This is a genomic window from Streptomyces sp. NPDC041970 (assembly GCF_055588985.1).
In genome coordinates this window covers 75849-124790 of record NZ_JBVJCD010000013.1, presented here as the reverse complement: position 1 = coordinate 124790, position 48942 = coordinate 75849, and the positions used below count along the sequence as shown (strand labels likewise).

At 70.5% G+C, this 48942-nt stretch carries 38 protein-coding genes and 2 pseudogenes; 4 read left to right on the top strand and 36 right to left on the bottom strand.

Annotated elements, in window-relative coordinates:
- Nucleotides 1–957: 957 nt before the first annotated feature.
- The 4 genes from ACZ6EJ_RS10250 to mycP (ACZ6EJ_RS10235) form a co-directional block, all read right to left on the bottom strand.
- Nucleotides 958–1683, bottom strand: a complete 726-nt coding sequence (locus ACZ6EJ_RS10250; RefSeq protein WP_469265977.1) for a hypothetical protein — start codon at nt 1681–1683, stop codon at nt 958–960.
- Nucleotides 1680–4025 carry a hypothetical protein gene (locus tag ACZ6EJ_RS10245; RefSeq protein ID WP_469265975.1) on the bottom strand — a complete coding sequence of 782 codons (2346 nt, stop codon included), beginning with the start codon at nt 4023–4025 and terminating at the stop codon, nt 1680–1682. The genes ACZ6EJ_RS10250 and ACZ6EJ_RS10245 overlap by 4 nt, the downstream gene beginning before the upstream one ends.
- A 17-nt stretch (nt 4026–4042) precedes the next feature.
- Nucleotides 4043–4477, bottom strand: coding sequence for a hypothetical protein (locus ACZ6EJ_RS10240; protein ID WP_469265988.1), 435 nt, complete (start codon nt 4475–4477; stop codon nt 4043–4045).
- A gap of 257 nt (nt 4478–4734) precedes the next feature.
- Nucleotides 4735–6090 (bottom strand): type VII secretion-associated serine protease mycosin, encoded by a 1356-nt coding sequence (mycP, locus tag ACZ6EJ_RS10235; RefSeq protein WP_469265973.1) that lies wholly within the window; start codon nt 6088–6090, stop codon nt 4735–4737.
- A gap of 993 nt (nt 6091–7083) precedes the next feature.
- Between mycP (ACZ6EJ_RS10235) and ACZ6EJ_RS10230 the strand changes: the two genes are divergently transcribed.
- Nucleotides 7084–7874, top strand: a protein-coding gene (locus ACZ6EJ_RS10230; protein ID WP_469265986.1) for an IS5 family transposase whose coding sequence is annotated in 2 segments (ribosomal slippage) — nt 7084–7414 and nt 7414–7874 — 792 coding nt in all. Because the reading frame shifts where the segments join, the coding sequence is not laid out codon by codon here.
- A gap of 200 nt (nt 7875–8074) precedes the next feature.
- Here the strand turns inward: ACZ6EJ_RS10230 and ACZ6EJ_RS10225 are convergent.
- From ACZ6EJ_RS10225 to ACZ6EJ_RS10130, 20 genes and pseudogenes are all read right to left on the bottom strand, one after another.
- The gene (locus ACZ6EJ_RS10225) at nt 8075–8692 is read right to left on the bottom strand and encodes a hypothetical protein (protein WP_469265971.1); all 618 of its coding nucleotides are present in this window, start codon (nt 8690–8692) and stop codon (nt 8075–8077) included.
- Nucleotides 8693–10140: 1448 nt separating this feature from the next.
- A complete protein-coding gene (locus tag ACZ6EJ_RS10220; protein WP_469265984.1) occupies nt 10141–10509 on the bottom strand; it encodes a PIN domain-containing protein in 369 nt (122 codons plus the stop codon).
- A gap of 8 nt (nt 10510–10517) precedes the next feature.
- Complete coding sequence (locus tag ACZ6EJ_RS10215) at nt 10518–10766, bottom strand: hypothetical protein (protein ID WP_469265983.1); 249 nt, start codon at nt 10764–10766, stop codon at nt 10518–10520.
- Nucleotides 10767–11230: 464 nt separating this feature from the next.
- Entirely contained in the window at nt 11231–11458 is a 228-nt protein-coding gene (locus ACZ6EJ_RS10210; protein WP_469265969.1) for a hypothetical protein, read from the bottom strand.
- Between the two features lie 180 nt (nt 11459–11638).
- On the bottom strand, nt 11639–12901 hold the full coding sequence (locus ACZ6EJ_RS10205; protein ID WP_469265967.1) for a hypothetical protein: 1263 nt from the start codon (nt 12899–12901) through the stop codon (nt 11639–11641).
- The gene (locus ACZ6EJ_RS10200) at nt 12901–15219 is read right to left on the bottom strand and encodes a hypothetical protein (protein WP_469265965.1); all 2319 of its coding nucleotides are present in this window, start codon (nt 15217–15219) and stop codon (nt 12901–12903) included. Before ACZ6EJ_RS10200 ends, ACZ6EJ_RS10205 begins: the two co-directional genes overlap by 1 nt.
- A 17-nt stretch (nt 15220–15236) precedes the next feature.
- Nucleotides 15237–15671: a hypothetical protein gene (locus ACZ6EJ_RS10195; RefSeq protein ID WP_469265982.1), complete on the bottom strand. Its 435-nt coding sequence runs from the start codon at nt 15669–15671 to the stop codon at nt 15237–15239.
- 409 nt (nt 15672–16080) lie between these two features.
- Nucleotides 16081–16271: pseudogene (locus ACZ6EJ_RS10190) on the bottom strand (Tn3 family transposase); the annotation flags it as partial.
- A gap of 191 nt (nt 16272–16462) precedes the next feature.
- Nucleotides 16463–17797, bottom strand: coding sequence for a type VII secretion-associated serine protease mycosin (gene mycP, locus ACZ6EJ_RS10185; protein ID WP_469265963.1), 1335 nt, complete (start codon nt 17795–17797; stop codon nt 16463–16465).
- A gap of 23 nt (nt 17798–17820) precedes the next feature.
- Nucleotides 17821–19230, bottom strand: coding sequence for a hypothetical protein (locus ACZ6EJ_RS10180; protein ID WP_469265961.1), 1410 nt, complete (start codon nt 19228–19230; stop codon nt 17821–17823).
- A 78-nt stretch (nt 19231–19308) separates the two neighbouring features.
- Nucleotides 19309–19830, bottom strand: a complete 522-nt coding sequence (locus ACZ6EJ_RS10175) for a hypothetical protein (protein WP_469265959.1) — start codon at nt 19828–19830, stop codon at nt 19309–19311.
- Nucleotides 19831–19958: 128 nt separating this feature from the next.
- Nucleotides 19959–22301: a xanthine dehydrogenase family protein molybdopterin-binding subunit gene (locus tag ACZ6EJ_RS10170; protein WP_469265956.1), complete on the bottom strand. Its 2343-nt coding sequence runs from the start codon at nt 22299–22301 to the stop codon at nt 19959–19961.
- Nucleotides 22302–22380: 79 nt separating this feature from the next.
- Entirely contained in the window at nt 22381–24525 is a 2145-nt protein-coding gene (locus tag ACZ6EJ_RS10165; protein WP_469265953.1) for a (2Fe-2S)-binding protein, read from the bottom strand.
- Nucleotides 24522–25418, bottom strand: a complete 897-nt coding sequence (locus ACZ6EJ_RS10160; RefSeq protein WP_469265951.1) for an FAD binding domain-containing protein — start codon at nt 25416–25418, stop codon at nt 24522–24524. The genes ACZ6EJ_RS10165 and ACZ6EJ_RS10160 overlap by 4 nt, the downstream gene beginning before the upstream one ends.
- Before the next feature lie 290 nt (nt 25419–25708).
- Nucleotides 25709–27358, bottom strand: coding sequence for a beta-N-acetylhexosaminidase (locus tag ACZ6EJ_RS10155; RefSeq protein ID WP_469265949.1), 1650 nt, complete (start codon nt 27356–27358; stop codon nt 25709–25711).
- A gap of 4 nt (nt 27359–27362) precedes the next feature.
- On the bottom strand, nt 27363–28211 hold the full coding sequence (locus ACZ6EJ_RS10150; protein ID WP_469265947.1) for a carbohydrate ABC transporter permease: 849 nt from the start codon (nt 28209–28211) through the stop codon (nt 27363–27365).
- The gene (locus ACZ6EJ_RS10145; RefSeq protein WP_469265945.1) at nt 28208–29194 is read right to left on the bottom strand and encodes a carbohydrate ABC transporter permease; all 987 of its coding nucleotides are present in this window, start codon (nt 29192–29194) and stop codon (nt 28208–28210) included. Before ACZ6EJ_RS10145 ends, ACZ6EJ_RS10150 begins: the two co-directional genes overlap by 4 nt.
- Nucleotides 29195–29196: 2 nt before the next feature.
- Nucleotides 29197–30501 carry an extracellular solute-binding protein gene (locus ACZ6EJ_RS10140; protein WP_469265943.1) on the bottom strand — a complete coding sequence of 435 codons (1305 nt, stop codon included), beginning with the start codon at nt 30499–30501 and terminating at the stop codon, nt 29197–29199.
- A gap of 284 nt (nt 30502–30785) precedes the next feature.
- Nucleotides 30786–31082: a DUF3039 domain-containing protein gene (locus tag ACZ6EJ_RS10135; protein WP_124268457.1), complete on the bottom strand. Its 297-nt coding sequence runs from the start codon at nt 31080–31082 to the stop codon at nt 30786–30788.
- A gap of 30 nt (nt 31083–31112) precedes the next feature.
- Entirely contained in the window at nt 31113–31709 is a 597-nt protein-coding gene (locus ACZ6EJ_RS10130) for a YqgE/AlgH family protein (protein ID WP_469265941.1), read from the bottom strand.
- Nucleotides 31710–31995: 286 nt separating this feature from the next.
- On the opposite strand from ACZ6EJ_RS10130, the gene murA reads away from it, so the two are divergent.
- A complete protein-coding gene (gene murA, locus ACZ6EJ_RS10125; RefSeq protein ID WP_469265939.1) occupies nt 31996–33336 on the top strand; it encodes a UDP-N-acetylglucosamine 1-carboxyvinyltransferase in 1341 nt (446 codons plus the stop codon).
- A 664-nt stretch (nt 33337–34000) separates the two neighbouring features.
- Here the strand turns inward: murA and ACZ6EJ_RS10120 are convergent.
- The 8 genes from ACZ6EJ_RS10120 to ACZ6EJ_RS10085 form a co-directional block, all read right to left on the bottom strand.
- Entirely contained in the window at nt 34001–34282 is a 282-nt protein-coding gene (locus ACZ6EJ_RS10120) for an HU family DNA-binding protein (protein ID WP_037692421.1), read from the bottom strand.
- Between the two features lie 378 nt (nt 34283–34660).
- Complete coding sequence (locus ACZ6EJ_RS10115; protein WP_469265937.1) at nt 34661–36097, bottom strand: NAD-dependent malic enzyme; 1437 nt, start codon at nt 36095–36097, stop codon at nt 34661–34663.
- Nucleotides 36098–36581: 484 nt separating this feature from the next.
- Nucleotides 36582–39005 (bottom strand): HelD family protein, encoded by a 2424-nt coding sequence (locus ACZ6EJ_RS10110; protein ID WP_469265935.1) that lies wholly within the window; start codon nt 39003–39005, stop codon nt 36582–36584.
- A 137-nt stretch (nt 39006–39142) separates the two neighbouring features.
- Nucleotides 39143–39757, bottom strand: coding sequence for a CGNR zinc finger domain-containing protein (locus tag ACZ6EJ_RS10105; RefSeq protein ID WP_469265933.1), 615 nt, complete (start codon nt 39755–39757; stop codon nt 39143–39145).
- Nucleotides 39758–39881: 124 nt separating this feature from the next.
- Nucleotides 39882–40475, bottom strand: a complete 594-nt coding sequence (locus ACZ6EJ_RS10100; protein WP_469265931.1) for a GNAT family N-acetyltransferase — start codon at nt 40473–40475, stop codon at nt 39882–39884.
- 385 nt (nt 40476–40860) lie between these two features.
- Entirely contained in the window at nt 40861–42003 is a 1143-nt protein-coding gene (locus ACZ6EJ_RS10095) for a uroporphyrinogen-III synthase (RefSeq protein WP_469265929.1), read from the bottom strand.
- 132 nt (nt 42004–42135) lie between these two features.
- Nucleotides 42136–43467 (bottom strand): nitrate/nitrite transporter, encoded by a 1332-nt coding sequence (locus tag ACZ6EJ_RS10090; protein WP_469265927.1) that lies wholly within the window; start codon nt 43465–43467, stop codon nt 42136–42138.
- A 186-nt stretch (nt 43468–43653) separates the two neighbouring features.
- Nucleotides 43654–44625, bottom strand: coding sequence for a LysR family transcriptional regulator (locus ACZ6EJ_RS10085; RefSeq protein ID WP_469265925.1), 972 nt, complete (start codon nt 44623–44625; stop codon nt 43654–43656).
- Between the two features lie 100 nt (nt 44626–44725).
- On the opposite strand from ACZ6EJ_RS10085, the gene ACZ6EJ_RS10080 reads away from it, so the two are divergent.
- Nucleotides 44726–46084 (top strand): MFS transporter, encoded by a 1359-nt coding sequence (locus tag ACZ6EJ_RS10080; RefSeq protein ID WP_469265923.1) that lies wholly within the window; start codon nt 44726–44728, stop codon nt 46082–46084.
- Here ACZ6EJ_RS10080 and ACZ6EJ_RS10075 read toward each other — a convergent pair.
- From ACZ6EJ_RS10075 to ACZ6EJ_RS10060, 4 genes and pseudogenes are all read right to left on the bottom strand, one after another.
- Nucleotides 46014–46733, bottom strand: a complete 720-nt coding sequence (locus ACZ6EJ_RS10075; RefSeq protein ID WP_469265921.1) for a DinB family protein — start codon at nt 46731–46733, stop codon at nt 46014–46016. The two genes, ACZ6EJ_RS10080 and ACZ6EJ_RS10075, sit on opposite strands and share 71 nt — an antisense overlap.
- A 107-nt stretch (nt 46734–46840) precedes the next feature.
- The gene (locus tag ACZ6EJ_RS10070; RefSeq protein WP_469265919.1) at nt 46841–47047 is read right to left on the bottom strand and encodes a hypothetical protein; all 207 of its coding nucleotides are present in this window, start codon (nt 47045–47047) and stop codon (nt 46841–46843) included.
- Between the two features lie 53 nt (nt 47048–47100).
- Entirely contained in the window at nt 47101–47322 is a 222-nt protein-coding gene (locus tag ACZ6EJ_RS10065; protein ID WP_469265918.1) for a hypothetical protein, read from the bottom strand.
- A 76-nt stretch (nt 47323–47398) separates the two neighbouring features.
- Nucleotides 47399–47755: pseudogene (locus ACZ6EJ_RS10060) on the bottom strand (ATP-binding protein); the annotation flags it as partial.
- Nucleotides 47756–47979: 224 nt separating this feature from the next.
- On the opposite strand from ACZ6EJ_RS10060, the gene ACZ6EJ_RS10055 reads away from it, so the two are divergent.
- Nucleotides 47980–48849 carry a helix-turn-helix domain-containing protein gene (locus tag ACZ6EJ_RS10055; protein ID WP_469265916.1) on the top strand — a complete coding sequence of 290 codons (870 nt, stop codon included), beginning with the start codon at nt 47980–47982 and terminating at the stop codon, nt 48847–48849.
- Nucleotides 48850–48942 lie beyond the last annotated feature (93 nt).

Genomic DNA, 48942 nt, shown 5'->3' with positions numbered 1-48942 from the left:
GAGAATGCGGCTTACGGTCACGGAGGAGAACAAGGGAAACGAAGGCGTGGGGCCGGGCGGGGACGGGGAGGGGGGCGCGGGGCGGGGGGGGGCACAAAAAGAGGGAGGGGGGGTTTCCCCCTCCGGGGTTCCCCCCCACTTCGCCTTCTCCGTTTCCATGGACGGGCGGGACGGCACGCCTCCACGGAAGCGGGATCGGGATCGGGAAGAGCACACGCAGGTCCGCGCCCTTCACGGCAGGGGCTGCATATCCGGACCCAGCTTCTCAGGCAGGCCCCCGTCGTCCTCGCACTCCAGCTCCTTCGCCACGGCGACGAAAGCGATTATGGAGCTCATGTTGGCCGCCAAGTTTTCCACGGTCATCCCGCGATCCGGGGCCATGCCCAATCCTCCGTAAATACGCAGGGGGGCGATCCCTGGGACCTTCCAACTGCGGACTGACGCGTTCGAAGCGCAGAGTGGCCGCCTGTGGGCGCGCCTCCGCCTTCCTACCCAACGAGAGCGACCTCTGACCCTCACGATTATTCAGTTTTCCGACATCACCAGGAGCGTGCATACGAAATTGCATGTTCGTATCGTCGCGGAGACTTTTTTCCTCTACGGACAGCTCACAGAGAACCTCGCCCCAGGGCCAACTACGGCTCGACGCATAGCCCTTCTTGAGATCCTCGACCACCGCATCCATACCGCGCTCACGAAGCCGCACGAAGGAACTCGCCCCGGTCACCTCCCGTAGCAACTCCTCCCCACGGCCGGCGGACACCCCATCACACACCTCCGCCGCGTCCACGAAGGGAGACTGGAACTCCGGGCCCGATCCGCAGGCTGTCGCACTGACTCCGAGAGCGACCACCGCAGCCGCCGCGCCAGCGCCTTACACCCTGGAAACTTCCACACGCTCACCCCGCCACCCACGCGCCTTCGACCGAACCCGCCCACGGGTTCCGCCGCCACCCTTCATCGCCTACGACTGGGTTCGACTTTCGGCAGAGGCTGCAAATCCGGACCCAGCTGTTCAGGCAGACCAGCGTTGCCCTCACACTCCATCTCCTTCGCCACGGCGAGGGAGGCGATATGGAGAACTCTCATATTGGCCACCAAGTTCTCCACGGCCGCACCCCGATCCAGGGCCTTACCCAATCCTCCGAAAATGCGCAGGGGACGATCCTCGGAACCCTCCAACTGCGGAGTGACACACTCGAAGTAAAGACTGGCCGCCTGCGGACGCGCCTCCGCCTCCTCACCCAACGAGAACAACCTCTGCTCCTCTCGACCATTCGGTTTCCCGACATCACTGGGAGCGTACATATAGAACGAGATATCGGTCTTGTCGCGGAGACTTCCGTCCTCTGCATACAGCTTGCAGAGATCCTCGCCCCAGGACCAGCTACGGCTCGACGCATAGCCCTTCTTGAGATCCTCGACCACCGCATCCATACCGCCCTCACGAAGCCGCTCGAAGGAACTCGCCCCGGTCACCTCCCGTAGCAACTCCTCCCCACGACCGGCGAACACCCCACCACACACCTCCGCCGCATCCACATAAGGCGACAGCGGCTTTTCATCCGAGCTGCACGCCGACATACCGCCGACACCCAGGACCATGACCACCGCAGCCGCCACTACACGCCTGGATCGCACTTCACACACACGCCTTCCACTTCCGGACTTCAGCGCCTTCATCCCGTCTCCGGCCCGCCGCCCTGCTGGTTCTCGCGATCGTTTCCGGTCGCATAACCCAACCGCATCGACTCCTTCATATCCTGGCGGAATACTGAGTCCTCTTGGGTCGTATGCAGTGCAAGGAAATCGTCCATCGGCGCTTCCGCCATACTCTCGCCGGAACGGTAGATTCTGTTCCGCTCCTCCTGGGTGAGGTCCTCGGCCTTTTCCTTGCTCTTGTCGACCGAGTTGTCCGAGACTTCTCCCACCATCTGACCAATGACCTGCCCCGCAGCACCACCGGCGGTATCAACCGCCAAGGGGATCAGCACAGCGGCAGCACCCACAGCGGCCGTCGCCGGCAGGAAAGCCACGCCTGCCGCGATACCCGCCGCCGCACCGAACTCCACCCAGCCCGCACGCTTGGCCACGGCCTTCTCGTACTCCTCGTGCACCTTCATGTGGTCCGCTTCGACCTGGTCGGCTCGGGACTCGTCGATCATGCCCTGCACCTCGGCACCGACATGCACGGCTGAGCGGGCCGATCCCATGTTGATCTTCCCTTCGGGCCCCACCTGGGCTTCGAGCACACTCCTCGTGTACACCTGTTCCGCAGTGGAGAGAGTGGCGTAGGCGTCCGGATGCTGGCCGAGTGCACTGAGGAAGTGGCGGGTGACACCCCTTCCCACACCTTCTTGTTCATCGAAGGCCACGTGACCCTCCCGCCCTTCAACCGGAGCGAACACGCTGCTGGAAATGCCATTGTCCAATGCCCAGTTGATGTCGTCGATGTACCCGGCGCCCATGATTCCCAGGCTGTCAGCCAACCCTTCCTGCTGCTTGAGCAGTCCGGCGTTCACGCCGTACTTCTCCATGACCTGCCGCATGACCGCGGCGTTGTCGGCATCCCGGACCACGCCCGCATCGGGGTGACCGGCCGGATAGCCGAGCGCTGCGGCCTCCAGGGCGCGGCCCAGTGCGTCAGGCATGTACTGGAGCGTGGGGGCCAGTTTCTCCGGGTCGTTGGAGTTCATGTCCGGAAACGCTTCCCACGCGCCGTTCCCGAAGAAGTCGAGGTAGTTCTCGACCAGACTGTCGGCCTCGCCCTTGCCGAGATCGGCGGTTGCCCCCGCCTTGACGGTCCCGTCCTCGTTGTACGCGGTCGGGGCCTCGGTGAAGAAGCGCTTAGCGGCGTCCGGGCTGTTTCCCAGCGCCTCCAGCATGGCCGTGGTCGGGTCGTAGCCGGAGCCGTTCTTGCCCGAGGGGTTGAAGGGATGGTCCAGGAAGCCGTTGACCTGTTTGTTGCCGGCGAACCTGTACGGGTCCTTCTGATGCAGTTGCGCCACATGCTCGGCAATGGGGTTCAGGAACCTCGCGTCGTAGTTTCCGTAGCGCATGATGCCACCGAGCAACTGGTACCCGTACGGGCCGCCACTCGTGTCGTACCTCGACAGGGGGATCTGCTCCGTGCCCAGCTTGCGCAGCTCCGGGCCCCAGTGGGCCGAGAACGTCTTGTCGTGCGATGCGGTGGCCAGGTTCAGGCCGAGGTTCTGTTGGAGTGCCTGGACGTCCGCAAGACGTTCCTCGTCGAGCTTCGCGTAGTCGTGCGTGTCCGTGGAGAGCTGACCGAAGAAGGCGAGAGATCTCTCGGGGCCGAGCTTCTCGTAGAACCCCTTCGCGAATTCCGCCGACTTGCCGTTGTCGTGGAGCAGTGCGTTGAGCGCCTGGAGTTCGCGGTGGGTGAGGTCACGCCCCTTGAGTGCGAGGGAGGCGGCGCGAGCGGCTTCTTCCTGGTCCAGGCTCTTGTACTGCGGGCTGCTGAAGTCTTTGCCGTCGGTGACGTTGGCCTCAAGGGCGTGCTTGAGGGCGACGTCGGTGTCGTTGCAGTTGTCGACGATCAGGTCGATCCTCTTCTGCCAACTCTCGACGGCTTCCCTCTGCCGGTGCAGCAACGCCGGATAGCCGGGATCGTGCCGCGCCGCCTCGTCCTTCTCCAGAGGACGCCGAGGCGTGACCCTGCCCCGGGCATCCACGTGGATGCCCGCCTCGTGCCCATCCACGTCCCGAATGCGCACCAGGTCGTCCTTGGCCTTCTTGATGGCCGCGTACGCGTCCTCCAGGATGAGCTTGACGCCCTTGGCCTCCGCCACGGCGTCCTCGAACTCCTTGGCGGTCTTCCCGATGAACCCCCTGGTGACCCCTGCGTTCACCCCCGCCCACTCCGCCTTGTCCGCCTTGACTTTCATACCGTCGACCGCGACCTCGACCAACCGCTCCAACTTGGCGACCATCTCCGCCCAGCTGTCGGCGGCTTCTTTCACCTTGCCGACCGGAGCATCCACGATGTCCTCGTACTTCAGCACTCCCGCTCCCCTGCTGCTTACTTCAGATAGTCGTTGAGCTTGGAGACGCTGAGCAGGTCGCCGGCGATCTGGACATCGTCCTTCTGGTGCGCGGACTTCGTGTAGTTGAGGTGGTTCGATATCTGGGCGCAGGCGTCGAGGAGCGTCTTGAGGTGCGTCTGCCAGCGGTCGTGCACCTTCAACAGCGCGGAGCCGCCGGCGAAGTTGCCGTTGGTGAGCGCGATGGCGGCGTCGAAGGTCGCGGGCCGGGCGTGATCGCCGTCTTCCGACAGCCGCGTCCTCAGCTCGTACGCGTCATGACCGATGGCGCCCAGGTTGTCCTGGTTGACAGCCAGGTCGGCCTGAGCGGGACCCTGCGGGCTTCCTGGGGCGGCAGGAGCGGCATTGAGGCGCGTGCCGACCCGTTGGGCCGATTCTGCGCGAAGTTCCGACCATTCAGCGTCGAACGCCATGACTCCCCCGTACTCGTTCACCCAAGCCTGCGCGAACAAGCGCAGCTCCACCGACCAGCCCTCACGAAGCCCGCGCATGACCGGGTTCCCATAGGGCCACTGTGCAACGCGCCAAGCCTGACGCAGCCTTACCGTAGTCAGCGCCCATGACAGCCCAAGCCCTTCTGGGCTGAATGCGCCATGTAATGGCCAAAGTTCGCATGGCGACCCCGAGCCAGCCGGTGTCGACCGTCAACGCCCCGAGTTGGGGTGCGGCTTCAAGCCGTGGGGCCGCCGTACCCGTGAGGACCGCCGTGCGGCGCGTCGTCCCCAGGGGGTACGGGAGGGGCCGGGTGGGGCGGATACGGCTGCGGGGGCTGCCCGTACGCGTACTGCGGCTGATACATCGGCGGTGCCGGTGGTACGGCGGCAGCCTTCCGACGCCGCGAGCGGGCGATCCCCACGGCCACCACGCCCCCCACCAGAACAGCCGCGCCCACCCCCAGGCCGATCCAGAGAGTGGTGCCGGCGCCCTCGTCGGTCGCTCCGGCGGTCGGTTCGTCACTCCGCTCCGCACCACCGGCCGCCCTGGACGGTGCGGGCGACGCCGCGGCCTCGGCTGCCGCGAGGTCAGGGAGGGGGTACACGTCGGCGGGTCCGGGGTCGCCGGGGGTCTTGAGCGCGATACGGGGGCGGACGATCCCGTAACCGATCCCGTCGGACCTCTTGTCACCGCTGATCGGACCGCCCGCAGTGTTGAGCATGACTCGCAGGACTTGGTTGTTCGTCCACTCCGGGTACTTGGACCAGATGAGGGCCGCCGAGGCGGAGGCGATCGCGGTCGCGTCACTGGTCCCAAAGCTGCGGCATAGCTGGGTCCTTCCAGGACATGCGTGCACGATGTCCACGCCAGGGGCCACAAGATCGACCTGCGGACCGTACTGAGACCACTTGGACCTGCGAAGGTCCCTTCCAACAGACCCCACACCGACAACACCCGGCGTCCCGGACGGGTAGGCGACGGCATTTCCCTTGTCAGCGGAATTCCCTACGGCAGCGAAAACAAGCGCACCCTTTTCCAGGGCATAGCGCACAGCCGCGCCGAGTTCACCCGACCCGAACAAATTCGCTTGCGAAATACTCACGACTTTGGCGCCGTGATCCACAGCGAAGCGGATTCCTTTAGGAACATCCTCATTGAAACTTTTGCTGCCAGTAGCGCCGTTTACCTTGCCTTCGTCATCTCTCAGTCGGATGGGCATGATCTTAGCTCCGGGAGCCAGGCCAAATGCCCCAGTCCCCCCTCCGGTGTCACCGTTGCCAGCGATGATCCCTGCCATGGCTGTGCCATGGGAACGGTGGTCGACTCGTTCATCGCCGGGAGAGCCCGGTGCCAGGTCCAGCCCCTTCACGATCTGCCCCCGAAGGTCGGGGTGATCAGCGTCTACACCCGAGTCGATGACCGCGACGATCACCCCCTCACCCGTGCTCGTCGCCCACATCTGATCTGCCTTCATGACATCCAGGTGCCACTGCCTCGACCGTACAGATTCGGCAGATGCTGGAGAAGCTGCGGCTACCAGCAGGCCGAGCGCGGTGACCGCGACGGCCGTGCGACGAGCAAGGGCAAGCATGGGTCACCTATGACGCTTTCTCTTTAGTCGACAACCGGAGGAGTAACGCGCCGCCCGCCCCGATGCCACGTTTCCTCGTCTTCCGTCAAGTAATCGGGGCGCTCGCTGCCTTCGTCCCGCCGACTATTTCCGGTGCGCTTCTGCCCCGCCGCACCTCGTCCCGCCATGCCAGCACTGCTCCGCGTCCCGTCGCCTGATGCCGACCCTCGCACAAGGCCCGTACCTCCTGGTGTGAAGGGGCGCGCACCGGTTTGCCCTTGCTGCTGAGGGCGACCACCCACCACGCCACCGGTCTCACCAGCAAGGCGACGTCCACCGATTACGCCGTTCTGCCCAGCACCGGCACCGGCACCGACACCCGGCATGTTTGTCATCGGCGCACGGCCACCGTGAGCGCCTTCACCACCGACCACTGTCCCGCGCGGCAACCCGACCACCGGCCGTCCCGACGCCTGCGGAACGGGACGACCACCGACGATGCCGATGCTGAGCGCCCGGTAGGTGCGCCCGAGCACCCCCTCGACGACGGCGGCGACCGGAGGGGCCTTCGGCCCGGTCAGCGGCGCGGCCAATGGATCGGTCTCGGTCGGAGCGAGGCGCGCGGCATCGGTCCCGTCACGCGGTTCGAGGGCGGTCATGGGCCCCAGAGTAAGGGGCATGATCCGGTTTGGGTCCTGTCGAAGTACGGTCCGGCCCTCAGCCCTTGGTCGTAGGCCCGCCGCTCGCCTCGCGTGAACGCCGTATGGCAGTCGCGTTGCGGCCCGCCCGGAACCCTTGAGCGGCCGGACGACGACCCCTAACGCCGTGGTCAGCAGAAGAACAGAGAAGAACAGACCAGCACGACGCCCGACCGTGTGCCCGAGAGGCTTAGGGCGACCCTTCCATGACTTGCCTAACTCGCCTTAGAGGTCCTAACAGAAGCCTCAGATGATGTGACTGTCGGCTTGGTTGTTCGTTGGGCTGTTCGTGGGGAAGAGAGAGTCACGTCCGTGGATCGTCTCGGATGAACTGTGGTCGCTGATAGAGCCGTTGTTGCCTGTTCCTGTGCCGAAGCTGGTGCCCGGCCGACCGAGAGTTCCTGACCGTCAAGCGCTCTGCGGGATCCTGTTCGTGCTGCATACCGGGATCCAGTGGGAGTACCTGCCGCAGGAGCTGGGCTTCGGTTCAGGCATGACGTGCTGGCACCGGCTCGCTGCCTGGAATGAGGCCGGCGTCTGGGACCGGCTCCATCTCGTGCTGCTGGCCAGGCTGCGGGCGGCGAAGCAGCTCGACTGGTCACGGGCGGTGATCGACTCTTCCCACGTCCGGGCAGCTCGGCGCGGCCCAAAAGCGGTCCCAGCCCGGTCGACCGCGCGCGGCCGGGCAGCAAGCACCACATCCTCGTCGACGGCCAGGGCATCCCGCTCGCGGTGTCCCTGACCGGGGGAAACCGCAACGACGTCACCCAGCTGATGCCCCTGCTCGCCAAGATCCCGTCGGCCCCAGGGCTCGTGGGACGTCCCCGTCGACGGCCCGACGTCCTGCTTGGGGACCGCGGCTATGACCACGACAAGTACCGCCGCCTGGTCTGGGCTCAGGGCATCAAACCGGTCATCGCCCGCCGCGGAGTAGCGCACGGTTCCGGCCTCGGGGTCCATCGCTGGGTTGTCGAGCGCACGATCGCCTGGTTCCACGGCTTCCGACGCCTCCGCGTCCGGTGGGAAAGACGCGACGACATCCACGAAGCACTCCTCGGCCTCGCGACCTGCCTCATCACGCACCGCCACGTCCAACGCCTTTGTTAGGACCTCTTAGACCCATTGGGTCTTACAGGTCTGACCTGCTGCTCGCCACCCTTCTTGCAGGCAGGTAGGGATCTTTGTAGGGATCGATGCCGCTGCGCATCGTCGTCGCCCACCGGCAGGTGCAGCTCCCAGCTCTGGGCGAAGGCGTACCCGCCCATCCGCCTGCGGCCCCTTCTGGGATTACCTCGACAATCCCCCTATCAGAACTTCGAACTGGCAATGTCGTTAAATTCAACCCGACGGAAATCATCGAGTTCGAAGTACGGGACGCCGATCATGTAGAAGACTCTCCCCCGGTACCAGGTGCGCTCAAAGAGCATGTTGAATCCGAATGCTTTCCCGGATGAAGCCATATCATTGAACCTGTAAGGTGACCAACTGAACTTTGGCCACGGCACTGTGAATACTCTCGCTCCATCGCCGCCAAAACCGAGATCACGATAAAGGAGTACGGTGCCGGGGAGTCCGTAGCGATGGTACTCCTCAACGCGTGTCCGGTGCTCCTCAGGATCGAAGCTCTCCAGGTCGAGCCGGAGTAGGTCGTCAACCTTGGATCGCGCATGGTGCAGCAGATAGTATTCCACCACTTTATCTGGATCTGGCATTATTTCTTCGTGAACTCTATTCAGTTGCTCTTGGGCTGCCCTCGCTTGAGCACCTATACGTTCGTCTGCCCGAGATGCGAGTTCGATAACCTCATCATGGGACAAGTCGGTGTGGATAACTGGTTCGGAGTCACCGACCTGCATGCCTAGTACGTGACCCCTAGAAGACGCTACGTCCATGACGCCGCCCTTCATCTCGGAACGAACCCCCATCGGCGCACCCGACCGACAGTCGACCACCTGCCAGTAGTAATTATATAAACGGTTAGCGCTCGGCGCGCGCCCAACCATCGACATCTCCACCGCCGACACCACTCCACCATGGCCCCCACCCGCGGCGCGCCCGGTCCGTCGCGCCTCGCGACACGGTCGAAACCGGCTGCGGTACTGGTGGGCTCGCCTATTCAACTGTCGCCAGTCCCTCGTGGGCCCCACCCTGCTGGTGACCGTGTGCGATCGCCAGCCGGTATCGGCTCTAGGCTCCTCCGCACTGCTGTACCGGCAAAACCACATGCAGGGATGGCCCGTTGGGGGCTGGTGGCAGCCCTGCTTCCGGTGGAACATTCGGATGCATGGGGAATAGCGAACGCCGTCAGCCGTGGCCCAGCTTCGTGGCCTTCGCCCATAGCGCCGAAGGCGATGTCGTCGAGGCGTCCCTCACTCCACGAAAGGGCTGGACGTACACCAAGGTCCGCCTGACGACGAACCTGGCCGCGCTCCAAATAGTTCTCGACCGTCTGAAAGCCGGAGAAGGCGTACGCGTAGCGGTTCCTGATCCGCCCACGCCACCCCGCAGACTGACCGAGGGGTGCGTTCGTTCTGCCGTCCGTGCGCCTGCTGGAGCACATCGCGAACCGCGACAACATGGACACCGCCACCAACCCGGCCTCCCGCTGGCTCTTCCCCGGCCGCCGCACGGGCCAGCCGTTCCGCTCCGACCACCTGTCCGTGCTCCTCAACAAGGTCGGTGTCCGGCCGCAGCCGCCCGTGGCGCCGCCATCCGGCAGACCTCGGCGGCGTGCTGCGCGCGGGACCCTGATGGCTTCGCACTGCTCGACGATCACCGGGGTGAGGACCACATTGGTAGCGCCCAGTGCCGCGAAGGCGGCCTCCGAGACCGTGCTGCCCCCCCTGCCCCGATGCCGGCACGCAGGTGACGCATCGACGCGCCGAGGTCGATGCCGCCCCACTCCCCTTCGATCAGGAACTCTTCCTTCAAGAAGGTGAACTTGCCCGCCATGGCATCCCTATCGCTCGGGCGCGCCCCAGACGGGGTGCGTCGAACCGCATGAACGACCGCCTGGTGGGGGCAGGTGCTGTGGGAGCTGTGCGTTCAGTCCAACGAGCGATGCAGGAAACGAATTGTTGAAGTGCGCAGTTGACGGTGCCTGCGGTCGCGCTCGCTTTATCGACCAGTAGTGACGTCGCTTGTCGACGAGCCCCCTGGCCGCCTGATCCAGGTAGCGCACGGCGTAACCCCGCTCATCCGAGTATCTGGCACCGGCCACGTTGCTGTGGCGGCCATCAGACCGCAGACCACCGAAACGGGTAGCGCCGTACCACCAGAGTGACGAATGACAGGCCGACGCCAACACCAACGTCACGCCCGGTGCACACCGGTCCCACAGGCTCCGGCGGGACCGACTCCTTCCAGTGCACACTCAGGACGTGAGATCCAGAACGCGGACCTGCTCACCGGCCCACCGGCCCGGCTCAGTGGTCGCCACGATCGCCCCGTCCGGCCGGTCAGGAATGGGCTGCGCCGCGTACCGGCTGTGGGCAGCCGCCCCGGTCTCCTCCCGAGCCACGGCCAACCCCGCGGAAAGGTCCAGATCCAGGACTGTGATGCCAGGCAGAGAAGCCAGGTGCTCCGCCGTACCGGGCCGCGCACGATCGGCTTCGACGAGCGCGCACGCCGGGACATAAAGGGACCAGCCGGGCTGCGCGTGAGCGCGGTGGATGAGCCGGGAGGCCAGGACGTTGCCCTGTTCTGCCGCAGCCATGGCCGTGTCATCCAGGACGATGTGCATGGCGTCGCTCACCGGCCGGTCACCTGCGCCAGGCGACGGTCCAGCTCGAGGTCCAGGTCGTCCTGCTCCGAGGGAGACGGCGCGTAGCCGCTCCACTCCTTCAGCGCCGCAAGGGCCTTCTCCGCACGCTCCGCTGGCGTCAGCAGCGTCTCGGCCAACCGTGCCAGATAGGCGCGCAGCGACAGACCCTCCGCAGCCGCGATCGCGGCCAGCCGGTCCTTGGCCTCTTCGGGGATACGGACATTGGCGTCAGACATCATCGTGCTCCTTCCCATCCGCCTAGGGTGCGGGTACGTACCCGTACCCGTCTCGGTTTTGCCTTCCGAGCCGGGTGGCTCTGGACGCGAGAGCGACAGCGTTCTCCAAGTCACCCGGTCGGTGGAGATCCCGAAGCCGTGGGCCTCCTGGTTATTCACCCGCCGGCCCGGTTGCCGGTGATCGAGCGCATCTTCCACGCCGCCGACGACGTTCTGCGGCACACCGTCACCGTCGACGCGCGGTGTGAGCGGCGGGTTGTCAGGTGACCTGAGCTCCGTAGCGGCGGACCAGCTCCTCCAACAGGGAGCGGGCTGTTGGATGTCGGGAGTGTGGTGCGGTGGTCGCACGGCTACGCCGTTGGACCTCCGGCGTACAGGGTGGCCAGCAGCGGTATAAGCCCTCTCGTTCCCTGTTCGTGCTCAGTCCTGAGGGTCGCTCCGAAATGCGAGTAGCTGGTGACCGCTCACTTCTCGTTGTGCAGCCCACCCTGGTAGAGCTGCTCCATGGGTTTTCCGTAGCCGTCGAGAACGATGAATCGCACGGGAAGGCTCGGGTCAGTCTCATGCATCCATCGAGGCCAGGGCTCGCTGGTCACGGTTTCGTAGGCCTGGTCGGTCTGCCAAGGGGCGCCAGGGTTCTTTTTGTATCCCGGGGCGTGAGAAGGGGAGGCGAAGCGCTTGTGCTCTGTCACGAATAGGGGCTCGACTGCAACTCGAGTTACACCGGTTCGATTCCGGTCACGGTCTCCACAGCAGCGCAGTGATGGGGCCGCCCCCGCGACGGGGCGGCCCCATCACTGCGTACGCGGACGGCCGAAGACGACGCGGGCGCCCCACCAGGCTCTCCGGCTCCCGCACTCCTTCACGGCACGTCACGCCACGGGCCGCAGACTCGGATCGATCTTCTCGGGCAGCCCACCGTCGTTCCTGCACTCCAACTCTTTCGCCACGGCGAGGGATGCGGCGTGCAGAACGGTCAGATTCTCGACGAGGCGCGGGAGAGCGGGACCTCGATCCCGGGCTCTGACCAGCCCCCCATAGATTCGGAGGGGACGCTCACGCGACCCCTCGACCTGCGGGCTCTCGCATTCGAAGTAGAGATCGACCGAGCGGGGAAAAGCCGCGGCCCCTTCCCCCACCGGGAAAAGGCGCGCATCCTCGCGGTCTCGTCCGCCTCCCACATCCTGGGGTGCGTACGTGTGGTAGACGATCGTCGTCCCGTCGTAGCGCCCGACACCCTTGACCGGGATCTCGCACAACTCCTCGCGTACACCCCGGCTGCGCTCCGACGTATAACTCTTCTTCAGATTGTCGATCACCCTCTGCATACCGACCGCGGGGTGGCGAACGAAGGTCGTCCCGCCCCCTACGGCCTCCACGGCCTTCTCCGCCCGGCCTGCGAAAACCCCGCCACAGACCTCGGCTGCCCTCACCAAGGGGGACAGAGGCTGCATTCCCGGATCGATCTCCTCGGGCAGCCCGCCGTTGTCCTTGCACTCCAGTTCCTTCGCCACGGCGAGGGATGAGGCGTGCAGAACGGTCAGATTCTCGACGAGATGCGGGAGGGCAGGACCTCGATCCCGAGCCCTGCTCAATCCTCCATGGACGCGGAGGGGACGCTCACGCGATCCATCGATCTGCGGGCTGACGCATTCGAAATAGAGGCCGGCCCCGTACTGAAGCGCCACCGCTTCCTTTGCCACCGGGAACAAGCGCGTACCCTCCGGGTTCCGCGGGTCTCCCACATCCCGGGGAGCGTACATGTGATAGGCGATTGTCGTCTCGTCGCGGCTCCCAGCGCCCTCCGCCGACGGTTCGCACAGCACCTCGCGCCCACCCCAGCTGCGCCCCGATGCGTAGCTCTTCTTGAGGGCGTCGACGACCCTCTGCATACCGCCTTCGGGATAGCGGTCGAAGGTCGTTCCACCCCCCACGGCTTCCACCGCCTTCTCCGCCCGACCGGCGAAGACCCCGCCACAGACCTCGGCCGAGCCCACATCAGGAGACTTGGGCTGCGGGTCCGATCCGCAGGCCGTGGCACTGACACCGAGAGCCACCACCGCAACCGCCGCTGCCAGCGCGCTCCTGTACCGCGCCACGCCTACGCCCTTCAGCCCACCGACCCCACAGAACATCACCCGGCCTCCGGGGCTGCGCCCTGCTGGTTCTCACGGTCGTTGCCCGCCGCGTATCCGATCAGCATGGATTCCGCCAGGTCCTGATGGAAATCAGAGTCCACTTTCACACCATGGCGTTGGAGAAACCCCTCCATCGGCGCTTCCGCCATGGACTCCCCCGACCGGTAGATTTCCCTCGATTCCTCCTCGATGAGATCCTCGACCTTCTCCTTGTTCTTGTCGGCGGAGCTTGCCGAGATATCTCCCACGACTTGGCCGATAACCTGCTCTGCAGCAGCGCCGGCCGTATCGGTGGCGACGGGAATGAGTACGGCGGCTGCCCCCACTGCGGCCGTCGCAGGCAGAAAGGCGACACCGGCCGCGATGCCTGCGACCGCGCCGAACTCGACCCAACCCGCCCGCTCGGCCACAGCCTTCTCGTAATCCTCGTGCGCTTTCATATGATGCGCCTCGACCTGATCGGCCCGAGACTGATCAAGCATCCCCTGCACCTGGGCTCCGATCTCCACCGCCCGCCTGGCCGACCCCGTGTCGATTCGCCCATCCGATCCCACCTGTGCTTCCAGTACGCTTCTCGTATACACCTGCTCAGCCGCAGAAAGAGTGGCGTAGGCGCCAGGATGCTGGCCGAGTGCACTGAGGAAATGGCGGGCGATGCTCCTTTCCTCCTCCCCATCGCCACGGAACCGAATGCGCCCGGTGTCATCCTGTGCCGGAGCGAAGATGCTGTCGGTCTCACCTCTCGCCAAGGCCCAGTTGATGTCATCGATGTACCCAGCACCCATGACTCCGAGGCTATCGGCCAACCCTTCCTGCTGCTTGAGAAGCCCGGCATTCATGCCGTATTTCTCCATGACTTGCCGCATGATCTCCGCGTTCTCGGCGTCCCGCTGCACAGTTGAGTCCGGGTGGCCCGCAGGATAACCGAGCGTGGCCGCCTCCAAGGCGCTCCCCAGCGCATCCGGCATGTACTGAAGCACGAGGCGGGCCGTGTCCGGGTCGGTGGTGTTCGTGTCGGGGAAAGACTCCCACTCTTCGCTTCCGAAAAAATCGAGATAACTTGTGATGGTTTTTCCGCGCTCATCCACGGACCCGTCCTCGTTGTAAGCGGTCGGGCCGTCCGTGAAGAAGCGTTTGGCGGCGTCCGGGCTGTTCCCGAGCGCTTCCAGCATGGAAATGACCGGGTCATAACCGGATCCGTTCTTTCCCGAAGGGTTGAACGGGTCTCCGGAAAAGCTGTTGACCCGCTTGTTGTAGCCGAACATATACGGGTCTTTCTGATGCAGCTGCGTCACATGCTCGGCTATCGGGGTGAGGAATCCAGCGTCGTAGTTCCCGTACCGCATGATGCCGCCGAGCAGTTGGTAGCCGTACGGACCGCCGGTGTTGTCGTACCTGGACAGGGGAAGGTGCTGTGTGCCGAGCCTGCGCAGCTCCGGCCCCCACTCCGCCGAGAACGCCTTGTCGTGTGACGCGGTGGCCAGGTTCAGACCGAGATGACGCTGGAGCGCTTGGACGTCACCCAGACGCTCCTTGTCCACCTTGCCGTAGGGGTGCGTGTCCCCGGCCAACTGGCCGAAGAGGGTGAGCGCTTTCTCGGGGCCAAGTCTTTCGTAGAAACCCTTGGCGAACTGTGGCGAGTGGGAGTTGTCACGCAACAATTCGTTGAGCGCCTGGAGCTCGACGTGCGAAAGGTCCCACCCCTTGGCTGCCAGGCCGGCGGCGCGGTTGGCTTCTTCTTGGTCCAGGTTCGTGTATTTCGGACTGGTGAAGTCCTTGCCGTCGGTGACGTTGGTTTCGAGCGCGTTCTTCAGGGCGACGTCACTGTCGTTGCAGTTGTCGACGATCAGGTCGATCTTCCTCTGCCAGCTCTCGACGGCTTCGTTCTCCCTACGCAGCAGCTCTGGGTAGTCAGGATCGTGCCGCAACGCCGAGCCGTGCTCCTCCAGTGGCTTCCGCGGCGTCACCTTGCCCTTGGCGTCCACGTGGATGCCCGCTTCACGCCCTTCGACGTCCCGGATGCTCACCAGCCCGTCCTTGGCCTGCTTGAAGGCCGCGTAGGCATCCGCCAGGACGAGTTTGACACCCTTGGCCTCGGCGACCGCGTCCTGGAACTCCTTCGTGGTCTTTCCGATGAACCCTTTGGTGACGCCCGCGTTAACGCCTTCCCACTCGGCCTTGTCCGCCTTGGCCTTCATGCCGTCATGGGCCTCCCGGGCCAGGCGTTCCAGCTTGGCGACCATCTCCGACCAATCGTCGGCAGCCTCTTTCAGCTTGCCGAGCGGCGCGTCGATGATGTCCTCGTACCTCAGCACGACAACTCCCCCGCGACCTACTTCAGGTACTCGTTCAGTTTCGACACGCTGAGCAGATCACCGGCGATCTGCACGTCGTCCTTGTGGTGCGAAGCCTTGGAGTAGTCCAGGTGGTTCGAAATCTGGGCACACGCGTCGAGGAGGCTCTTGAGGTGTGTCTGCCAGCGATCGTGAACCTTCAGCATGGCCGAACCGCTGGCAAAGTTGCCGTTGGTGAGCGCGATGGCAGCGTCGAAGGTGGCTGGTCGGGCGTGATCACCATCCTTGGACAATTTCGTCCGCAGTTCGTAGGCATCATGCCCGATCGCACCCAAGTTGTCCTCGTTGACGACGAGATCGGGTTGGGCGGGGCCCTGCGGGCCGCCCGGTGCGGCGGGCGTGCCGTTGAGGCGCATATCGACCCGCTGGGCCGATGCGGCACGAAGCTCCGACCATGCTGCGTCGAACGTCATGAAATCCCCGTAGATGTGTAGCAAAGGGCCGACGCGCGCATTCTTCACCCGGCCACCTCTTCCCGGACCCGCGCACGACCGAGCCAGCCCGCAGGGTCACCGTAGTCAACTTCGGTGACGCCCCGAAGCCATTCGGGCTGAATGCGCCACGCTATGGCCGAGGTTGCACGGCAAGTGCCCACCTTCAGACCTGGGCCCACCGTGTTGGTAGCGGCTCGTCACACGGCCTTGGCGAGAGGCCCTGGCCTGGCGTGACTGATGCCATGACGCGGCTGTACGTGATGGCGTAGGAACTCGACCGTGGAGGACGGACGGCGAGTGGTGGTCGCGTCGAGCGGGCCGTTGCTGCCGTCGCGGGCACCCCGCTCAGGGCCATCGTCAACGAGGTTCATGTCAGCGATGTCCAGGCCTCGTTGCGGACAGCGGACCCGCCCTCGCGTAGCTGAGTGACGGCGGCGTCCATGTACCTCGTGTTGCAGAACACGAAGGCGCCGAGGACCGGTCCGAGGGCGCCGATCTGGACCTCTGTGCCGTCCTGGCAGCGCGGCAGAGCTGTCCGGCCCGAGCGTGGAAAGCCTTCCGGGCGAGGGCGTGGCGGCCCCCAGTACGGCGTTCGCGTCCCGGCACGGCGCGAGCCGGAGATACGTGGGGCCGACGCGGAAGAGCCGCCCGTACTTCCGCGTCGATACCGCCGATGACCGGGGTGCAGCCGACGTCGCAATCCGTGGTGGTGGATCAGGGTGCCGTGATTCACCGTCATGATCAGTCGGCTGCCGAGGGGACTGGAACCCTCAGTGAGGGCCGCCGTGCGAGGCGTCGGATTCAGGCGGAACAGGAGAGGCCTGATAGGGCGGATACGGCTGCGGGGGCTGCCCGTACGCGTACTGCGGCTGATACATCGGCGGTGCCGGTGGTACGGCGGCAGCCTTCCGACGCCGCGAGCGGGCGATCCCCACGGCCACCACGCCCCCCACCAGAACAGCCGCGCCCACCCCCAGGCCGATCCAGAGAGTGGTGCCGGCGCCCTCGTCGGTCGCTCCGGCGGTCGGTTCGTCACTCCGCTCCGCACCACCGGCCGCCCTGGACGGTGCGGGCGACGCCGCGGCCTCGGCTGCCGCGAGGTCAGGGAGGGGGTACACGTCGGCGGGTCCGGGGTCGCCGGGGCTCTTGAGCGCGATACGAGGGCGAACGATCCCGTAACCGACGCCGTCCGACCTCTTCTTACCGCTGATAGGACCGCCTGCGGTGTTGAGCATGACCCGCAGGACCTGGTTGTTCGTCCACTCCGGGTACTTGGACCAGATGAGGGCCGCCGAGGCGGAGGCGATCGCGGTTGCGTCACTGGTCCCATAGCTTTCGCATAGCTGGGTTCCCCCCGTACAGGCATGAACGATGTCCACGCCGGGTGCCACGAGATCCACCTGCGGACCGTACTGAGACCACTTGGGCCTCCGGAGATCCCTCCCAACAGACCCGATACCGATAACACCCGGTGTCCCGGACGGGTATTCGACAGCATTTCCCCTGTCACCGGAATTCCCTACAGATGCGAAAACAAGCGCGCCCTCCTCCAGGGCATATCGCACAGCCGCACTGAGTTCGTTAGATCCATACAAGACGCCATAAGAAATATTGATGACTTTGGCGCCATGATCTACGGCAAAGCGAATTCCTTCGGGAGCGTTCCGGTTGAAATTCTTGCTACCAGTGGCACCGTTGACCTTGCCCTCGTCATCTGTCAGTCGGATGGGCATGATCTTGGCTCCGGGAGCCAGACCAAATGCCCCATTCCCTCCTCGGGCCTCACCAGTGCCGGCGATGACCCCGGCCATGGATGTGCCGTGGGAACGGTGGTCGGTCCACTCATCACCGGGAGAATCCGGTGCCAGGTCCAACCCCTTCAGCACCTGCCCTCTTAGGTCCGGGTGGTCAGCGTCAACACCAGAGTCGATGACCGCGACAATCACCCCCTTGCCCGTGCTCGTCGCCCACATCTGGTCTGCTTTCATGACATCCAGGTGCCACTGCGTCGACCGCACAGATTCCGCAGACGCAGGAGAAGCTGCGGCTACCAGCAGGCCGAGCGCAGTAGCTGCTACGGCCGCGCGACGAGCTAGGGCAAGCATGGGTCACCTATGACGCTTTCTCTTTAGTCGACAACCGGAGGAGTAACGCGCCGCCCGCCCCGCTGCCACGTTTCCTCGTCTTCCGTCAAGTAGTCGGGGCGCTCGCTGCCTTCGTCCCGCCGACTATTTCCGGTGCGCTTCTGCCCCGCCGCACCTCGTCCCGCCATGCCAGCACTGCTCCGCGTCCCGTCGCCTGATGCCGACCCTCGCACAAGGCCCGTACCTCCTGGTGTGAAGGCGCGCGCGCCGGTTTGCCCTTGCTGCTGAGGGCGGCCGCCTACTACACCACCGGTCTCACCGGCAAGGCGACGTCCACCGATCACACCGTTCTGACCAGCACCGGCACCGACGCCCGGCATGTTTGTCATCGGCGCACGGCCACCGTGAGCGCCTTCGCCACCGACCACTGTCCCGCGCGGCAACCCGACCACCGGCCGTCCCGACGCCTGCGGAACGGGACGACCACCGACGATGCCGTTGCCAGGCGATCCACGCCCGACCGGGCCGCCGGAGGACCCCACCGACCCCGGCACGGACGGAGTGCGACGCGGGCCACCTACCGCGCGTCCCACCCCGGTGATCGGAGGCGTCGCGGCAGGGCCCTTGTTCACGAGCGATGGAGCGACCCCTGGGACAAACGGAAGACCGGCGTCTGATTTTCCGCCTCCGGACAGGCCGATGGGCGGTGTCGTGGACGGCGCAGTCGGGACGTCCGGCATGGTCGCGACACCGTCGATGCCCATGCTCACTGGACGGACAACTGGCGGTGGCGGTCCCGCAGGACCTACAACCCCTGCCGAACCAAGGCCTCCCAGCGTGTTCCCACCGCTATCGAAAGCCGAGCTCTGTACCTCCCGCACGACCGGTCCGGTACCGACACTCGAAGTGGGCGGGGCGCTGTAGTCCGCGCCTCCGACCTTCTCCCCGGTCTCAGGCGCGATCACCTGCGGCGGCGGCGGGAACTTCGGCCGCTTCAGTTTGTCGAGCTGGGCCACCGACTGGTCGTACGCCTGCGAGAGCTTCCGCATCTCCGCGGCCGCCGCCTCGCGCTCCCCGTTCAGCTTGCGGATCAGCTCCGCGGCGTCCGGGTCGTTCCGCTCGGAGCGGGCGGCCTTCAAGCTCGCGTCCGGGTCGCCCTCGGGGCGGGGGATCGCCGCCTTGGCCAGGGCGATGGCGCTGGCGGCTTCGCTCAGCCGCTGCGACGCGTCCTTGCTGAAGACGCCGAGGCGCAGCGTGGCGTTGGCCAGGTCCGCGCTCCAGGTGCGGAACGACTGCGCCCCATCGCCCTTCCACTGCACGATCTGCGGGCGGACCTTCAGCTCTTCGCCGATCTCCGTGATCGCCGTCGCCGCACTCGCCAGGCGGTCGGCCACGCCCTGGACCACCGCGCTGTTGGCCTGGTCCAGCCACGCGATCATCTGCTTGTGCGACATGCCATCGAACGATGTCGAACCCATCTCACTCCCCCGTCCGTACCGGTGACCGCCGCGTCATGCTCGCCCCGGCCGCCATCACCCGCTCACACCGTCGTCGGTCGGCGCGGGCTGCGGCGTCTCCCCGCCCGTCCCGCCCGGCTTGTTCTCGCCCGGCACCGGGTCGTACACACCGGGGTAGTGCTTCTCCACGCCCGCCTTGATGGCCAGCATCCGCTGGCGGACGTCCTCGTCGAGGTTCGCGTAGCCGTTGTGCGAGGCCAGGACCGCGATGCCCAGGCCCTCGATGGAGTCGGAGAGCAGCTTGGACAGGGTCTCCAGCTCGGTGACGACCTTCTCGTACGACGTGAAGAGCCTGGCCGCCTCCGGCCAGGCCGGGTCGCCGAACTGGTTCGAGCCGATGGAGATCTCCGACAGCTTCCTGGCATCGGCCGGCGACGCCTTCAGCTCCACCAGGATCTCGTCGATGCGGTTGCGGAACTTGGTGAACGACTCCAGCTCGGTGTACAGCTCCGCGAACGTGTTCTGCGCCGCGGCGATGGCGCCCCCGATGAATCCCCCGAAGGGGCCTGGCCCCTCAGAGCCCTCTCCCGTCGCCACAACACCCTCCCCGTTGTCCTGCTGGTACCGCTTCGAGGGTCACTGTAGTCAGCACCGGTGACAGCGTGCACCCTTTGATTGCACGTGCAATGCGTGTCACACCGCGCCCTGGAGCGATAACAAGCCAGTCAGGACTGGGGTGTTGCCACCGCCGCCTGGGGCCTGATGGGCAGTCGGTTCACGGGACGACCGGTTGCCGAACGCACCGCCGAGGCGACGGCCGCCGGGGCGGTGACGACCGGGGCGGCGGAGACGGGCTTGGCGCCGAAGGGGGCCACCACGTCGCGTTCCTCGACCAGTTTGACAATGCGGATGTCCGGGGCGTCCAGGGAGGTCGGCAGGGCGTACCCGGTGAGGTCGGGGTGGCGGATCAGGCCGCGGGCGGTGCGGAGGTTCTCGGTGAGGGCCGCACCGATGCCCTGGGTGATGCCGGCCTCGATACGGGTCGCCAACTGCGCCGGGTTGAGGACGCGGCCGACGTCCTGGGCGACCGCCATCTCGACCACGCGGACGGAGCCGAGCTCGACGTCGACGTCGACCACCGCCCGTACCGCGCAGAACGCGAGGCCGACGAACGCGTCGCCCTGGCCGGACTCGTCCAGGGGCTCCGTGGGGTGGGGCCGGCACTGGGCGGTGGCCCACAGCTCCTTGCCGTCCAGCGCCTCGCCGACCGTCGTGGACAGCACGCCGTCGTACGAGGTGATCTTGCCGTCCGCGATCTGGAGGAGTTCCGTGGACATGCCGAACTTGTGGGCCAGCGGCTGGAGGAGCTGGGTGCGGACCATCTTCGCGGCGCGCTCGACCGCCCCGCCCGAGACCCAGGTGTGGCGGCCGTGCGTCGCCGGGCCGGCCGGGGGCTGGTCGGTGTCGACGGCGGCGACGTGGACCTCCTCGACGCCCAGGGTCTCCTGGACGATCTGGCGGGCCAGGGTGGTGAAGCCCTGGCCGGTCTCCACCGCCGCGCAGATCACCGTGGCGACGCCGTCGTGCACCCGGACCGTGGCCGTGGAGACCTCGTCGGTCCCCTCGGCGCCGAGCATGTGCACCATGCCCACGCCGTAGCCCACGCCCCGGCGCACCGCCGCCGGTTCGCCCGCGCCCTCGGGGCCGCCGGGCAGCAGCCAGTCGTCCTCGGGGACGTCCGCGGGGAGCGGCGGGAGCGGGAAGTCGCGTACGGCGTTGAGGAGTTCGGCCACCGGGGCCGGGCAGGTCACCGTCTGCCCGGTGGGCAGGATGTCGCCGGTGGACAGGACGTTGCGCAGGCGCAGCTCCGCCGGGTCGATGCCCAGCTTGGCGGCCAGCTTGTCCATCTGGCCCTCGTACGCCGCGCAGACCTGCATCGCGCCCTCGCCGCGCACGTGGCCGGAGGGCGGGTTGTTGGTGCGGACGGCCCAGCCCTCGATGAAGGCGTGCGGGACGACGTACGGGCCGCAGGCGAACGCCACGGCGGCGGCCAGCGACTCCGCGGAGGAGTCGGCGTACGCGCCCGCGTCCAGCAGGATCTGGGCCTCCACCTTGACCAGGCGGCCCTCGGCGTCCGCGTGGTGGCGGTAGCGCAGCAGGGTGGGGTGGCGGTGGGTGTGGCCGAGGAAGGACTCCTCGCGGGAGGCGGCCAGCTTGACCGGGCAGCCGGTGCGCAGGGCGAGCAGGCCCAGCGGGATCTGGAAACCGGGGTCCTCGCGGTCGCCGGTGGCGCCGGGCACCCCGGTGACGACGACCTTGACCCGGTCCGGTTCCAGGCCGAAGCAGGCGGCGGCCAGGTCGCGGTCGGTGTGCGGGTCGGTGGAGGCGGTGTAGATCTCGACGCCGCCGTCCGGGCGGGGCACGGCGAGACCGGCCTCCGCGCCGATCGGGGCGGGGTCCTGACGGCCGATGCGGTACAGGCCCTCGACGACGACCTCGCCCGCGGCCTCCGCGTCGCCGTACCGCAGGGGGATGTGCCGGATCAGGTTGCCGTCGGGGTGCAGGGGCTCGGCCGCGAACGCCTTCTCCGGGTCCGTGACCGGCTCCAGCACCTCGTACGCGACGGCGATGGCGGCGGCGGCCAGCCGGGCGGTGTCCGGGTGGTCGGCGGCGACCGCGGCGATGGGCTCGCCGTGGTGGCGGACCAGGTCGGACGCGAAGACCGGGCGGTCCACGACGTGCCGCCCGTAGTTGCTGTCGCCCGGCACGTCCTCGTGGGTGATGACCGCGCGCACGCCGGGCATCTCGGCGGCCGCCGAGGTGTCGATGGACAGGATGCGCGCGTGCGGGTGCGGGGAGCGCAGCACGGCGGCCCACAGCAGGCCCTCGGCCCAGAGGTCCGCCGCGTACGGGAAGGTGCCCTCGGTCTTCGCGCGGGCGTCGGCGGCCGGCAGCGAGGCGCCCAGGCCGAGCCGGGGCTGCTCCTGGCCGGGGCCGCCCGGTCCGCCGCTGGTCGCGTCGATCCTGGGCAGGCTCGTGCTGGTCGCGTTGGCCGCGTCGCCGCTCACGCCGCCTCCTTGTCGTCCGCCCCGCCGGTGTGGCGGCAGGAGATGAGCTGGGGTGTCGCAGGGTGCTGCCGGGCGTGCCTCACAGCGCGTCCCCCTCGTGCGGGTGGGGCTGCTGTACGCCGCCGGCGCCGGGCTCCGCCTGGTGCGGGATGCGCACCTCGTCCTGGGCCGGGGCCGACGTCTCCGCGCTCGCCTCGCGGGCGGCGACGACGTCCGCCACGGCGTCCAGCACGCCCCGGTAGCCGGAGCAGCGGCAGAGGTTGCCGCAGAGGGCCTGCCGGGTCTCCCTCTCGCTGGGGGCGTGGTTGCCCTCCAGCAGGTCGTGGACGGTCATGGCCATGCCGGGGATGCAGAAGCCGCACTGGACGGCTCCGCAGGCGGCGAGGGCGCGTTGGACGTCGGAGGGCCGGCCGTCGACCGCGAGCCCTTCGACCGTGCGCACCTCGCTGCCCGCCGTCGTGACGGCGGGGACGAGGCAGGAGGCGACCAGTCGGCCGTCCACCTGGACGTTGCACGCTCCGCACTCGCCCTGCGAGCAGCCGTCCTTGGCCCCGGCGAGGCCGAGGCGCTCCCGGAGCACGTAGAGCAGCGACTCGCCGATCCAGGCGTCGCTGACCGGGCGGTCCATGCCGTTCACGTGCAGGACGTACGAGGCCGAGGGGTGCTGGCTCGGTACGTCCACGGGGGCGGCGGCCGCCTCCGGAGCGGGTTCCGGGGCGGACTCCGGGGCCGCTTCCGGAACGGTCTCCGGGGGGGCGGGCGCGGCGGCTGCCTCCTGGGCGTCCACCGACTCCGCTGAGACCTCCTCCGCCGCGCGCTCCGGCGTGTCCGGCGTGTCGGGCGTCGGCTCCTCCGCAGCGGGTTCCGGGTGGTCCTCGGCCGTGGGCTCCGGCTCCGCGTCCGCCTCGGGGTCCGGTTCGGGGGCGGGGGTCTCCGCGGCTTCCTCGGGCGCCGGGGCCGGTTCCGCCTCCGGCGTGGCCCAAGGGGCGGGGGCGCCGCCCGGCAGCGTCGCCGGGGGCGTCGTGTCCCCGTACCACTGCGGGTGCGCCGAGGCCAGGTACTCGCCCGAGTCGCCCGGGAGGTCCCCGTCCGCCACCGGGACCGTCCACTCGCCCGTCTGCGCGGGGTGACCCGCGTACGCGACGGGCCCGGTGGGGGCCGCGGGGTCAGCGGGGGCCGTGTGGCCGGTGGGGGCCGTGCGGTCCATGAAGCTTGTGTGGTCGGCGTGGTCCGAGGGATCCGGGAAACGCACGTGGCCCGTGTGGTCGGCGTGGTCCGTCTGGTCCGAGCGCTCCGACTGGTCCGGGAAACTCACGTGCCCCGTGTGGTCGACGGGACCCCTGTGATCAGCGAAACCCACGCCGTCCGTGTGGTCAGCGTGACCTGTGTGGTCAGCGTGACCCGTGTGATCCGCGAAGCCCGCCTCATCCGTGCGGTCGGTGAAGCCCACGCGATCCGCGTGCTCCGCGAGGCCCGCCGGATCCGTGCGGTCGGAGAAGTCCGCGTGGCCCGTGTGGTCGACGTGGCCCGTGTGATCCGCGTGGCCCGCGTGGTCATCGTTCCCCGCGCCGTCCGCGTGCCCCACCCGGTTCGGGCGTTCCGCGAAGCCCGCCTGGTCCCCGTAGCCGGTGTGACCCGCGTGGTCGGCGAAGCCCCCGTGGCCCCCGTGGTCCGTGTAACCCGTGTGCCCGGTGTGGTCCGTGGGCGCCGGCGGGTCGGCCGCGGGCTCGCCGGAGGCGGTCGGTTCCGGCGCGGGCGCCGCCGGGACGTTCGGCGCGGCGCCGAAGGCGTCGGTGTAGTTCCACTGGGCCGTGGAGTGCGACGTGTTCTGGTACGGGCTCGCGTACCCGCCCTGCTGGTTCGGGTCCGGCCAGTGCACCTCGGCGGGGGCCTGGGCGGCGGCCTCCCGGGCGCGCTGCTCGTCCCGCCCGTCGCCCTGCGCCGGGTGGTGCTGCGTCTGGAGCACCCAACTGCCCGTCGCCGCCGGGTCCAGCCCGGCGGCCGGGGTCAGCGGCACGATCATCGGCGGCACGTACCCCTGGCCGGGCGCGGCCAGCGGGATGTTGGCCAGGTCCTCCGGCGGGAGGTGGACGAACGCGGTGGCGTCGACGTCGTAATCACCGCTCTGCGGCGTCGGCTCCCACCCCCCGTACCGCGGGTCGGGTCCGGGGTGGCCCTGTCCGCCCTGCCGCCCCTGCTCGTCGGGGGATTCCTCATTGCTCACGACAGTGCCCTCCCCAGCGCGCGTCGGGCGAGCGCGGCGACGGTGCGCCGCAGGTGGAGTACGGCCGGGGACAGCGGCGGCGCCTCTGTCCCGTCGGCCGCGGGTGCGTTGTCCGGGATGCAGGCCGCGGCGACGTACTCGCCGAAGGCGGCCAGGGCGTCGGGGGCCAGGCCCCGCGCGCCGTCCCAGTCGATCAGCGAGGCGATCCAGTGCTCCGCCTCCAGGGGCCGCAGCGGCATCGGGGCGATCGCGCCGACCGCGCAGCGCACTCCGCGCCGGGCGGGGTCGAGCACGATGGCGACCGACGCGGTGGCGCGGCCGGGGCCGGTTCGGCCGGTGGCCTTGAGGAACACCTGCGGGGCGTGCAGCAGCGGTACGCGGACGAAGCCGATCAGCTCCGCGGGCCCCAGCAGTTCGCGGCCGGCCAGCAGGTGCGAGACGGGGATCTCGCGGCGGGCGCCGCCGGGGCCGGCGATGACCAGCTCGGCCTCCAGCGCGGCCAGCACCGGCAGGGCGTCGCCGGTGGGCGCGGAGGTGGCGATGTTGCCGCCGAGCGTTCCGGCGTTGCGGATCTGGGGCGGGCCCGCGGCGCGTGCGGAGGCGGCGAGGGCGGGGATGAGGGCGGCGAAGTCGGGGCGGCCCATGCGTGCGTGGGTGAGGCCCGCGCCGAGCAGCGCGTGGCCGTCCTGGTAGTGCCAGCCGCGCAGTTCGCTGATCCGACCGAGGCCGACCAGCCCCGAGGGGCGCAGGAGCCCCTTGTTGACGGCCGCCATGAGGTCCGTGCCCCCCGCGACCGGAACGGCCGCGGGCATGGCGTCGAGTGCCGCCACGGCCTCGTCGAGCGAGGCCGGCAGCGTCACCGACTGCGTCGCCTGCGGTGCGTGCGTGCTCAACCCTGCTGCCCCTTCCCGGTCTCCCGGCTGTCCCGCCTGTTGCGCCGTACGGTACGTGTTCACAGCCCGGACGTGGCAACTCTGGCACATCTTCCGAGCGGACCGACGCGAGGGTCCACGAAGGGTGGATGCGTCCCTGACCTGGGGAATGGTCCCGTTTCGCACCTCTTCGACCCTGAGAGTGAATCACCACTCCCCAGCACGGTTCGTACGACTTACGCGGTTCGCCGGGACGCCGTCCGCCGCGGCCCCCGGGGGGGGCCGCGGCGGACGGCGGTTCGGGCGCGGGCTCACACCACCGGCGGCGCTCCCTCGATCGGGCGACCGAGGACGCCGGGGCGGCGCTGCCACGGCAGGGGGCCGCCCGGCGGGCGGTAGTCGACGCCGAGGGCGTCGAGGCGGGCGTAGTGGGCCGTCATCCGGGACGCGAACGCGGTGAAGTCCCGTTCGTCCGGGGCGGGGAGGGCGGACCAGGCGACCTCCGCGAAGGCGGCGAGGCGCGGGAAGACCTGGTAGTCCACGCGGGCCCGGTTCTGCATGACCTCGGTCCAGACGTTGGCCTGCGTGCCCAGGACGTGGCGGGCCGCCTCCTCGGAGAGGCCCGGCGGGACGGGTTCGAAGCGGTAGACGTCCTCCAGGGTGCGGACGTACCCGATGGGCATCGGCTCGTCGGGGCCGCCGTCCTGACGGTGGTCCAGGTACACCTGCTGCTCGGGGCACATCACCACGTCGTGCCCGGCCTCGGCGGCCGCGATGCCGCCCGCGTAACCGCGCCAGGAGGAGACGGCCGCGCCTTCGGGCAGGCCGCCCTCCAGGATCTCGTCCCAGCCGATGAGGCGGCGGCCGCGGGCGGTCAGCCAGGTGTCGAAGTGCCGGATGAACCAGGACTGGAGCCCGTCCTCGTCGCCGAGGCCGAGTTCGGCGATCCGGGCCTGGGCGGCCGGGGACTGCTTCCACTGGTCCTTGGGGCACTCGTCGCCGCCGACGTGGATGAACGGGGAGGTCTCGGCGGGGAAGAGTTCCAGCAGCTCCTCGAAGACGCCTTCGAAGAAGCGCAGGGTGGTGTCGGTGGGGGCCAGTACGTTCGGGTTGATGCCCCAGTTGTCCCAGACGGAGAGGGCGGTGGTGTCGATGACGTCGGTGTTGCCCAGCTCGGGGTAGGCGCTGATGGCCGCCTGCGAGTGGCCGGGAATGTCGATCTCGGGGACGACGCGGATGTGCCGTTCGGCGGCGTGGGCGACGATCTCGCGGATGTCGTCCTGGGTGTAGTAGCCGCCGTGCGGCGTCTCGTCCCACAGCTCGGAGGCCCGGTGGCCGTACTTGGTGCGCGCGCGCCAGGCGCCGACCTCGGTCAGGCGCGGGTAGCGCTTGATCTCGACGCGCCAGCCCTGGTCGTCGGTGAGGTGGAGGTGGAGGACGTTGAGCTTGTGGGCGGCCAGCAGGTCGATGTAGCGCAGGACGTCGTCCTTGGGCAGGAAGTGCCGGGAGACGTCGAGCATGAGGCCGCGCCAGGCGAAGCGCGGCGCGTCCTCGATGTCCACCGCCGGGACGCTCAGGGCGCGCCGCGGGGTGATCGGCGCGCGCCGGAAGGCGTCCGCGCCCAGGAGTTGGCGGAAGGTCTGCGCCCCCCAGAAGAGGCCGGCCGCGCTGCCGCCGCGGATGCGGACGGCGTGCTCGTCGACGGTGAGGCGGTACGCCTCGGGGGCCAGCTCCTCGTCGAGCGTCAGGGCGATGCCGCCGGGGCCCTCGGCGAGGGGCAGCCCGGTGGCCGCGCCGACGGTGGTGCGGAGCCAGCGGGCCACGCCCTCGGCGCCCGGCGCGGCGCTGAGGGCCGTGCGCTCGTCCAGCCGGTACGCCGGGGCGTTCGACGGCCGGTCCAGGGTGCGGGGGGCCGGGATCAGGCCGGGGGCGGCGGGGTGCGTCGTGTCCTCGGATGTCATGGCGTCAGTCCTTAACCGCTCCGCCCAGTCCCGAGACGAGGCGTCGCTGTACGAGTACGAAGAAGACCAGTACGGGGATGGTCATGACCGTCGAGGCCGCCATGATCCCTCCCCAGTCGTTCTCGTCGGGCTTGAAGAACACCAGCAGCGCCATCGGCAGGGTGGACTGCGAGGTGTCGCTGATGATGAACGACTTGGCGAACAGGAAGTCGTTCCAGGTGGAGATGAAGGAGAAGACGCTGGTCGCCACGAGTCCGGGGAAGACCAGCGGGAAGAGGATCTGCCACAGGAAGCGGGTGCGGCTCGCGCCGTCGATGTAGGCGGCCTCCTCCAGCGCCTCGGGGACGGCCTTGACGAAGCCGCGCAGCATCCAGATGGCGAAGGGCAGCGAGAAGGCGAGGTGCGGCAGGATCAGCGAGCCGAGGGTGTTGAGCTGGCCGAAGTCCCGCATGAGGAAGAACAGCGGGATGGCCAGCGCCTCCACGGGCACCATCTGCGCGACCAGGAACATGATCAGCAGGGTGGTGCGGAACTTGAAGCGGAAGCGGGTCACGGCGGTGGCGGCCAGGAAGGCGATCAGCGCGGAGGCGATGACGACGGTGCCCGCCACCAGCAGGCTGTTGAGGAAGTAGCGGGCGAAGTCCTGCTGTTCGAAGACCCGGCGGAACGAGTCGAGCGAGGGCGCGAGCGTCCAGGGGCGGGCGTCGGTGGACTGGATCTCCCCGGCCGGTTTGAACGCCGAGAGCACCATCCAGTACAGCGGGAAGGCGACCGCGACGGCGATCAGCAGGGCGGCGGCCTCGGCGGCCAGCCGTCCGGGCCGTTGGACGCGCAGAAGCGTGCGTGCGCTCACAGTTCCTCCCCCTGGCGCCGGACGAGGCGCAGATAGACGAGCGTGACGGCCAGCAGGATCACCAGCATCACGACGCCGATCGCCGATCCGAGGCTGTACTGCGAGGACGCGAACGCCTTCTGGTACGCGTACACGTTGAGCACCAGGTTCTGGCCGGCGATGCCGCCGCCGTTGGTCATGACGTAGATCTGGGTGAAGACCTTGAAGTCCCAGATGATCGACTGGATGGTGACGACGACCAGGATGGGCCGGAGCATCGGGGCCATGATGGTGCGCCAGATCCGCCACTGCGACGCGCCGTCCAGGGAGGCGGCCTCCAGCACCTCGGTGGGGATGGCGCGGATGCCCGCGTACACGGTGACCATCACGAACGGGAACGAGCACCACAGGACTTCCAGGAGCACCAGGGCGAAGGCGCTGTAGCGCCCGTAGGTCCAGGAGAAGTCGCCGAGCCCGAGCACCTTGTTGACCGGGCCGAAGTCGGGGTCGAAGAGGAAGACCCAGACGGTGGAGCCGGTGATCGCGGGGGTCGCCCAGGCGCCGAGCGCCGCCATCATCAGCACGAGCCGGGGCAGGGCGCGGATGCGGGTCAGCAGCACGGCGAGCGCGCAGCCGACGGCGAGGGTGGCCAGGACGCAGGCCGCCGCGAAGACCACGGTGGCGAGGAGCACCTGCCAGAACTGGCTGTCGCCGAAGAGCGTCCGGTAGTTGCCGAAGCCCTGGAAGGTGGTCGGTTCGCCGCCGCTGACCTGGGCCTGGGTGTACTCCAGGAACGAGATCAGGCCGAGCTGGTAGATCGGGTAGACCAGCAGTCCGGCGAGCAGGACGAGGGCGGGCAGCAGGTAGAGCCAGGGGGTCCAGCCGGAGCGCCGGAGGGGCGACGCCGGCCGGCCGCGCCGGGGGGAACGGGCGGCCGGCGGGTCGCCGCCCGCCGCGGCGGGGGCCGCGGCGGGGGTCTTGTGCGGGGTGGTGTGCGTGGTCATCGTCAGCCCGCGGCGGCGAACGCCGCGTCCATCTTCTTCGCCGCGTCGTCCGAGGCCCGCGCCACGTCCTTACGGCCGCTGACGATCTCCTGGAACATCGTCGGCAGGACCAGCGAGGCGTCGATCTGGCCCCAGCCGGGCGAGGCGGGGACGAACTTGGCTCCCGCGCCCAGCGTCTGGACGAACGGGGCGACGAAGGGCTGCTTCTTCGCGGCGTTGTCCAGGACGTCGGTGTAGGTGGGGAGGAAGCCCATCGCGTCGAACATCTCCGCCTGGGTCCGCTTGCCGGTCAGCGACTTCATCAGGTCGACGGCGAGGGTGCGGTGCGCACTGCTCTTGAGGACGCCGATGTTGTTCCCGCCCGCGAAGGCGGGGGCGATGGAGCCCTCCGCGACGCCGGGCAGCGGGACGACGGCGTACTTGCCCTTGACCGAGCCCGCCTCGACGGCCGCGTGGCTGAAGTCGCCGCCGATCGCCATGGCCGCCTTGCCGGAGGCGAAGGCGGTCACGGTGGCGTTGCCGCCCATGGAGGCGCACTTGGCCGCCGGGCAGTTGTCGTCCCCGAAGAGGGAGGTGTAGGCCTCGATGCCCTTGCGGGACTTGGCGCTGTTGATGGCCGACTTGTACGTTCCGCCGCTCTCGCCGGCGATCTCGCCGCCGTTGGCCCAGATGAAGGGCATCGCGCCGTAGGTGTACGCGCCGCCGACCGCGAGGCCGTAGAGGTCGGGTCGGGCCTTGCGGACCTTCTTGGCGGTGGAGACCAGCTCGGCCTGGGACTTGGGGGCGGTGAGCCCCAGGTCCTCGAAGACGTCGGTGCGGTAGTACAGGGCCCGGACGCCGACGAAGAAGGGCGCGCCGTAGACCTTGCCGCCGACGGTGACGGACTGCTTGGCGATCGGGTCGGCGTCCTTGGCCTCGTCCCAGGCGTTGAACTCCTCGGTGACGTCGGCGAGTCCGCCGTCCTTCACGTAGCCGGCCGTGTCGGAGTTGCCGTACTCGATGAGGTCCGGAGCGCTCTCCGGGTCGTTGAACGCGGCCTTGATCCGCTGCGCGCGGGTGTCGACGGGGATGTACTCGACCTCGACCTTCGCGCCGTCGTGGCGCTTCTGGAACGCGTCGACGGCCGCGTCGACGACCTTCTCCTTGGGCTTGTTGCCGACCTCCTGGAAGAGCCAGACACGGAGCGTGCCGGTCTTCGCGTCACCCTTGGCACTGGTGTCGGAGGTCTGCGGTGCGCAGGCGGTGGCGGTGAGACCGGCCAGCACAAGCACCGCAGCCGGGGCGGCCATTCGGGCAGAAAGCTTCATCCGGAACCCCTACCGTTCGTGCGTTGCACTATGTGCAACAAGCGTTTCGTTCTGCACAACTGGCAGGAGAGTAGATCCAGGTTTGGACGCCGACAAGTGGTCTCCACCACTCTGTGACCCGCGGATGCATCCCGTGCAACGCGACGGCCCGGTCACCGGCGGTGACCTGGTACGCGAAAGGCCCCCGGAACACGCGGCGGAGCGCGTTCCGGGGGCCGTGCCGCCGCCGGGGCCGCGGTGCTGCCGGGCCCGGCGGGGTGAAGCGGTGGAGCGGGGCGGTGGACCTACTTCTTGTCCTTGCCGCCGCCCTTGCCCTTGTCCTTGTCGCCACCGGCGCCCATGGACTCGTAGATCTCCTTGCACATGGGGCAGACCGGGTACTTCTTGGGGTCGCGCCCCGGTACCCAGACCTTGCCGCACAACGCGACCACGGGGGTGCCCTCCAGGGCACTCGCCATGATCTTGTCCTTCTGGACGTAATGGGCGTAGCGCTCGTGGTCGCCGTCGCCGTTCGACACCTGCGGCGTCGGCTCTACGAGGGTCCCCGTACCTGCCCCGCGCTCGGGCTCAAGAGTGCTCATAACCGCCAAGGGTACTGAAAGCCTCGGGCATCAGTTGAGCGAAGGGTCGTCCGGGTAGGTGGCGATCATCGCCAACTCGCTGCGCTGGCGGCGGAGCACCGCGCGCCAGAGCCGCTCGGGGCGCGGGCAGGAAACGTCGCCGGGCTCCGACTCGACCACGTACCACGCGCCTTCGCCCAGCTCGCGCTCCAGTTGCCCCGGTCCCCAGCCCGCGTATCCGGCGAAGATGCGCAGCGATCCGAGCGCGGCGGCCAGCAGCTCCGGCGGGGTGTCCAGGTCCACCAGGCCGATCGCCCCGTGCACCCGCCGCCACCCCACCGGGCCCGCGGCGCCCGTACGGGGGCGGGGGCCGGAGGAGGGGGCCTCGCCGGGGATCACCGCCACGCCGAGCGCGGAGTCCAGCGAGACCGGGCCGCCCTGGAAGACGACGTCCGGCTCGCCGGTCAGCCCGGCCCAGGGCGCGAGGATGTCCCCGACGCCCACCGGGGTCGGGCGGTTCAGGACCACGCCGAGGGAGCCCTCCTCGTCGTGGTCGAGGACCAGCACCACCGCGCGGTCGAAATTGGGGTCGGCGAGGGCGGGAGTGGCCACGAGCAGTCGCCCTGTGAGCGAGGACACCTCGGTCATGGCACAGATGATCCCGCATCGCCGCCCCGCGCGGGGGCCGGGCGGGCAGGTTGCCCGCCCCGGAAGTACGAGCGCAGCTCAGGCGCACGGAGGCAGAGGGAGCGCGCCGCGCGGCGGGCTCTCGGGGGGCCATCCGGACGGTGACCCTCCGCGAGATCGGGTGCGCGGAGGGTGTTGTGGCGGATTCATGACGTTCGTACACCCCCCTTCGCCTGCCGGAAGCGGGGTAGGAGGCCATTACCCTTTTCGTTGGCCCCCTGCCCGACCACTCCGGAACGCGAGATACATGACCGGCACAGACGATGTCCTGCTTGTCCACGGCGGCACCCCGCTGGAGGGCGAGATCCGCGTCCGAGGCGCCAAGAACCTGGTGCCGAAGGCGATGGTCGCCGCGCTGCTCGGCAGCGGGCCGAGCCGTCTCCGCAACGTGCCCGACATCCGTGACGTACGGGTGGTCCGCGGACTGCTGCAGTTGCACGGCGTCACCGTCCGCCCCGGCGACGAGCCGGGCGAACTGATCCTCGACCCCTCGCACGTCGAGAGCGCGAACGTCGCCGACATCGACGCCCACGCGGGCTCGTCGCGCATCCCGATCCTGTTCTGCGGCCCGCTGCTGCACCGCCTGGGCCACGCCTTCATTCCGGGGCTGGGCGGCTGCGACATCGGCGGCCGGCCGATCGACTTCCACTTCGAGGTGCTGCGCCAGTTCGGGGCGACCATCGAGAAGCGGGCGGACGGCCAGTACCTGGAGGCCCCGCAGCGGCTGCGCGGCACCAAGATCCGGCTGCCGTACCCGTCGGTGGGCTCCACCGAGCAGGTGCTGCTGACCGCGGTGCTCGCCGAGGGCGTCACCGAGCTGTCCAACGCGGCCGTCGAGCCGGAGATCGAGGACCTCATCTGCGTCTTGCAGAAGATGGGCGCGATCATCTCCATGGACACCGACCGGACCATCCGGATCACCGGTGTCGACCGGCTCGACGGATACACCCACCGGGCGATCCCGGACCGCCTGGAGGCGGCCTCCTGGGCGTCGGCGGCGCTGGCGACCGAGGGCAACATCTACGTGCGCGGCGCCCAGCAGCGTTCGATGATGACCTTCCTGAACACCTTCCGCCGGGTCGGCGGGGCCTTCGAGATCGACGACGAGGGCATCCGCTTCTGGCATCCGGGCGGCGCGCTCAACGCCATCGCGCTGGAGACGGACGTCCACCCCGGCTTCCAGACCGACTGGCAGCAGCCGCTCGTGGTCGCGTTGACGCAGGCGGCGGGGCTCTCGATCGTCCACGAGACGGTGTACGAGTCGCGGCTCGGCTTCACCTCCGCGCTCAACCAGATGGGCGCGCACATCCAGCTCTACCGGGAGTGCCTGGGCGGCTCGGACTGCCGCTTCGGGCAGCGCAACTTCCTGCACTCGGCGGTCGTCTCGGGGCCGACCCGGCTCCAGGGCGCGGATCTGGTCATCCCGGACCTGCGGGGCGGCTTCTCGTACCTGATCGCGGCGCTGGCGGCCCAGGGCACGTCCCGCGTGCACGGGATCGACCTGATCAACCGGGGTTACGAGAACTTCATGGACAAGCTCGAGAAGCTCGGCGCCAAGGTCGAACTGCCGGGCGGCCCGCGCGTCTGACGCGCCCGCGCGTCCGGCCCGCCCACCGGTCGGCACTCCGCCCCGGCTCCGTCGTCAGGAGCCGGGGCGGAGTGCTGTCCGGGCAACGGTCCGCACGCCTGCCGAAGCGGCGGGCCGCCCGGCCCCGGCGGGCGTAGGAGCCGGTGGGCGTACGGGGGGCCGGTAGGCGTACGGGGGGCCGGTAGGCGTACGGGAGCCCCGGCAGGCGTACGGGGCCGGTAGGCGTACGGGAGGCCAGGCAGGCGTACGGGGCCGGTGGGTGTACGGGAGCCCGGTGGGCGTACGGGGACCGGTGGGCGTACGGGAGGCCCGGCAGGGTGGTGCCTGGCCCTGCTCGCGTACGGGGCCCGACCGGTGCACGGGGCCCCGGCGGGCTGCGGGGGCCGATGAGCGTACGGAGGCCGGCAGGCGTACGGGACTCCTGCGGGCGTACCGGGCCCGGTGGCCGTACGGCGGGCCCCGGCGGGTTACGGGTCCCGTACGCGCGCACGGGGCTCAGCAGGCGTACGGGGCCCCGGCGGGCGCAGCGGACACCCCCGCGGACGTACGGGCTCCGGCGCCGCGTATGGGACCCCCGCGGGCCTACGGCCCCGGCTGCGCCTCCGCACGCGCGAGGGCGGCCGCCCCCGGTCGGGGACGGCCGCCCTCCTGTGCGCCTGTGGGGTTACTTGCCCTTGGCGGCTTCCTTGAGCTTCGAGCCCGCGGAGACCTTCACGCTGTAGCCGGCGGGGATGTCGATCGGGTCGCCGGTCTGCGGGTTGCGCGCGGTGCGAGCGGCACGGTGGGTGCGCTCGAAGGTCAGGAAACCGGGGATGGTGACCTTCTCGTCGCCCTTGGCGACGATCTCACCGACGGTCTCGGCGAGCGCGGCCAGCACGGCGTCGGCGTCCTTGCGAGTCACCTCGGCGCGGTCGGCCAGGGCGGCCACCAGCTCACTGCGGTTCATGTTGTTACTCCCGTGTTCTTCTTGCCTGTGAGGCGTGAGATCGAAGCCGATGCTGCCAGGGCCCTCTGACAGTCCCCGGACCCGGGTCTGATGTCAGACCCTCTCGCCCGATTACGCATCCTGCCCCCACCAGCGGCGGGAAAGCCAATCCGGAACCCTTCGGAGTCAATGAGAAGCGCCACGGTTTGCCCGTGGGTGACGCTCCGTCGACTTGGCCGAGCGGTCCGCAGCGGATGCCGGGCCCCGCAGGGCCCACTGCCCGCCCACCCTAAAGGGGCGTTTGGGGCGTCGCGACCCGCGACGCGCCGTGGGGCCGGGCCGCGTACGGCCCGGAACGCCCCGCTGCGGCCCCTGCGGGCCGCACGGGGCGGGCCGGGGTCAGAGGGAAGCGGAAGGGGCCGTACCGGAGCCCGTGACGGCCTTGGCGGCGGCACGGACGGCTCCGGCGACCGCGCCCGCGACCTTGTCGTTGAAGACCGAGGGGATGATGTAGTTCGCGTTGACCTCGTCCTCGCCGACCACGTCGGCCAGCGCACCGGCCGCGGCGAGCATCATCTCCGTGTTGACGGTGTGGGACTGAGCGTCCAGCAGACCGCGGAAGACGCCCGGGAAGACCAGCACGTTGTTGATCTGGTTGGGGAAGTCGGAGCGGCCGGTGGCGACGACCGCCGCCGTCCGGCGGGCGACGGCCGGGTCGACCTCGGGGTCCGGGTTGGCCAGCGCGAAGACGATCGCGCCGTCCGCCATCGCCGCGACGTCGTCGCCGTCCAGGACGTTCGGGGCGGAGACGCCGATGAAGACGTCGGCGCCGACGACGGCCTGCTTGAGGGTGCCGGTGACGCCCTCGGGGTTGGTGTTGTCGGCGATCCAGCGCAGCGGCGAGTCGGGGTCGGCGGCGACCAGGTCCTCGCGCCCGGCGTGCACCACTCCGTGGATGTCGGCGACGACGGCGTGCTTGACGCCCGCGGCGATGAGGAGCTTCAGGATGGCCGTACCGGCGGCCCCCGCACCGGACATGACGACCCGTACGTCCCCGATGGCCTTGCCCACCACGCGCAGGGCGTTGGTCAGGGCGGCCAGCACGACGATCGCGGTGCCGTGCTGGTCGTCGTGGAAGACGGGGATGTCCAGGGCCTCGCGCAGCCGGGCCTCGATCTCGAAGCAGCGGGGGGCGGAGATGTCCTCCAGGTTGATGCCCGCGAAGCCGGGGGCGATCGCGCGGACGATGGAGACGATCTCGTCGGTGTCCTGGGTGTCCAGGCAGATCGGCCACGCGTCGATGCCGGCGAAGCGCTTGAAGAGGGCCGCCTTGCCCTCCATGACGGGCAGCGCGGCCATCGGGCCGATGTTGCCCAGGCCGAGGACCGCGGAGCCGTCCGTCACGACGGCGACGGAGTTGCGCTTGATGGTGAGGCGGCGGGCGTCCTCGGGGTTCTCGGCGATGGCCATGCAGACGCGGGCGACGCCGGGGGTGTAGATCATCGAGAGGTCGTCGCGGCTGCGGATGGGGTGCTTGGACGCCATCTCGATCTTGCCGCCGAGGTGCATCAGGAACGTACGGTCGGAGACCTTGCCCAGCAGGACGCCGTCGATGCCGCGCAGGCCCTCGACGATCTCGTCCGCGTGCGAGGTGGAGGTGGCCGCGATGGTGACGTCGATCCGCAGCTTCTCGTGGCCGGAGGCGGTCACGTCGAGGCCGGTGACCGAACCCCCCGAGGACTCCACGGCCGTGGTGAGCTGGGAGACCGCGGTGCCGCTCGCGGGCACCTCCAGCCTGACCGTCATCGAGTACGAGACGCTGGGCGCCGTTGCCATGGCCGAGTCCTTCGCTTTCCTTAGCTTCATTGCCGCGCATCCGGAATCTTCGTTCCGGACACGTTTCCCGATCGTCGCACCTACTGGCGGGTAGCCGGTAATGACTGCCACGCTTCGGAAAGTACTTTCCACCATACGAGAACTAGCCGCTGCGGCGGAACCCCTGAAGCCGCTGAACCCCGAAGGCGGGCCCCGTAGCACCCTGGTCCCGGCTCCCCCGCCCTCCCGGTCCGGGCCGGACCGTCAACGAAAACAGACCCGCGCCACCACCAGGTGACGCGGGTCTGTCTTCTCAACGTAGGCGGCACCGACCCGCCATGCTCGCCTCGCGGCAAGTGGTCGCTCGTAGCGACGATGGTTGGGCCCGGGGGCTTGGATCGGGCCGGTGCCACCTCCAGGCTAACAAAGACCCCCGCGAAGCGGTCCCCCCGCGACGGACCGACCGGGAAAACACCCGATCAGCCACGCCGGTCGGCGGCCCCCGTCAGTCCCGCAACAGGTCGGGGACCCCGTGCTCGTCCGGCAGGTCCCGCTCCCCCGACACCACCGTGAGCTGCTGCGTCGCGCGGGTCAGCGCCACGTACAGCACCCGCAGCCCGGCCGGCGACTCGTCCGCGATCTCGGCGGGCGACACGACCACCGTGGCGTCGTACTCCAGCCCCTTGGCCTCCAGGCTGCCGAGCGCCACCACCCGCTCCCCCAGCTCCGCCAGCCACGCGCGGGCCTGGGCGCGGCGGTCCATCGCCACGACCACGCCGACCGTGCCGTCCACCTCCGCGAGCAGCCGCCGCGCCTCCTCGCGGACCGTGGCGGCGAGGTCGCCGTCGCGGACCGGTTCGAAGCGGGGCGCCACCCCGGTGGACCGGACCGCCGCCGGGGACTCCATGCCGGGCATCGCCAGCGCCAGCACCTTCGCCGCCAGCTCCGCGATCTCCGCCGGGTTGCGGTAGTTGACGGTGAGGGTGAAGCGGCGGCGCGGCCGGGAGCCGAGCGCCTCGTCGCGGGCGGCGGCCGCCTCCTCCGGGTCGGACCAGGAGGACTGGGCCGGGTCGCCCACGACCGTCCAGGTGGCGTGCCGGCCCCGGCGGCCGACCATGCGCCACTGCATCGGGGTGAGGTCCTGGGCCTCGTCGACGATGACGTGGGCGTACTCGGTGCGCTCCGCCGCCAGCCGCTCGGCCCGCTCCCACTGGGTCTCCTCGCGCCGCGGCATCAGCTCCTCCAGGCCGGAGAGGTGGTCCAGCGGGTCCGCCTCGCGCTTGCGCTTCGGCCGGTGCGGGGCCCCCAGCAGCGCGTGCAGCTCGTCCAGCAGCGCCACGTCGTGGACGGACACCGGCCCGCGCCCCTCCGCGTCGAGCCGCTTCCAGGAACGGGCCAGGCGGCGCACCTCGCCCTGGTTGAGGACGCGCCGGGACCAGCGGGCCAGGCGCTTCTCGTCGGCCATCGCGGCCAGCACCCGGCGCGGGGTCAGCTCGGGCCACCAGGCGTCCAGGAACTCCAGGAACGGGGTCTCGGTCGAGACGTCCTCGTCGAACGACGAGCGCAGCTCGGCGGCCAGTTGCGGATCGGTGTAGCGGCCGCGCCCCGAGGACTTGTTCCACAGGGCGTCGAGCAGCAGCTTGCGGGCGCGCGGGCGCAACAGGTTGACCGGGGCGGTGCCGCCGAGCGCGTTGTGCCGGATGCGCCGCAGCTCGTCGGCCTCCAGCTCGATCCGGGCCCCGAAGGCGACGACCCGCAGCCGGGTCGGGGTGGCCGCGGGGCGCGCCGCGCCCTCCTCGGCCTCCTCCGGGAAGGGCAGCCGGTCCGCGCCGCCGGGCGCGGGCCGGCTCCCCGGCTGCTCCAGAGCGCCGCGGGCGGCCTTGCGCAGCACGTGGAGCATCCGGGAGGAGCCCTTGACGCGGGCCACGGCCGGTTCGTCGTACACGCTCGCGTCGCCCCGCGGGCCGTTCCCGCTCCGGCCGTACGCGCCCTCGACGCCCGCCGCCTCGTCGGCCAGCTCCCCGATCGCGCGGATCGCGACCTGGCCCTCCTCGCCGAGCGAGGGCAGCACGCCCTCGGTGTACGCGACGAGGAGCGGGGTCGGGGAGACGATCAGGATGCCGCCGGCGTACCTGCGCCGGTCCTGGTAGAGCAGGTACGCCGCCCGGTGCAGGGCGACGGCGGTCTTGCCGGTGCCGGGGCCGCCCGAGACCTCGGTGACGGAGGCGGCGGGGGCCCGGATGACCAGGTCCTGCTCGGCCTGGATGGAGGCGACGATGTCCCGCATGGTGTGGCTGCGGGCCTGGCCCAGGGCCGCCATCAGCGCGCCGTCGCCGATCACCGGCAGCTTCTCGCCGTCCAGGAGCGCGGTCAGCTCCGGGCGCATCAGGTCGTCCTCGACGCCGAGCACCTTGCGGCCCTTGGAGCGGATGACCCGGCGGCGCACCACGCGGCCCGGCTCCTTGGGGGTCGAGCGGTAGAACGGGGCGGCGGCCGGGGCGCGCCAGTCGATCACCAGCGGGGCGTAGTCGGCGTCCAGGACCCCGATCCGGCCGATGTGGAGCGTCTCCGCGATGTCGGCGGCGCCGTCCTCCCGCACCGCGTCGTCGGCCGGCTCGACGGAGGTGAACGCGCCGTCCGGGCCGCGTTCGCCGTCCTTGCCGAGCAGCAGGTCGATCCTCCCGAAGAGGAAGTCCTCGAACTCGCTGTTCAGCCGGTTGAGGTGGATTCCGGCCCGGAACACCTGGGCGTCGCGTTCCGCGAGCGCGCCGGGGGTGCCGACCTGGCCGCGTTTGACGGCGTCGTTCATGAGGAATTCCGCCTCGTGGATCTTCTCCTCCAGGCGGTGGTAAACACGGTCGAGATGTTCCTGCTCGACACCGATCTCCCGGTCCCGCAGCGATTCGACAGCGGCATCCTGCGCGGCCACCGAGGCCCCCTTCTGACGTGCACTGGGCAGCCGTCAACCCTATGCGAAGGGGGCCCCGAGCGCACCTGCGGCCCGTATCCCGGTCGCGCGTCGCCGCGCGGCGGGCGGTCGGGGGCGCCCCTCGGCGCGCCGCGCCCTCAGCCTGCCGGGCTCCCCGGACCCGGCCCGGCGGCCCGGCGGCGGTGGCGGGCGACCCGTTCGCGGTTGCCGCAGACCTCGCCGGAGCACCAGCGCCGCCGCCTGCCGCGCGAGGCGTCCAGGTAGATCCGGTGGCAGTCGTCCCCCTGGCAGCGGCGCAGCGCCGCTCGCGCCGCCGGGTCGGTGAGCAGGTCCACGGCGTCGCGGGCGACGACGGCGAGGAGCCCCGCGCAGTCGGGTGCGGGACGCAGGACGCGCACCAGGTCGCCGTCGGCTCCGCGCACCGCCCTGGCCCCCGGCGGCGCCCCGGCGGCCAGGGCGTTGACCCGCTCCAACGCGGCCTCCGCGAACGCACCGCCGAGGTGAGCCCCCATCAGTGCGGCGATATCGCACCGCAGTTCGTGGAAGCGCGCCACCCATCCGGCGTCCAGCCCGGTCAGCCCGGTACCCGGCGGGACGAGCCGCGCGGCGACCAACCACCGAGCCAACTCCGCGGGCCCCGGCAGTTGTTCGCGGACGCCGGGCATTCCGCCCGCACTGCCGGTGGCCACCAGGTCGAGGCAGATCCGGCCCGCGTCGAAGCGCCACACCTGCGCGCCCCTGCATGTCGCCATGTGCCTGCCACCGCCTCGGCGTCACCGGTGGACCGCCACCCCCAGAGTGCCCGTGCCGGGGCCCGCCCGTAACCCCTGCCGCCGTACGGGCGCGGGCCCCGCCCCCGTACGGCGGCGGTCGCCGTCACCGGTGGCGCGCGGGGCCCGCGGCGGGTCGGACGGGCGGCGGGTCGTCGTGCAGGAGGCGCTGGAAGAGGTGGTGGTCGCGCCAGCGGCCGTCGATGTGGAGATAGCCCGGCGCCGTGCCGATCCGCTCGAACCCGCTCTTGGCGAGCACCCGTTGGGACGCGGCGTTGTCGGTGACGGTCGCCGCCTCGACCCGGTGCAGGGCGAGGCGGTCCCGCGCCGCGTCGCAGACCGCGCCGACGGCGGCGGTGGCCAGTCCGCGCCCGGCGTGTTCGGCGTCGACCCAGTAGCCGAGGCGGGCGTTGCGGTAGGGGCCGCGTTCGATCGCGGAGAGCGTGAAGGCGCCGATGACCCGGTCCGCGTCGTCCGCGACCACCCAGGGCATGGCCCGCCAGGCGTCCCGGTCGGCGAGCAGCGCGGTGAGCCGGGCGGTCTGCCCCTCGACGGTGTAGTACGCCTCGGGGCGCACGGGCTCCCAGCGGCGCATGTACGCGCGGTTGCGGGTGAGGGCCTGGACGAAGGAGGGCGCGTCCCCGAGCGTCGCGGGACGCAGGGTCGCCCCCGGAGCGAGCGTGTGTCGGTGGTCGTTCATTCGGGGCACGCTAGCCGGGGACGATCGGCCCGCCCCAGGGGATTCCGCCCCGGCCACGCCGCCGGCACGCACGGAGGACGGCCGCGCCCCGGTTCCGTACGGGTACGGCACGCCGGTCGTACGGGCGCCGCGACCCGGTTCGCACGGGCCCCCCGCTCCCCGGCCCACCGCCCGGTGGGCGCGCCCCGGCGCGGTACGGGCGCGGCACTCCGGTCCGTACGAGCCGCGCCCCGCTCCCGTACGGGCACGGGACTCCGGCCGGACGGGCCGCCTTCCCGGTCCTCCGCATGGCCGGCCCTCGCCGCTTCCGTACGGACGCGTCACGCCCGCCCCTACGAGCCGCCTTCCCGCTCCGACGGCGGCCGCGCCCCGGCGGGCGCGCCCCTCAGTCCCCGTACTTCTCGTCCGCCGACGGGTCCAGCGCGAGCCGGTAGCCGCGTTTGACGACGGTCTGGATCAGCCGGGGCGCGCCGAGCGCGGCGCGCAGCCGGGCCATCGCCGTCTCGACCGCGTGCTCGTCGGCGCCGCCGCCGGGCAGGGCCCGCAGCAGTTCGGCGCGGGCCACCACCCAGCCGGGGCGGCGGGCCAGGGTCCGCAGCAGGGCCATCCCGGCGGGCGGCACCGGGCGCGGCTCGTCGTCGACGAGGACCGCGTGGCCCCGGATCTGGACGCGGTGGCCGGCGACGGGCAGGACGCGGGCGGTCGCGGGGAGCCGGGCGCACAGGAGTTGGACGAGCGGTCCGAGCCGGAAGCGTTCCGGCTGGACGGTGGTGATGCCGCGGTCCTGGAGCGGGAGGGCGGTGACCGGTCCGACGCAGGCGGCCAGGACGTCGTCGCGCAGGGCGTCGAGGACGTCCGGGAGCAGGCCGCGGGCCTCCGCGCGGCCCAGGAACGAGGTGGCGGCCGGGGCGCTGGTGAAGGTGACCGCGTCCAGGGCGCGGGCGGCGGTGGCGTCGACCATCCGGTCGAGCGGGGCGAGGTCCTGCGGGGGCGTCCAGCGGTAGACCGGGACGAGGACGACGTCCGCGCCCGCGGCCCGCAGCGACTCGACGAAGCCGGGGAGCGGTTCGCCGTGGAGTTGCAGGGCGACCCGGCGGCCCTCGACACCCTCGGCGAGCAGCCGGTCGAGGACTTCGGCCATCGACTCGGACGCGGGCGACCAGGTCTCGGTCAGTCCGGCGGCCCGGATCGCGCCCTTGACCTTGGGTCCTCGGGCCAGGATCTCCACGGCGCGCAGCCGCTCCAGCAGGACGGGGCCGACGCCCCAGCCGTCGGCCGCCTCGATCCAGCCGCGGAAGCCGATGGCGGTGGTGGCGACCACGGTGTCGGGGGCGTGGCCGATCAGCTTCTCGGTGGCGGCCAGCAGTTCGCCGTCGTCGGCGAGCGGGACGATCCGCAGGGCGGGGGCGTACTGGACGGCGGCTCCGCGGCGGGTCAGCAGCGCGCCCAGCTCCTCCGCGCGGCGGGCGGCGGTCACCCCGACCGTGAAGCCCGCGAGGGGCCCGTGCGTTGCGTGGTCGTCCTGCATGGTCTTCCGGCTCCTGTGGTCCCGCTGGTGGGCGTCGATGTGGGGGACCGAGCCTGCCGGTCCCGCGTGACGGGCGCGGTCCGCCCGTGTTTCCCGGCCGTTACGCCGCTCGCCGCGCCCCGCCCCCTCCCGCTACACCTTCGCGTAGTCGAGCGGGGTCCGGGCGGCCGCCGGCTCCGGGCGGCGAAGGTACACCACCCAGGTGAGGGCGGAACACACGGCATAGAAGGCGAGGAAGGACCAGAAGGCCGCCGTCCCGGAGCCGGAGGTCTGGAACGACTGGCGGAAGGCGAGGTTGATGCCGAGGCCGCCGAGCGCGCCGACGGCCCCGATGAGCCCCATGGCCGCCCCGGAGAGCCGCCGTCCGCGGGCGGCGGCCGCCTCCGCGTCGAGCCCGGCGGCGAGCGCCCTGGCGTGGAAGATGCCGGGGATCATCTTGTACGTCGATCCGTTGCCGAGCCCCGTCACGACGAACAGGGCGGTGAAGCCGGTGAGGAAGACGGGCAGCGAGGCGGTCTGCGAGGCCCGGATGACGAGCCCGGTGGCGGCGGCCATCGCGGCGAAGGCGGCCAGCGTGATCCGCGCGCCGCCGTACCGGTCGGCGAGCCGGCCGCCGACCGGGCGGGCCAGGGAACCCAGCAGCGGCCCGGCGAAGGTGAGCGAGGCGGCCTGGAGCGGGGTGCGGCCGAACTGGGTCTGGAGGACCAGGCCGAAGGCGAAGCTGTAGCCGATGAAGGAGCCGAAGGTGCCGGTGTAGAGGGCGGACATGATCCAGGTGTGCGGGTCGCGGACCGCCTCCCGCACGGCCCCGGTGTCGTTGCGGACGGGCCGGAGGTTGTCCATGTGCCGGGCGGCGCACACGGCGGCCACGACGATCAGCGGGAGGTACACGCCGAGCACGATCCGGGGGTGGGCCGCGCCCAGCGTGCCGATGACGAGGAGGCCGACGAGCTGGACGACGGGTACGCCGATGTTGCCGCCGCCCGCGTTCACGCCGAGCGCCCAGCCCTTCTCGCGCAGCGGGAAGAACGCGTTGATGTTCGTCATCGAGGAGGCGAAGTTGCCGCCGCCGATCCCGGTGAGCGCGGCGACCGCCACGAAGACGGCGTACGGGGTGCCGGGCTCCATCACGAGCCATGCGGCGAGCGTGGGGACCAGCAGGGCCGCCGCGCTGACGACCGTCCAGTCCCGGCCGCCGAACCGGGCGACGGCGAAGGTGTACGGCACCCGCACCAGCGCGCCGACCAGGGTGGCGGTGGAGATGAGGAAGAACTTCCCGGCCGGGTCGACGCCGTACTCCGGTCCCATGAACAGGACCATCACCGACCACAGCGTCCAGACGGAGAACCCGATGTGCTCGCAGAGCACGGAGAGCCACAGGTTGCGGCGGGCCACGCGCCGGCCCCGCTCCCGCCAGAAGGTCTCGTCCTCCGGTTCCCAGCTCTCGATCCAACGGCCGCTCATCACGCGCCTCCACGGTGGTCGGGGTGTCGCCTCCGACGCTAGGGAGCGCGCGTTTCGTCGCGGTGCCGTGAGGTGACCGGTGGGCAACCTCGCTCTCACCGGACCGGACGCGCCCCGGTGAGCCCGCACCGCCGGGGAGGGGGGCGGGTGACCGGCAGCGCGCGGCGGCCGGTCCGCGGGCGGAGGTCAGGGCTCCCCGCGCATCAGCGTCCGGTCGGCCTCCGGCAGCCAGGAACCGGCGGGCGGCGTCATCCACCCCTCCGATGCCCCCAGTTCGGCCGCCGCGGTGCGCAGCGCCGTCACGCCGGGGTGCCGCAGTCCCCTGCGCCAGACCAGCGCCACCGGCGACAGCGGTACGGGGTCGACGAGCGGGCGCAGCACCGTACCGGGCAGCGGCGGGAAGCCCGTGACGGCCAGCACGGGGTGGCCCGCCTTCGCCATGACCCGCTGGAACTCGGCCGCGCCCACCGCGAGCGGCACGGGCGGGGCCAGTTCGATGCCCCACCGCGCGAACAGCAGGGCGGCGAGGTCGGTCCACTCCCGCGTCCGCTCGTTGCCGGCCCCCGCGTAGACGGTCTCCCCGGCCAACTCGGCCAGGGGGATGGCCTCGCGCCCGGCGAGGGGGTGGGAGGCGGGCAGCATGAGGGCCATCGGCTCGTACCGCACCGGCTGCACGCGCAGCCCCGCGCGCACCGCGGCGGCCAGCCCGGCGGCCCGGCCGAAGGAGGCGTCGAGCCGGCCGGCCAGGATCTCGGCGGCAGCCCAGGTCAGCCCGGACTCGAACCGGGCCATCAGCTCGCACTCCGGGGCCAGCTCGCGCGCCCGCGCCAGTATGCGGGAGGGGGTCGCCCCGTCGCTGTTGAGGTCGACGAGCAGCGGCCGGGCGGGGCCGCCGCTGAACGCCTCGATCAGCTCGGCGTGGGCGGCGAGCACGCGCCGGGCGTACGGCAGCAGGCGCTCGCCGTCCGGGGTGAGGGCGACTTGTCGGGTGGTGCGGACGAACAGGTCGGCGCCGAGGGCGCGTTCGAGCCGCCGCACGTCCCGGCTGAGCGCCTGCTGGGCGACGAAGAGGCGGGCGGCGGCGCGGGTGAAGTGCAGCTCCTCGGCGACGGCGAGGAAGGCGCGCAGGAGTCGGGGGTCCGTGTCGGGGGCGGGCACGCCGCGAATCTACCGCGCGGGCCGCACTCACAACCCGGCCGCGTGAATCGGCCGGGAGAAGTGTTGGACCGGGCGGGAGCGGGGCGGTGAGCCTAGCCGTATGCCTTCCTCACCAGCCGCCGGGCGCGCCCGGCCGGTCCCGAGCGCCCACCGCGCGCCCGCTTCCGCTCCCCTGCTCGCGTGCGCCGGCGGCCACCTGGTCGCGGCCCCGCGCGTCGCGCCGGAGCGCGTGCGCCGGCGGCCGGCCAACCCGTACCTCCGGCTGCTGGCGACTCCGGGGGCCCGCGCGTTCACGGCGGGCAACCTGATCGCCCGGCTGCCGATGGGGATGTTCAGCGTCAGCGCGGTCATCATGATCGCCGGGTCCCGAGGGTCGTACGCGCTGGCGGGGGCCGTCACCGCGACCGGGCTGGCCGCGACGGCGGTCGTCGCGCCCTTCACCGCCCGGCTCGTGGACCGCCGCGGGCAGGCGCGCGTGGCCGTGCCCGCCACGGTGATCGCCGTCCTCGGCTCCCTGGCGCTGCTGCTCTGCGTGCGGTACGACGCCCCGGCGTGGACGCTCTTCGCCGCGTACGCCGCCACCGCCACCACGCCCAACACCGGGGGGATGTCCCGAGCCCGCTGGGCCCACCTGCACCGGGGCGACCCGGCGGCCCTGCACACCGCGAACTCCTTCGAGCAGGCCGCCGACGAGCTGTGCTTCATGCTGGGCCCGGTCCTGGCTGCGGTGCTGTGCGAGGTGCTGTTCCCGGAGGCGGGAACCCTGGTGGGCGCGGTCCTGCTGATGACCGGCGTCCTGCTCTTCGCCGCCCAGCGTGCGACGGAGCCGCCGGTGGCCCCGCGTGCGCGGGCGGTCGCCTCACCGCTGCGCACGCCGGGCGTGCCCGCGCTGCTGGCGGTCTTCCTCGCCACGGGGGCGGTGTTCGGGGCGATGGAGGTCGTCTCCATCGCCCACGCCGGGGGCGCGATCCTGGCCCTTCAGGCGGCGGGGTCGTGTGCGGCGGGCCTGGTGCACGGTTCGCTCCGGCCGGCCCGGAACACCCGCCGCAGGCTGCTGCTCTGCCTGGGCGCGATGGCGGTGCTGATGTCCCTGCCGCTGCTGGCCGCCGCCGGCAAGGCCCCGCTGCCGGTCCTGGCGCTCTGCCTGCTGCTGGCGGGGGCGGCGACGGCCCCCACGATGGTCACGGGTATGACGCTGGTCCAACGCTCCACCCCGGCCGCCCAGTTGAACGAGGGCATGACGCTCGCGGTGACCGCGCTGCTGGGCGGGGTGGCGGCCGGCGCGGCGACGGGCGGCGCGCTGGTGGAGCACGCCGGCACGGTCGCCGGGTACGCGGCCCCGGTCACAGCGGCCGCCCTCGCCCTGGCCGTCGCGGCGGCGGGGGCGGCTACCGGCTCGTCGTGGGACGGGCCCGCCACAGATCGCGGAGCACCCCGATCTCGGCCATGTGGTGGATGAGTTCGAGGTTGGCCCCGGACAGCACGCTGACGAACAGGTCGTCGGGGTGGGAGCCGTACGGGTACTGCGAGAAGCCGACCGTGTCGAGCTGCTCGTCGGTGACGGCGGCGACGCTCTCGCGCCAGCGGTCGACGTCCGCCCAGAACCGCTCCAGCGCCAGGGAGGCGGAGGGGGTGAAGTCGACGAGCAGCTTCGGCTCGTGCCGGCGCTCGCCGAAGGTCCACTCCCACTGGCCCGCGAAGCCCGAGTGGAGGTGGCCGAGGCGCCAGGCGATGGTGGTGACCGGCACGGCGTCGGGCTCCGGCTCCCCGGTGTGGGCCAGGACCTCCTCGACCCGCTCGACGCTCACGCTCCAGTCCTGGGCGATCTTCGCCACGGTCATGCCGCCCGCGGCCTGCCGGGCCACCTCGGCGTACTCGCTCGCCGGGATCTCCGGCGCCCCCTGGTCGATCACCCACTCCCCCGGCCCGTACGCCCGAGGGGTCGTCGCTTCCCCGCGCGGCCGGATCGACCAGCATCCGGCCACCGGCTCCCACAGGTACTCGGCGTCGGTCAGCCCGCTCAGCCGGACCTGGGCCGCCTCCCGAGCCTGGTCGAACTGCTCCAGCAGCACGCCCAGCCGGTCGATCCGCATCCCGTCGTTCCCCATCGCGTGGCTCCCTCTCACTGCGGCCGCCCGGCGAGTCCCGGCGTCCGGAGGGGAACCTAACGGCGGGCTCCGCCGAACGCGATCGGTTTCCGACCGGCCGGGGCGGCTCAGGCGCGTTGGCGGATCCAGGCGGCCAGTTCGCGGACGACCTCGGCCGAGGCGCCGCCGAGGTGGACGAGCGCCTTGTCGGTGATGGTGGGGATGTCGCCGTAGAGGGAGGGCAGGGAGAAGCCCGCGAGGGCGAGCGCCTCGGCGAGGTCACGGGCGGCCTGGTGGCCTTCCACGAGCGCGGCGGCCCGCATCGGTCGGTGCATGGGACGTCAGCCTTTCGACGGTGAGCGGGTGGCGGCGGTGGCGCGTCGGCGCGTCACGAGCCGCGCGGGGGCGCCGAGAGCACGAACCCCAGCTCGGCGGCGGCGTCCACGACGAGCGACATGAGCTGGGCGGTGGTGAGCGCCTCGCGCCGCTCCCCGTGCGGGCCGAAGAGCAGGACGTACGCGGCCGGCTCCCCCCGGACCAGCGGCACCCGCAGCCCCGGCGTCGTACCGGGCGCGGGCTGCCTTCTCGGCGGTCGGGACGCGTTCGCCACGGGGCTCCTCCAGGGCGCGGGGGCCGGCCGGGGCGTCGCCCTGCGGCTGCGGCACGGAGAGGACGAAGTAGACGGCTTTGCCGTACGGCAGTGCGCGTACGCCCCAGTCGTCGGCCAGGCTCTCCACCAGGAGCAGCCCTCGGCCCGTGGTGGCGTTCGGGCCACCGCGCCGGACGGCGGGGATGCCTCCCCCGTGGTCGGCGACGGACACGGTCAGGGCGCTCGGGGACCGCGCGCAGGTCACGCGGCAGAAGGGGCCGCCCGCGGCGTGCAGGACGGCGTTGGTGACGAGTTCGCTGACGAGGAGTTCGGCGGTTTCGGCCAGTTCGTCCGCGAGCCCCCAGCCCGCCATCACCCCGCGCACGGATTTTCTAGCCGTCCGGACGGACTCCTCGACGGCGGGAAACGTAAAGGTCGGCTGTTCGCTGTCCACCAGAGTGCACCTCTCGGCATGTGGCGCGGGCGGGAGAAGCCCGGACCGCGCCACGGGTGTTGCCACGCTTCGCCATCATGGAATGACGTTGTGTGACCGACCGGGACACCGTAGCGCTGCATACACCCTGTCTGCAACTACCCTTTCGCATGTATGCAAAGTTTCTTGCTGGCGCTCCCGGCGGAGCAGCGGCAAACTGTGCACCGACACTTTCGAGGAGCGTGATGGGCCAGACGATCAGGAGTCGCCGCCTGGGTTCGGACCTGCGGCAACTGCGCCGCAAGGCCAACCTGACGGCTGAGGCGGTCGGCGCCGAACTCGGCTTCTCCCAGTCCAAGATGAGCCGGATAGAGAGCGGGGACGTCCGCGTCTCCCGTACCGATCTCAAGGCGCTCCTGGCCCTGTACAACGTCACCGACGAGAAGCAGGTCACCGCGTTCCTGGAGGCGGCGAAGGAAGCCAAGTCCCGTGGCTGGTGGATCGCCTACGAGGACGCGTTGCCGCGCGAGTACAGCGACTTCATCGCCCTGGAGGGCTCGGCGGCCGGCATCCGGACGTTTCAGGGCCTGACCGTTCCGGGTCTGATGCAGACGCCGGACTACACGCGCCACATCATCACGGCCGGACCGGCGGTCCTGCCGCCCGGCCACGTGGACTCGCTCATCACGGTGCGGATGGAGCGCCAGTCCATCCTGGACGGCGAACAGCCCCCGAAGATCTGGGCGATCGTGACCGAGGGCGCGCTGCGCCAAGTGGTCGGCGGCCACGCGGTGATGCTGGACCAGCTCGCCCACCTGACCCGCCTCACGGAGCGCAGCAACATCACGTTGCAGGTGCTGCCGTTCGAGGCGGGCGCGCACGCGGGCGTCCAAAGCTCGTTCGTGCTGTTCGACTTCCCCACGGACCCCAGCATCGCGTGCGTGGAGAACCTGACCGGGACGCTGTTCATGGACCAGCCCGGACAGCTCGACGCGTATTCCGACGCGTTCGACAACCTCCGGGCCAGCGCGCTGAGCCCGGCCGATTCACTGACGCGCATCACCGACATCATGGAACTGATGCGCAGCGAACAAGACAAGAGGAAGCAATCATGAGCAGCGCCACCCCCACCATCGTCGGCCCGTTCGTCAAGGCCACCGCAAGCGGTCAGCAGGGCGACTGCGTGGAGGTGGCGCCTCTCTCGGACG

What these genes read in the sequence shown, in the direction of transcription:
- ACZ6EJ_RS10250 (WP_469265977.1), bottom strand. Translation starts at nt 1,683, where the DNA reads ATGAAGGCGCTGAAGTCCGGAAGTGGAAGGCGTGTGTGTGAAGTGCGA.
- ACZ6EJ_RS10240 (WP_469265988.1), bottom strand. Translation starts at nt 4,477, where the DNA reads ATGGCGTTCGACGCTGAATGGTCGGAACTTCGCGCAGAATCGGCCCAA.
- mycP (WP_469265973.1), bottom strand. Translation starts at nt 6,090, where the DNA reads ATGCTTGCCCTTGCTCGTCGCACGGCCGTCGCGGTCACCGCGCTCGGC.
- ACZ6EJ_RS10225 (WP_469265971.1), bottom strand. Translation starts at nt 8,692, where the DNA reads ATGGGGGTTCGTTCCGAGATGAAGGGCGGCGTCATGGACGTAGCGTCT.
- ACZ6EJ_RS10220 (WP_469265984.1), bottom strand. Translation starts at nt 10,509, where the DNA reads ATGCACATCGTCCTGGATGACACGGCCATGGCTGCGGCAGAACAGGGC.
- ACZ6EJ_RS10215 (WP_469265983.1), bottom strand. Translation starts at nt 10,766, where the DNA reads ATGTCTGACGCCAATGTCCGTATCCCCGAAGAGGCCAAGGACCGGCTG.
- ACZ6EJ_RS10205 (WP_469265967.1), bottom strand. Translation starts at nt 12,901, where the DNA reads ATGTTCTGTGGGGTCGGTGGGCTGAAGGGCGTAGGCGTGGCGCGGTAC.
- ACZ6EJ_RS10195 (WP_469265982.1), bottom strand. Translation starts at nt 15,671, where the DNA reads ATGACGTTCGACGCAGCATGGTCGGAGCTTCGTGCCGCATCGGCCCAG.
- mycP (WP_469265963.1), bottom strand. Translation starts at nt 17,797, where the DNA reads ATGCTTGCCCTAGCTCGTCGCGCGGCCGTAGCAGCTACTGCGCTCGGC.
- ACZ6EJ_RS10180 (WP_469265961.1), bottom strand. Translation starts at nt 19,230, where the DNA reads ATGTCGCACAAGCAGATGATCGCGTGGCTGGACCAGGCCAACAGCGCG.
- ACZ6EJ_RS10155 (WP_469265949.1), bottom strand. Translation starts at nt 27,358, where the DNA reads ATGACATCCGAGGACACGACGCACCCCGCCGCCCCCGGCCTGATCCCG.
- ACZ6EJ_RS10145 (WP_469265945.1), bottom strand. Translation starts at nt 29,194, where the DNA reads ATGACCACGCACACCACCCCGCACAAGACCCCCGCCGCGGCCCCCGCC.
- ACZ6EJ_RS10140 (WP_469265943.1), bottom strand. Translation starts at nt 30,501, where the DNA reads ATGAAGCTTTCTGCCCGAATGGCCGCCCCGGCTGCGGTGCTTGTGCTG.
- ACZ6EJ_RS10135 (WP_124268457.1), bottom strand. Translation starts at nt 31,082, where the DNA reads ATGAGCACTCTTGAGCCCGAGCGCGGGGCAGGTACGGGGACCCTCGTA.
- ACZ6EJ_RS10130 (WP_469265941.1), bottom strand. Translation starts at nt 31,709, where the DNA reads ATGACCGAGGTGTCCTCGCTCACAGGGCGACTGCTCGTGGCCACTCCC.
- murA (WP_469265939.1), top strand. Translation starts at nt 31,996, where the DNA reads ATGACCGGCACAGACGATGTCCTGCTTGTCCACGGCGGCACCCCGCTG.
- ACZ6EJ_RS10120 (WP_037692421.1), bottom strand. Translation starts at nt 34,282, where the DNA reads ATGAACCGCAGTGAGCTGGTGGCCGCCCTGGCCGACCGCGCCGAGGTG.
- ACZ6EJ_RS10115 (WP_469265937.1), bottom strand. Translation starts at nt 36,097, where the DNA reads ATGGCAACGGCGCCCAGCGTCTCGTACTCGATGACGGTCAGGCTGGAG.
- ACZ6EJ_RS10105 (WP_469265933.1), bottom strand. Translation starts at nt 39,757, where the DNA reads ATGGCGACATGCAGGGGCGCGCAGGTGTGGCGCTTCGACGCGGGCCGG.
- ACZ6EJ_RS10100 (WP_469265931.1), bottom strand. Translation starts at nt 40,475, where the DNA reads ATGAACGACCACCGACACACGCTCGCTCCGGGGGCGACCCTGCGTCCC.
- ACZ6EJ_RS10095 (WP_469265929.1), bottom strand. Translation starts at nt 42,003, where the DNA reads ATGCAGGACGACCACGCAACGCACGGGCCCCTCGCGGGCTTCACGGTC.
- ACZ6EJ_RS10090 (WP_469265927.1), bottom strand. Translation starts at nt 43,467, where the DNA reads ATGAGCGGCCGTTGGATCGAGAGCTGGGAACCGGAGGACGAGACCTTC.
- ACZ6EJ_RS10080 (WP_469265923.1), top strand. Translation starts at nt 44,726, where the DNA reads ATGCCTTCCTCACCAGCCGCCGGGCGCGCCCGGCCGGTCCCGAGCGCC.
- ACZ6EJ_RS10075 (WP_469265921.1), bottom strand. Translation starts at nt 46,733, where the DNA reads ATGGGGAACGACGGGATGCGGATCGACCGGCTGGGCGTGCTGCTGGAG.
- ACZ6EJ_RS10070 (WP_469265919.1), bottom strand. Translation starts at nt 47,047, where the DNA reads ATGCACCGACCGATGCGGGCCGCCGCGCTCGTGGAAGGCCACCAGGCC.
- ACZ6EJ_RS10055 (WP_469265916.1), top strand. Translation starts at nt 47,980, where the DNA reads ATGGGCCAGACGATCAGGAGTCGCCGCCTGGGTTCGGACCTGCGGCAA.